Below are 55,923 nucleotides of genomic sequence, written 5' to 3' on the forward strand. Positions count from 1 at the left end.
CGCCCTTTTTGACCAGTACAAACGACAATAACGTCTTTCAGGCGACACTATTGCCCCCCCTGGTGTCAACTTTGCTGTTCACACGATTCTTGAAACGACAAAAAATGCCGCCCCAAAATGGGACTGCCCGGTCATCGGATTAGAAAGCACTCAGATTGTCGCCTCACCTGCTCTGCCAGAGAGTCAAAGTGAACCGGTTTGGGAAATCTCGACCAGTGCAGACAGCACTGCATCTGCTGCAACAGAGGCCAGGATCATGCCCATGACCCGGCTAACAATGGCAGCACCCGAGTTGCCGATCACCCGAATGATTGGGTCAGCCAGTACCATGAACAGGCACGCGACAGCCAAGACACCTGCCATAACCACACCAGTTATTGCCTGATCACCAACCCCGTATTGGGCGTTATCCGTCAGCATAACAATGGCCAGCATCGCACCGGGAGAGGCCAGCGAAGGCACCGCCAGTGGAAAAATTGCAGGGGATGGCGCAGAGTCTTGCGCCTGTTCTTCATCCTCGACAGATCGTCTGTCACTTGCGGGTTTGGAGTCGCCAAAAATCATTGTCAGGGCAAACAGGAACAATACGATCCCCCCTGCCACCTGGAACGACAGCAAACTAATGCCCAATGCGTCAATCAACAGCTGACCAAACATCAGGAAGAACAACAGCACGGCAATACTGACCACGGTGGCCAGCAACGCCGTTTTACGTCGATCCGGCGCTGCCATGCCTGCAGTTACAGCAATAAAGACGGGAATGGTGCCAATCGGATCGATGACAACCCACAGGGTGATAAAACGTTCAAGTAAATCCATGGCCGCACATGAACCACATGCGTCAGCCCGATGCACGACCAATCACGCAGCCCGTAACTATATCCGCAAGATCCCGCCCACAAAAAAGCCGCCCCACTGGGGCGGCTCTAACTGTACATTGCTCTGGTGGATCAGATCGCCGCTTTGCGGCTTTCGTCCAGATAGATCTCACGCAGACGTTTGGCGATTGGGCCCGGGGTTCCGCCGCCCAGCGCAACACCGTCGATCTCAACCACCGGCATCACAAAGGCACTGGCCGAAGTGGTGAATGCTTCATCCGCCTCTTTCGCCTCGTCGATGGTAAACAGGCGTTCTTCGATCTTCAGCTGAGCCTCAGCCGCCATGCGCAGCACTGCCTTGCGGGTGATGCCGTGCAAAATGTCGGTGGACAGCGGACGGGTGACAATGGTGCCATCTTTGACGAAATAGGCGTTGTTGGACGTGCCTTCGGTGACGTGACCATCTTCGATCAGCCAGGCATCATCACAGCCAGCTTTCTTGGCCATCATCTTGCCCATCGACGGGTACAGCAGCTGCACGGTTTTGATGTCACGACGGCCCCAGCGGATATCCTCGATCGAAATGATCTTGGCGCCTTTCTTGGCAGCCGGATTGTCGGCCAGGCCGGGTTTGTTCTGGGTGAACAGCACGATGGTCGGCTTGGTATCAGCGGAAGGGAACACAAAGTCCCGGTCGCCATCAGATCCGCGCGTGATCTGCAGGTAAACCAGACCTTCTACGATGTTATTGCGTTCAACCAGCTGACGGTGGATGTCCAGCAGCTCTTCCTTGGAGCAAGCGGCCTGCATCTCCAGCTCGTCCAGCGACCGCTGCAGGCGCACGGCGTGGCCTTCAAAGTCGATCAGTTTACCGTCCAGAACCGAGGTAACTTCGTAGACGCCATCGGCCATCAAGAAGCCACGGTCAAAAATCGAGATCTTGGCTTCGGTCTCGGGCAGGTATTCGCCGTTTACATATACGGTACGGGTCATCGTGGTCTCCTCAACCCCAGAGTGCCGGTGTGGGCGGGTGCGCCCCGGCATCGTCAAAATGCAATGGTTCGTCGCGGTCTTCGGCCAACAGCAGCGGCCCGTCAAGGTCTGTCACCGCCGCACCCTGTGCCACCAGCGTAGCCGGTGCCATCGCCAATGATGACCCAACCATGCAGCCAACCATAACGTCATAGCCCTCGGCCAGTGCTTCGTCGCGCAGCTTCAATGCCTCGGTCAACCCGCCGGTTTTGTCCAGTTTGATGTTCACAACGTCATACTTGCCCTTCAACTTGGGCAGGCTGGTACGGTCATGGCAGCTCTCGTCAGCACATACAGGCACGGGGCGATCCATACCGATCAGCGCACCGTCTTCACCAGCAGGCAAAGGCTGCTCTACCAGTTCGACACCCAAGCGTACCAGATGTGGGGCAAGATCGGCATAAACCTCAGCACTCCAGCCTTCATTGGCATCAATGATAATCGAAGCATCCGGAGCACCAGCACGTACCGCCTCTAGTCGAGGCATGTCATCCGGCGTACCCAATTTGATTTTCAGCAATGGCCGAAACGCATTCTTCGCCGCCTGTTCCTGCATCTTCTCTGGGGTATCCAGCGACAGAGTATAGGCGGTGATTTCTGGCTTTGGCTCGGGTAGTCCGGCCAGTTCCCAAACCCGTTTGCCAGCCTGCTTGGCCTCCAGATCCCACAGCGCGCAGTCTACCGCATTACGGGCGGCGCCAGCAGGCAGAAGTGATTGCAGTTCTTCACGGGTAAATTCGGCGGGCAGGCCTTCGATCTCAGCGGTCACAGACTCCAGCGTCTCGTCGTAACGCGCATATGGCACACATTCGCCCCAACCGGTAAAGCCATCCTGCTCCACCTTTACCGTCAGGACCTTTGCCTCGGTACGCGAGCCCCGTGAAATAGTGAAAACCTGCGCCAGCTTGAACACATCCTGCGTCACGGTGATTTGCATGCCCGCTCCTTCTTCTTGTAGTAAACACCTCCGCCGGAGGCTTCTGCCTTATCGGCAAACTCCTCCGGCAGCGGCGTTAGATCAGATCGCGGCAAGCGCGTCCACTAGGCGTTCAGCGCCATGACGGTATGGGTCAACAGCAGGCAGGCCCATGCGCTCTTCGACCTGCGCCAGATAGGTCACAGCCTCATCTTCACTCAGGTGCTGAGTGTTGACCGAAATACCGACAACCTGACAAGCTGGGTTAGACTTACGGGCCAGTGGCAGCGCGGTGTCGCGCAGCTCTTCCAGCGACGGCAGGTCATAGCCCGGCAGACCACGCATATGCTCGCGAGTTGGCTCGTGACACAGGATCAGCGCATCTGGCTGACCGCCGTGTACCAGCGCCATGGTCACACCAGAATAGGAAATGTGGAACAGGCTGCCCTGCCCTTCGATGTGGTCCCAATGATCCGCATCGTTGTCCGGTGTCAGATATTCAACCGAACCCGCCATAAAGTCAGCGATCACAGCGTCCAAAGGCACACCGTGACCGGTAATCAGGATACCGGTCTGGCCAGTGGCGCGGAAGGTCGACTTCATGCCACGTTTCTGCATTTCTGCATCCACAGACAGGGCCGTATACATCTTGCCCACCGAACAATCGGTGCCAACAGCCAGGCACCGCTTGCCGCTGCGCTTGACACCATTGGCAATTGGGTAGCCAACGGTAGGCACGCGCACATCGTGCAGAGTGCCGCCATGGGTCTGCGCCGCAGCCACCAGATCACCTTCGTCGCGCAGCAGGTTATGCAAGCCGGAAGCCAGATCGTAACCCATTTCCAGCGCCTGGATCAGAACCTCTTTCCACGCGGCCGAAATGATGCCGCCACGGTTGGCCACACCAATAACCAGTGTCTTGGCACCGGCAGCCTTGGCCTCAGCCAGTGTCATCTCGGTCAGACCCAGATCAGCGCCACAGCCGGGCAGACGGAGCTGACCTACAGCGTTTTCAGGGCGCCAGTCACGGATGCCAATGGCAACTTTGGCTGCAAGCATGTCGGGTGCGTCACCCAGGAACAGCAGATAAGGGGTCTCGATCATCTTGGGGCACTCCATGGAATTTCTTTGTCCGCGCGACTTTAATGGAGCCCTAACAAGATGAGTTCCCAAAATACCTTTTACACCCCACGTCATTTGCACATTTCTCCCGCAAAATAGCGCATTCTTCGATGAATCTTTCATCCACAGGGAAACAGCCACCGATCCTTGTGCTTGATAGCGCAATCACGACTATTGCTGCGCCAGCATTGCTGCGCTCGCACAATAAGGCTTGCGCGCTGTCGCGCAATTTAATACCACACAGGGTGACAAAATCGCAATTTCCTTACTTACGCAGGTAGCCGCACATGAGCTTTCGCATCCAGCCCACCGCCCCAGCCCGCCCAAATCGCTGTCAGCTGTTTGGCCCTGGTTCGAACACCAAGCTATTCCCCAAGATGGCTGCCTCGGCGGCGGATGTGATCAATCTGGACCTCGAAGATTCGGTTGCCCCCAGTGACAAAGACACCGCCCGCGCCAATGTGATCAAGGCGATAAACACCATCGATTGGGGAACCAAATACCTGTCGGTGCGGATCAACGGGCTTGATACCCCCTATTGGTACCGTGACGTGGTGGACCTGCTGGAACAGGCCAGCGACCGGATTGACCAAATCATGATCCCCAAGGTTGGCTGCGCCGAAGATGTTTATGCTGTGGATGCGCTGGTCACAGCCGTTGAGCGCGCCAAGGGCCGGACCAAGCCGATCAGCTTTGAGGTGATCATCGAATCCGCTGCGGGTATTGCACATGTCGAGGCCATCGCCGCCTCATCCCCTCGCCTACAAGCGATGTCGCTGGGCGCAGCTGACTTTGCCGCCTCGATGGGCATGCAGACCACCGGCATCGGCGGCACGCAGGAAAACTACTACATGCTGCGCGAAGGCGAAAAGCACTGGTCCGACCCATGGCACTGGGCGCAAGCGGCCATTGTCGCCGCCTGCCGCACCCATGGCGTGCTGCCGGTTGATGGGCCATTTGGTAACTTTTCCGACGACGAAGGCTTCCGCGCCCAGGCTCTACGCTCGGCAACCTTGGGCATGGTTGGCAAATGGGCCATCCACCCCAAGCAGATCGCGCTGGCCAACGAGGTGTTCACTCCATCCGACGCCGCCGTGACCGAGGCGCGCGAAATCCTGGATGCCATGGAAACCGCCAAGGCCAATGGCGAAGGCGCCACCGTCTACAAGGGGCGTTTGGTGGATATCGCCAGCATCAAGCAAGCCGAGGTGATCGTAGCCCAGTCCGAGTTGATCGCCAACAGCTGACGTTCCTTTACTTTCATGGAAATCTGGGGCGTCCTGCGGGGCGCCCTTTTTGTTTAGGACATATCATGACCAAACTGACGCTATTCCATACGGCCCATGTTCATGCCGATACGTTCAATGCTCTGGCCCCCGATGCCGAGTTGAACCACACAGTGCGCGAGGACTGGCTGGCGCGGGCGCAAGACGGTATTGGCAAGGCTCTGGCGACTGAGGTTTCCGCTGCAAAACAAGCCGCAGATGGCCCGGTTCTATGCAGCTGCACCACCATCGGCGAGGTCGCGGAACAGGCTGGGGCCACCCGAATCGATTGGCCGATGATGCAAGAGGCTGCGCGTATTGGCGCGCCGGTGCTGATGGCCTATTGCCTCGACAGCACCGCCAGACCTTCCGAAGCGTTATTGCGGCGGGCCTATGGCGACAGAGATCCGCAACTGACCTGCCTAAAATTGGCGCAGCATTGGCCCTTGTTTGAGGCTGGAAAGTCCGAAGATTTTGCCCGCGCGCTTGCCGAGGACATTAAGGTCGAACTAGACCAAAGCCAATTCGGTTGCGTTGTGCTGGCCCAAGCCTCGATGGCGGGGGCGGCGGAGGTACTGCGCGAGGTTACAGATGTGCCGATCCTGGCCTCGCCAGAAATTGCGGTGCGGTATCTGCTTGCCGAATAGCCACGCAAAGAGCCCGGCGGGATCACTACCCTGCCGGTTTCATCTGGTTATGCTGATATCAGCTACCGTTAGATTAGTTAGATAAGAATGGCGGTACCGCCAAAGCGGAAGCGGACGGGGAGCAAACCCCGCGTGCTAAACGTTGTCTCTGCGCGCCCCAGTCGTGATGGGACCCTGTTCCAGATACCGGGAGTGTCAGACCCGGCGGTGATCGCGATCAGCGGCGTTTTCCCATGAAAAAGAGAATGTCGCGTTACAGGGGCGTACGCCGACTGCGCAACGCTTTCATCTGAAACGCCCCTCCTAGCGGGAAGGATGCACTATGAGTATTTTCGGCAAAAAGAAACATTAGTGTTGCGCAGGGTCTTGGGCTTCTTTTTGCTAAAAATACTCAAATCCCAGAGTTGCCACACTCAGGCCCGCAGATCCTTGGGCGAGCCCATCACCACATAGGTGGTAATCGCCGTCACATAGGGCGAGGTCCCCAGAATATCGGTATGAAACCGCTTGTAACTGGGCAGATCCGGGCATTCGACACGCAGCAAGTATTCGATGGTGCCAGTGATATTATGGCACTCCACCACCTCCGATGCTGCATCCATCGCCTGTTCAAACGCATGTTGCGCGTGTTTCGTGTGATCGCCCAGCCCCACCGCGATGTAGGTCACAAAGCCAGCGCCCATCGCCTCGCGGTCCAGTACGGCGCGGTAACCGGTGATGATACCTTCGGCCTCCAGTTCCTGCACCCGGCGTAGGCAGGCGGACGGCGACAGGCCCACTCGGTCGGCCAGTTCCAGATTACTGATACGGCCGTCGCGTGACAGCTCATGCAATATCTGTTGGTTTATGCGGTCCATTTTCGCCATTAGTTGCGAAAATAGACCACATGCGCTGCAAAACGCAATTACATTTGGTGCATTTTCCGCAAACCTTAGTGCATGACTTATGATCTTTTCCTAGCGCTTGCGCTCTTCGCCTTTGTCTCATCGATCACGCCGGGACCCAACAATCTGATGCTCATGGCTTCGGGTGCCAATTTCGGTTTTCGCCGCACCATTCCGCATATGCTGGGGGTGGCACTGGGGTTTGTGTTCATGGTTCTGATGGTCGGCGCCGGTTTGGTGCAGGTGTTTGACGCCTATCCGGTCAGCTACACAGTGCTGAAAGTCGGGTCAGTGGTTTACCTGCTGTATCTGGCTTGGAAGATCGCCAATGCAGGCCCTGCCGAAGCGGGTGAAATCAGCGGCAAGCCAATGACATTCCTGCAGGCGGCGGCATTTCAGTGGGTCAACCCCAAGGCCTGGGCGATGGCACTAACCGCGATCAGTGCCTACACGCCGGACCAAACGCTAATGGCAATCCTGCTGGTGGGCGTGGTGTTCGGTGCGGTCAACCTGCCCTCGGTCAGTTCGTGGACGGTGCTTGGCCAGCAAATGGCACGAGTGCTGACCAATCCACGTCGCCTGACCGCGTTTAACTGGACCATGGCCGTGCTGCTGGTGGCCTCACTCTATCCTGTAATCTGGCCCAGCTAAGATACTTACCTCGTAACCATCCTGAAACTTGCCCGGCGTTCACGCCGGGCCTTTTTGGTTTCAAACCGGCGCAACGGGTTGGCGTAGAATTGTCTTTAACTTTTCAGGCGCGACACGACGTGCATCACTTAGGTAAATCTCGTGGTGCGGCCCATTAAAGGTTAGCCCCTGCCCTGGCATCAACTCATCATGCAAATGCGCCAGCGTCGGGGCTTCGTCGGTGTAGGGCCCCAGATGCAGGGTTTGCAGACAGCGACCTTCGTCCAGACGACCATGATAGACTTTCGCCATGGTTTCTGCATCGGTTGGTGCGTCTTTTTTCTTGGCCAGCTTTTTCAATGCCACCTCGCGTACCTGTTCCAGCATATCCGGCACCACATGGTCCGGCAGGCGGATCATTACGGTCCAGACCCAAGCATTGCGATCATTGCGAACAAAGACACTTGGGTCATCAGCCATCCACAGGGCTTCGAGCGGGGGAACTGTGAAATCCTGCCCAGCCGCTTTGCACTCAAATTTCAGCCCATAGGCAACCGGGTAAAGAGCGGCGATAGCCTTGCCAAAGTCCTCTCCGCCCGGATCACCCTGCCCGTCTATCATCACATAGGGAATGGATGGGATCACAAGATCATCCCAACGCCCCGCCTTGCCAGTGTATTCAGCTTTAAAAACGCGTTTAAAATCAAGTTTGTCAGTCATTTGAGGTCACTTTAGCGGCAAGAAAATTTCGGTTAACAGATCCTCGGGTGCGGTATCGCGGGGGGAGTTCAGCGAGATCTCGTAACAGGGCATATCCGCGGGCTCTTCTCCCGAGTTGGGGAGCCAGTCGCCAAACAAGGTTTGATAGGCCTCGGCCAGCCCGGCATAGGGGCCTTTGTAGGTCATCACCGCAGTTTTGCCGCCGGGGATGATGTACTCTTCCAGCCCTTTTGGAATTTCATCGCCTCGCCAGATCATCCCCGCACGACTGTTCAGTTTGTCCTCGGGCACCTCTTCGGGGTTGTCACAATAGACGCCGACAAATCCACCGACATGGGGCCACAGATTGCGCGCGGTACAGATGGCGACAAGGTTTTCGAACACCTTGCCGATTTTGTAATAGGCTCCGACATGGCGTTGTGACGCTAGGCGGCGGTCTGGTTCCTGGCGGATGGTCACGGGGTACATTCTGAAATCTCCTGATTTGAGTGTCGACACAGGAGGCAGCGTGCGACCCGCCGCACGGAAACTTGCCGGGCGCGCACCGAACATTTCGGCAAAGGCACGGGCAAAGCTGGCAGTGTTGGGATAGCCGATGTCAGTGGCGATCTGATCAATCGACCGGTCATCATTCACCAGCCAGATCGACGCCCGGTGCAAACGAATCCGTCGCACTGCTTGGGCACAGGTTTCACCCGTCATGGCCCGAAAAACCCGGTGCCAATGGAACCGCGACATGGCGGCAACATCAGCGAGGGTGTCCAGCGACAAATCCCCGGCAGGGTTATCGTGAATATGACTAAGTACCCGCAGGATCCGGTCTTCATAGCTGTTTGACATGGTCGTTTACTGCTCCTTTGTCCCCGGTGATGTGCCACAAGCAAGAATTACAAATCTTGCTGAGTTGCATCTGACCGCAGGTAAGGCCATATATCGGGAAATTCCGCGCGTGTGAGGCTATATGACCCAGTATATGGATTTTGAAAAACCCCTGGCCGAAATTGAAGGCAAGGCGGAAGAGTTGCGCGCACTGGCGCGGGCGAATGAAGAGATGGACATCGAGGCCGAAGCTGAGGCGCTGGACGTCAAGGCCGGGCAGATGCTCGACGACTTGTACAAAGACCTGACAGCCTGGCGCAAATGTCAGGTGGCGCGTCACCCTGACCGCCCCCATTGTAAAGATTATATCGCCGCGCTGTTTACCGAGTTCACTCCACTGGCTGGGGATCGCAACTTTGCTGACGATCTGGCCGTTATGGGTGGTTTGGCCCGGTTCAACGATCAGCCAGTTATGGTCATTGGCCACGAAAAAGGCAGCGACACCAAATCCCGCATTGAGCGGAACTTTGGCATGGCGCGCCCCGAGGGCTATCGCAAGGCTATCCGGCTGATGCAGATGGCCGACAAGTTTGGCCTGCCCGTTATCACGCTGGTCGACACCCCCGGTGCCTATCCCGGCAAAGGTGCCGAAGAGCGTGGCCAGTCCGAAGCGATTGCGCGTTCGACCGAGGCCTGCCTGCAAATTGGTGTACCGCTGGTGTCAATCGTGATCGGCGAAGGTGGATCGGGCGGCGCTGTGGCTTTTGCCTCGGCCAACCGCGTGGCGATGCTAGAGCATTCGGTCTATTCGGTAATCACCCCCGAAGGCTGTGCGTCGATCCTGTGGAAAGACGCCGAGAAAATGCGCGAAGCAGCGCAGGCCCTGCGTTTGACAGCTGACGCCCTACAGGAACTGGGTGTTGTTGATCACGTCATTGATGAGCCCAAAGGCGGAGCGCATCGTGACGCCGACACAGCAATCAAAGCCGTGGGTGAGACCATCCAACAGCTGCTGAACGAGCTAAAGGCAATGGACGGCCCGGCGCTGATCAAGGATCGCCAGCAAAAGTACCTGAAACTGGGCTCCAAAGGCCTGGCAGCCTAAGGCATTAACAACATTATAGACTTTGAAAGCCCCGACCAAATGGTTCGGGGCTTTTTCTTGTTAATGGCGAAGCACGTAAGTCCGCGACTTGGCGCCCCTTTTGACAGCAAGGGGTGAAAGTTTAGCGGTCTGAACTGACTAGTCAGAAAGGCACAGTTTGTTGCCGTCCAAGTCTCTTACATAGGCGGAAAAACGGGGGCCGCGTTGATTTGGCCCACCTTCACAGGTGCCGCCCAGTTCTATGGCCAATTCATACATTCGTTTGACATCGTCGCTGGTTCCAACACAAAAGCCGACCATCGAACCATTACCGACTGTGGCGGGATTCGTGTCGAAGGGGATAGCTGTAGCAAAGGCAAAATCATCGCCGATCCAGAATGTCATTCTGTCCGAAGGTGACATGCTCTGAAGTCCCGACTGCGCAAATAGAGCATCGTAGAATTTCTTTGAGGCGTCCATGTCGTTCGCTCCGACAACAAAGTAGTTCATTTTCATATTTTTATCTCCTGCATGCCGACGAAATGCTGCATGGCTTCTGCCGGTTTTGGCTGTGTTGAAAGGATGAGGACCAGATGGCGTTCCTCGCTTCGCCCTCGTCATATTGATAAATGTGACATTTTATGTCCTATTTGTTTGATGGTACGGACAAATGCACATGACAGGCTGCGACGGATGGAACTGCTTGCGGTTCAGCTAAAGCAGGACAGTCATTGCACGGTCAAAGACCTAGCCCTTCAGCACGGCGTCAGCACCCGGACGATTGCGCGGGATCTGTCACTGATGCGCGAACAGGGTATGCAGATTGATGCCGACCGTGGGCGTGGCGGTGGCGTACGGCTTGACCGGAACTGGGGTGTCGGCCGGATAAATCTGGATTACTCAGAAGCGGTCGATCTTCTTATCAGTATTGCGGTGGCCGAGCAGATGAATTCACCGATGTTTCTGGCCAGCCTTGGGTCTGTTCGACGGCAATTGGTGGCCTCTTTTTCGCCAGAGAAACGCAATAAGGTGAACCGCCTGAAGGCCCGTATTCTGATCGGTGTCACCGCGTCCACTTATGTTCAGGCGAGTGCCAGTGCGCCACCAAAGCGGGTTGTACAGGCTCTACACCAGGCCTTTATCGACCAAGAGACGTTGGAAATACGATACCAACGAGAGGATGGTGAAACATCCGAGCGACAGATCGCGCCACATTACCTATTGCTGAAGTACCCGGTTTGGTACGTCGTTGCGTTTGACGATCTTAGACAAGGACCAAGGACATTTCGTTGTGATCGGATTCTGGCTGCGACTAAAACTGGAACTCATTTCAACCTGCTGCCCAAGGAAGCGTTCCGTCCATCACTAACTGATGATGATCTTTCGGTTTGATTGGGCTGCCACAAGCTACGGCAGCGTTGTCACTAATGCGGCCCCTGCTCCCAATTTGCCTAAAACCCTAAATTCATCTTCGTTCCGGCAGCGCTATCTTGTGGTATCCTGACGTTCAGATTCGAGCAAAACAGGGGCGCACCAATGACGCATTCAACACTGGCTGACATGATCAGCGATAAGCCTGTGCAGACGACGTCCCCCAATGATACCGTGCGGACCGCCTGTATTATCATGACCTCAGCCAATGTTGGCGCCCTGCCAGTTGTGGACGATAACGGTGTTCTGGTTGGGATACTCAGCGAGCGCGACGTTATTCAGCGCAGCATTATCGTGTACCGGCCATCGGCATCGACCCTTGTCAAACAGGTCATGACACCCAATCCGCAATTTCTTGCCCCTGATGCCAAGCCAAATGAGGCCTACATGATCATGAGCAAGGGCAAATTCCGCCACCTACCGGTGTGCGAGGATGACAAGTGTATTGGGATTGTTTCAATTCGCGATTTCATCCCCCCGCAAGGCAAATCGATCGTTGATCGCCTGCGTGGAAAATCCTCCAAGGCCAAAGTGCTAGGCCCTCGCTTCTAAAACCTCTTCGATGTGCGCTTTGGGGTGCCTGTTCCGTACCGGAGGGGCATCCCGCAAGTGTTTCTAACGCTTCATCTAACGCTGCTTTGGAGTAGGTTGATAAGATCTGATATCTCGTCGCGTTTCTCGCCTGGGGTTACATATGCCGACAGGGCAATGGATGAGAGCGGCGGTAGGTCCAAGTGCTGGGCGACTATTTGCAAAGGTGGCGTGACCGCAGCCTTAGGCATGACCGTCAGGGCCAGTCCAGCCAATACAAAAGCCCGCACGCCTATGGGATGTGGGCTTAGGTGCGCAATCTGTCCCGCTTGACCACTCGCATCCAGCGCCTCAAACGCATAGCGCCGCAGGTCCCGGCCATCTGTTTGGAAAGCGAGAGGCACAGGGGTGCTGAACCGGGGTTCAAACTCAGGGCCAGACACCCAGACCAAAGGTTGCGAGTGGACAAACCTTTGCCCTGCATGCTTTCCCTGATCGATCATAAACGCGATGTCGATTTCGTCAGCTTCCAACCGGCCCAATAGCGCATCGCTCCGGTCACATTGGATGTGAATTTGAACGTCCGGCACAAGCTCTGCAAAGGCCGACAAAACGTCGGACACAACAGACATGGCTAGGGTGACTGTAGTGCCAAGCCGTACAATTCGCTGCGAATGTGCAGCCTGTACAGCCTCCACCGCCTCTTCCGACAAGGCCAGAATACGACGCGCATAGACAAGGAAAGCCTCTCCCTCAGACGTTAGGCGCATTTTCTTGCCTCGCCCCCGCTCGATCAATTTGCGTTGAAGCTCGGTTTCCAGTTTGGCGATTTGTGCACTGACCGCAGATTGCACCGTATTCCGTCGTGCTGCGGCCACTGAGAAATTCAATGTCTCGGCAACTTGGACGTAGGTCTTGAGAGTGTTTTGATCAATCATAAATCTGAGTTAGAGATTTAACAGATCAAAAGAAACCGTTTTATCGATTTTATGTTTCTTCGTATTGCTGGCTGACCATTACAGGAGCCCGCACGATGGATCTTAGCCTTTCGTTCTATGTCGTCACTGCCTTGGCAGTGTTTATCACCGGCCTTTCCAAGAGCGGTTTTGGCGGTGGTCTGGGCGTGATGTCTGTTCCCATGATGAGCCTGTTTGTAGAGCCCCGGTTCGCGGCGGCGGTTCTGATGCCTGTGCTGCTTGCGATGGATGTTCTGATTGTCTTGCGGTTTTGGAACAAGTGGAGTTTTGCCGTCCTAAGGCCACTGCTTACTGGCGCGGCACTCGGCTTAGTCATTGGTACCGCGACATTTCAGTGGATGGATGCGAATGCGATCCGTTTCACGGTGGGTGTAATGGCGGTGTTTTTCGTTGGTCAGTTTCTGTTCAAACAGGGGCGCCTTGCCACTTCGTCTGGTGATCGGTTTTGGGCAGGTTCATTTTTGGGTTCAATTTCAGGGTTCTCCAGCTTTATCGCCCATGCCGGCGGGCCACCGGTTAAGGGATACCTGTTGGCCCAAGATCTAGAGAAAACCAGCTTTGTCGCCACTAACACGTTGTTTTTCTTTATCCTCAACGCGACCAAATTCGGTATCTACGGCGCCTTAGGAACGCTGAATACTGACAGCGTATCCGTCAGCCTTGTGGTGGCACCTGCGCTGTTTCTGGGTATCGCCCTTGGGGCGAAGTTGCATCAGCACATGGATCAACGTTTTTTCGTGAAGATCGTCTATGGATTTCTCGCAATCACAGCGTTCAAGCTGCTGCACGACAGTATTCCGGCATTGTTCAGTTAGGGCGTTAGTGCGTCATCAGGATGTGTAGCCGCACAAAGAGTTCCGCCTCGTTGCCAACGTGATCATTCATCTCAGCCCGTCAGCATCCGCAGCCCTTGGGTCACGTCTGATCGCACGGCCAGCCGCAGGCCTGGCTCATCCCCGGCCTTTAGTGCGGCGATGATCAGCTTGTGATCACGGGGAGGTTCAGTGCGGCGCAAACGGCCGTATAGGGACCGCATGGTGGGGCCTAACTGCAGCCAGACGGTTTCCGCCATGGCCAGCATCGCCGGAGCTTGAGCGCGCAGATACAGCGTGCGGTGGAATTCAAGGTTTGAGCGGATATAGCCAACAGCATCGCGTTTTGACACTGCCTCGGCCACACCCATGTTGATGCTCTGCAACCGGTCGATCAGCGCCATATGCGCTCGTGGCAAGGCCCGGCTGGCCAGCTCGACCTCTAGCAGGGCGCGCAGAGCGGCCAGTTCTTCGATCCGTTCATTGCTAAGTTCCGGCGTCGAGACCCGCCCGGATGTGGACAGGAACAGCGCGCCCTCGGCCACCAGACGGCGCACCGATTCGCGGGCGGGGGTCATTGAAACATCGAACTCGCGACCAATTCCGCGCAGGGTCAGCGCCTGCCCCGGTGCGATCTCGCCGTGCATGATGCGGGTGCGCAACGCGCGATAGATCCGCTCATGAGCGGAACCGGACACTTCGGAGGGACGAGGAGAAACCATCATTTGCCTATGTGATCACAAATTGAGCCCTCGTCAACCGCCGTCGACCCAAGACACCCTGCCCTGTATTTAAACGTCGAACCGAAACCGATGCAGGCCACCGCCCTGCTGTTTCAACCATTTCCGAGGGCCTTGATAGTCGCCGTACAGATGCTCGACCTGCGCCCAGAACGCGGGTGAGTGGTTCATTTCTGCCAGATGGGCCACCTCATGCGCCGCAACGTAGCGCAGCACCTCTGGCGGGGCCAGAATCAGCCGCCAAGAATACATCAAGCCGCCATCCGAGGTGCATGACCCCCACCGCGAGCGCGTATCGCGCAGGGTGATGCGGGAATAAGACCTGCCCAACGCTGTGGCATAATTGTCCGAAGCCGCAGCCAGCCGATCCCGCGCCAGTTCGCGCAGAAACCGCTGCAAGACCCGCCCCGGCCGGTCACCTGGCACCTCGATCTCATTCTCATGAATCCGAACCCGCTTGCCGGAGGCCGCAACGACGCGGCGCTCAATACCGTCGATTGGCAGATAAGTCCCTGATTGCACGACCAATGACTCTGGATGTTTGGCCAAATGGCTTCTGATCCAGTCTTCTTTCTCGGCGGCAAAGTCCAGCGCTTCACGTTCAGGCAGTGATTTCGGCAGCGTCAACGTTACCCGCCCGTCCAATGCCGAAATACGCAGGCTAAGACGGCGCGCCCGAGGGGAGCGGCGCAAAGTCAGTGGAACCGGAGGGTTTCCAGGCAGGTGATGTTCGGCCATTGGGGCCCCTTAAAAGACTAAAGGCTTTGACAGTTCCTACCTCATATGGCAGGTCGTCGGAATCGTCGATAGACTCAAGCATTAATCAAGGGGATACACATGCCCAAGGAAGAATGGGGTGTAAAACGCGTCTGCCCAACGACTGGCAAGCGTTTTTACGACCTGAACAAATCTCCGATCGTTAGCCCCTACACGGGTGAAGCGGTTGAACTGCTAACTGGCAAGGGCCGGATGATCGCAGCGGATGCCGAAGATGCAGCATCTATGAAGGCCAAGGAAAACTCCGATTCGGAAGAAGTCGTACTGGATGATGATGATACATCCGACATCGATCTGGGCGATGACGTTCTGGACGATGACGAGGATGAAGATACTGTTCCTCTCGAAGAAATCGCTGACGTTGCTACCAACGACGACGATTCCTGATCGTTTCACAACGAATTAGGGCGTGCTTTTCGACCCGTAAGGCTGATTTTCAGCGGCTCGAAAAAAAGCTTAGATGATGGCGCATTTTCCTCTTGCGGAGTGCGCCATCGTCCCTTAAATCAGCCACACACCGCGGGACGGCAACATCACGCGGCTCGGTTTGGGGCCTTAGCTCAGCTGGGAGAGCGCCTCGCTGGCAGCGAGGAGGTCAGGAGTTCGATCCTCCTAGGCTCCACCAAACCACCCCCGCCTAAGTGAAGCAGTGACAGCATACAGCTTTGCGCGGCAAGCCATGCGTTGGCGGCCTTTCGATTTACATTGCCCAGAACCACTAATACTCTGGCAAAATGGTAACGATACATATTGTTGATGCATTTACTGATACTCCGGAAACAGGAAACCGCGCAGGCGTCGTTCTTGATGCGAGCGGGCTAAATGCATCTGAGATGCAAGACATTGCGGCCTTTGCAGGATTTTCGGAAACTGCGTTTGTTTTGCCTGCGCAGGGGCCAGATCATGACTTGCAGGTCCGCTACTTTACTCCGCAGATAGAAGTGCCAATTTGTGGACACGCGACTATTGCGACCCACTTTCTAAGGGCTTCGATTTCGGGCGATGCCGAGTATCCGATTAAGGTACTTACCGGTGTCGGCATACTGCCGGCTGAGGTTTCAACAGAAGGCCCAAAAATACAGGTGTCGATGACCCAAGGGGCCGTTGAATATGGTCCACTTCTGAGCGCTGAGGAATTGGACCTGCTTGCTGCTGCATTGGGTCTAGAGCAATCTGATTTTGTCGACGGGCTGCCGGCGCAAATTGTCTCAACCGGGCACTCCAAGGTCATCATACCCATCCAGTCGCGTAAAGTTTTGGATGAGCTGGTACCAGATGCGGAAAAGTTGACGTTGCTGAGCAACAAGATCGGCTGCAACGGGTTCTTTCCGGTGGTACTGGAAAAGTCTGGCGGCGCGCTAGAGACCTATGGCCGGATGTTCGCACCTTCAATTGGCATTGCCGAAGACCCGGTGACTGGCAACGCAAACGGCCCAACTGGTGCCTATCTGGTTAAACACGGTGTGATCAAGCTCACCGGCAGCTTTAGCTACCAAGGGCACCAGGGCCACAAGATGGGTAAACCCGGAACCGTTTTTGTGACGCTATCCTTGGATGGCGAGAACCTGAAAGTGCAGGTCGCCGGTCAGGCTGTTCGCGCAGGGGAACTGGAATACTCCCCCGCGCTTAGTCACCCTCAACGGCTAAGGTAACGACGCGCTTATCGCGACTTCCAGCTTGTCCACCACCTCGGTGATCTGTTCATCCGTGATGATAAACGGTGGAGCCAGCAGGATGTGGTCGCCGTTGACGCCGTCACGGGTGCCGGACATCGGATAGCAGATCAGGCCAGCCTCAAACGCGGCTTTTTTGATCTTTTTGGCCAGTCCAGTCGAAGGATCGAATGGGGTCTTCGTGTTGCGATCCGCGACCAGTTCGATACCGCGGAACAGGCCTCGGCCACGGATATCACCCACATTAGGGTGCTGGCCAAACCGTTCGACCAAAGCGGCTTGCAGCTTTTCTCCCATCTCGGCGCTGCGCTGCACCAATCCGCGATCCAGCATCGACCGCACAACAGCCAATGCGGCGGCTGTGGCGACTGGGTGGCCAATGTAGGTATGACCATGCTGGAAGAAGCCGCTGCCGGCCTCGATTGCCTGATAGATCTGTTTTGAGCACAGCATCGCACCGATAGGCTGGTACCCTGCCCCCAACCCCTTGGCGATACAGAGGATATCTGGCGCAACATCATCCACGTCGCAGGCAAACAGGTGGCCAGTTCGGCCCATGCCGCACATCACTTCGTCCAAAATCAACAGGACACCGTACTGGTCGCAAATCTCGCGAACCCGTTTAAAATACCCCTCGACCGGAGGCACGGCACCAGAGGTGGCACCAACCACGGGCTCTGCCATAAAGGCCATCACACTTTCCGGGCCAAGGCGCAGAATTTCCGCCTCCAACTCGTTGGCGACACGTTGGCCATAGTCATATGGCGTCTCACCTTCGGGGCGTTCGGCATATTCATAGCAGGGCGCGATGTGTGAAATATCGATCAGAAGCGGTGCAAACTGCGCACGCCGCCATTCGTTGCCGCCAGCCGCCAGTGCACCCAGTGTATTGCCGTGATAGCTTTGGCGTCGGGCAATCACATGGCGGCGCTTCGTCTCGCCCTTTTCCAGATAGTACTGCCGCGCCAGTTTGATAGCCGACTCGGTTGCCTCGGAGCCGCCAGAGACGAAATAGACCCGGTCCAGGTCGCCGGGGGCATTGGCAATCAACAAATCCGCCAGTTCCTCGGCCGGATCTGACGTAAGGAAACTCGTGTGGGCAAAGGCCAGTTTACCAACCTGATCCTGCACAGCCTGAATGACCGCTGCGTCAGAGTGCCCCAGACAGGACACCGCCGCGCCGCCAGATCCATCGAAGTACCGCTTACCATTTGCATCAATCAAATAGCAGCCATCGCCAGCAACAGCCGTAGGCAACTGCGCCTTGGTATGGCGGGGAAACACGTGACTCATTATTCTGCTCTCCATCAGGGAATCGTCCGCATCCTGAGCGCACTTGGCACTGGATACAATGCTCGTCAAAATCTGGACCTAGAGCTAGTTCTATTTTTAGCGTCTCTGGATTCCAAGGCGACTCAGACGAATATCCCGTCAGAGCGCAATTTAGATACTCAAATCGTGGAAAGGATTTGTCATGGACGGTACCTTCAATGAGAACGACATCAGCCACATCGTTGACGCTGACAAGGCCCACGTCTGGCATCACCTGGTCCAGCACAAGCAGTTTGAAACCAATGACCCGCGGATCATTGTTGAAGGCAAAGGCATGCGCGTCTGGGATCAGAACGGCAAAGAGTTCCTGGATGCCGTTTCCGGCGGTGTCTGGACCGTCAACGTTGGCTACGGCCGCGAGCAAATCGCCGACGCGGTGCACGAACAGTTGATGAAGCTGTGCTATTTCGCTCAGACTGCCGGTTCTATCCCCGGTTCGCTGTATGCGGAAAAGCTGATCTCGAAAATGCCGGGCATGAGCCGCGTGTACTACACCAACTCTGGTTCCGAGGCGAACGAGAAGGCGTTCAAGATGGTGCGCCAGATCGCGCACAAACGTTTTGGCGGCAAGAAGCACAAGATCCTGTATCGCGACCGTGACTATCATGGCGGCACCCTGGCCACCATGTCAGCAGGCGGTCAGGACGAGCGCGTGATGCAGTACGGCCCACTGGCCCCTGGTTTTGTCCGCGTTCCGCACTGCATGGAATACCGCGCCCACGAACAAGGCCTGGATCACCTGTCCAGCGAAGAGTACGGCATTGCATCCGCTAACCTGATCGAAGAAGTCATCCTGCGCGAAGGCGCTGATACCATTGGCGCGCTGTGCCTTGAGCCTGTGACTGCTGGCGGCGGTGTAATCACGCCTCCTCCGGGTTACTGGGATCGTGTGCAGGAAATCTGCAAGAAATATGACATCCTGCTGCACATCGACGAAGTTGTCTGTGGCGTTGGCCGTACCGGCACTTGGTTCGGGTATCAGCAGTACGGCATCCAGCCAGATATCGTGACAATGGCCAAAGGCGTTGCCTCGGGTTATGCGGCGATCGCGCTGTGTGTGACCACCGAAGCTGTGTTTGACATGTTCAAAGACGATCCAAACGATCCGCTTGGTTTCTTCCGTGACATCTCGACCTTTGGTGGCTGTACGGCTGGCCCAGCTGCGGCGCTGGAAAACATGCGCATCATCGAAGAAGAGAACCTGCTGGAAAACTGCACCAAGATGGGTGACCGCATGATGGGCAACCTGCAGGCGCTGATGGAGAAACACGAAGTTATCGGCGATGTGCGCGGCAAAGGTCTGTTCTTAGGCGTTGAGCTGGTTGCTGATCGTGTGTCCAAAGAACCAGTAGCCGAAGCGCAAGTGGCGCAGGTTGCTGCTGACTGTGGCGCACAAGGCGTGATCATCGGTATGTCGAATAAATCTGTTCCCGGCCGCAACAACGTGCTGTGCTTCTCGCCTGCACTGATTGCCACCGCAGAAGACATCGACCAGATCACCGATGCCGTCGACAAGGCCCTAACCAAGGTCTTTGGCTAAAAACAGCCCAGCGATTGACGAACAGGGGTGACAGCCCCCAACATAAGCGCCCCGGATACACCGGGGCGCTTTTTTGCATGCAAGAAACACGATGCCTGCCTGCAAAATTGGACTGGTCAGAAATGCAACAACCGGATCTTTTTCCTAAGCCGCAGATCCTGCATCAGAGGAGCAACATCTGATGAAAAGGACCATGAAAATGTGGGCAGCCCCGGTAACACTTCAAGGCAACTCTGTAAGCCTTACCCCGCTAACGCCAGCCCATGCACCCGATCTGGCAAAGGCCAGTGCTGATGGTGACCTGTCCAAACTATGGTACACGGCAATCCCTGCCCCAGACGCGGTTGATGCTGAGATAACCCGCCGCCTGTCCCTGTGCGAGAGCGGCAGCATGGTGCCTTTTGCCATTCTCGACACCAATGGCCGCGCTGTGGGCATGACCACCTATATGAACATCAACCACAGCAACCGCCGACTTGAAATCGGATCGACCTGGTACCGCAAATCGGTACAGCGCACGGGGCTGAACACCGAATGCAAACTACTGTTGCTGCGTCACGCGTTTGAAACCCTTGATGCCATCGCCGTGGAATTCCGCACCCATGTCATCAATACCCAAAGCCGACGCGCCATAGAACGGCTGGGCGCCAAGCTCGACGGTATCCTACGGTCCCATATGATCATGGCCAACGGCACCATCCGCGACACCGCAGTCTATTCGATCACCGCAGCGGAATGGCCCACCACCAAGGCGCATCTAGAATTTCAGATGCAGCGCAACCGGGCAGTCGCAGACTGATCCAACCTTCATCTGGCCAAAAATATCCTGGGGGAGTCGCGGCGTGCCGCGACGGGGGCAAAGCCCCCTCTCCTGCTCAAACCTACCCCCGGCTAAACGGAGATGCCCGAGCTAGCGGTTCAGTTTTTCTGCGACCGCAATTCAAACGTCATCAGATGTCATGCCATTTTTACGCTCCACATTAACCGATTCCTCAACAATTTTCGTCAATTTGGCGTCGAATATGGCAGCGACTAAAAAGGGCGATTCATGACTGACTGGACTTCTGGCTATGTGGCCGACATCGACTATACCCATGACTTTTTTCGTGAATTAGCACCAACACATTTAGGGTTCTGTGCCTTGTCACAGGGGCATGAACATGGGCTGAACCGCCCCGGCATGACCTATTGCGAGCTGGGCTGCGGTCAGGGCTTTTCCGCCAATCTGCTTGCTGCTGCGAACCCACATGTTGAGTTCCACGCTATGGACTTCAATCCTGCCCATATGGTCGGCGCTGCCAATCTGGCACGTGACGCTGAACTGGAGAATGTCCACTTCTACGAACGCTCGTTTGAGGATTTTGGCGACGCCCCCGGCCTGCCACAGGAATTCGACGTTATCGCGCTGCACGGTGTTTACAGCTGGGTGTCAAAAGAGCACCAACAGCACATTACTGACTTCATTTCCAAGCGGCTGAAACCCGGCGGGATGGTCTATATCAGCTACAATACGCTACCCGGATGGGCCCCTGTCATGCCGCTTCGCCGTGTTTTGACAAATCGGGCTGACCAAGGAGCAGGCCCTCTCGATCAGCGGATCAAAGAGGCGATGGAATATGCGCAGCAGCTATCGGAGTCAGGGGCCGGCTATTTTGCGGGCAACCCGGCAGCGGCCAAACGGCTGGAGCAGATGAAATCCAAGCCCGCCAACTATCTGGCACATGAGTATTTCAACAAGGACTGGACACCGTTCCACTTTGAGGATGTTGCCGCCGACCTTTCGCAGGCCAAGCTGAGCTTTCTGGGGTCCGCAGAACCACGTGACCATGTGGATGATGCCTCTTTCACCCCTGAACAACAGGCTCTAATTCAGGCCGAAAGCGACCCGGTGCAGCGCGAGAGCCTGCGCGACGTCTTGCTGAACGAGCAGTTCCGGACCGATGTATTCATGAAGGGCAAGCTGCAACATACTCCGCGTGGGTCCGTCGCAGCCTGGTTCGCAACGCCGCTGGCGCTGACGCGTCAACCTAGCACCGGCCCGATTACATTGTCGTGGCGCGGCCGGGATACGGTGATCGAGCAAGAACAGTTTGGCCCCGCGCTAAAGGCATTGGAGCAGGGTCCGATGACCGTGCGTGCGCTGCTAGAGCAAGGTGCATTTGGCGCGATGCCCTGGGCCGAAATCTCGCGGATGCTGACCCTGCTGATCGGTGAGGGCTATCTGGCCGCCAGCCTGCCGCCCGAGGGTCTAGCAGAACGCGTTGAACGTTGTCGTGCATTCAATGCAGCCGTCGCCAAACGCTCAGAAGAGAGCGAGTCGCTTCAGTTCTTTGCCTCACCTGTGACTGGTGGTGGCATCGCGTTGAACCGGTTTGAGCAGCTATTCCTGCTGGCCCGCAGCGAGGGACGCAAAACCCCCGGCGACTGGGCCGATCTGGTTTGGCAGATTTTGGCGCCACAGGGTCAGCGGTTGCAAAAAGATGGGCGCGTTCTGGAAACGCCCGAGGAAAATCTGGCCGTTCTGCGTGTCCGTGCAACGGCCTTTGCTGCTCGGCGTCTGGCCCTATGCGAAAGCCTTGGCCTAACGTTAGAGCCTGATGAAGAGACAGCGCAGCATAACTCGGCTGCGGCCTAAGACATAAAAAGGGCGGTTCCGTATGTTGGCACCGCCCTTTTTGTTTGCTGCCGTGGCGGGGGTCACACCATCTGGAATACAATCCCTGACGCGATTGCCCCACTTACCCCCAAGGCCAGATAGGTGACAAAGACCTGCGGCTTAACCAGTGACCAGACCGCCAGCATCGCCGGGATAGAGCTGACCGCACCTGCTACCATGAACGACATCGCGGCACCGTTGCTCATCCCCTGATCAATCAGCCCTGCCAGTAGCGGCGGCGCGACATAAGAGTTCAGATAGGCGGGCATCCCAACAAGGGCTGCGATGGCAATTGGCACCACACCTTCGCCGCCAACCAAGGTGGCAATCAAATCTGCCGGGACATAGTGAACCAACAGCGCCTCTAGCACATAGGCCAGTGCCAGCCATTTCAGCAGGAAAATCCCATTTGAGACGAACTCAGCCCGAAAATGATCGCGGCGTGACTGCTCCTGCCAGAACTTCCACATTGGCTTTGTCTCTTGCTTTGGAGCACCACAGTCACAGCCAGTGTTCGGGGCCTTACGCAGGGGAGATGCAAATAGACCACCCCGCATCATTGCCCGAACCATGAAGCCGCCAAATAGTCCCAACGCTACGGCAACGACTGCTTTGCCGATGGCAAAGGGCCAGCCCAAGGCACCAGCTGTGATCAACAGGGTTGGGGGATCAATCAGTGGTGAGGACAGCCAAAATGCCATGACTGCTGACAACGGCGCACCTAGCGCCAGAAGGCCTGCAATGAAGGGAATCACCTCACACGAACAAAACGGAGCCAACCCACCAAAAAGGGCAGCCATGAATATCATCCGGGTTTCGCGGCCCTCGAATGCGCGGGCGACCATGACCTCGGCCCCAGTGGCCTTAAGATAGGCCAATAGCAGCACGGCAAACAAAATGTACCGCCCGGTGCTGAGCAGCGCCAGCAGGGCAAACTCGCCCACGGAGGTAAAGTTGGCCGGGTCCAAAAGCGCCACAGCCACCAGTAAAGCCACAATCAGGGCCCACGGGGTTTTCAACCACTTTAGAGCGTCACGCGAGCCGCCCCGGCTTTGGGTAAGATCAGACATCATTGGCTGCCTTCTTGTGGGATGCGTCCGCGCAGCATTCGCTGAGAACAAATTGCGCCAAGGCCTCAAGTTGTTCAAAACTGGCCCGACTGATGGTCGAGCGTCCGATTTTCTCTTGCTCGACCACGCCAGCGCCGGTCAGAAATTTGAGGTGATGTGCCAGAGTAGAAGGTGCGATGCCCGTGCGATCCTGGATTTCATTCACCATCAGACCTTCGTGGCCGGCCCGGATTAGGCAGCGCAACACCTGCAATCGCGCCTCGGATCCCATCGCCGCAAATCCTTGGGCGGCTTGTTCCCATTGCATGGTCATACTCCAATTTGATTCGATAAAACTAGTTTTATGGTTTTATTGAGTGCGATGCAATGTTGTTTTTTTCACCTCAACATCTAAGTCCAGATTGCACCCAAATTAAGTCCAGCCTAAGATGCGACGCATGGCGATATCAGTTGACACCTTTTTTCTTAGCCCTCGGGCCCACGGAACTCTGCAGGCGCAGATCCAGCAGATGATTGCGGAGGGTATTTTATCCGGCCGATTTCATGTCGGGGAAAAGCTGCCGTCGTCGCGTAAACTGGCGATGCATCTGGGCATCAGCCGAATTACCGTGACATTGGCCTATACCGAATTGTTGGCCAATGACTATCTAAACTCGCGCGGGCGGTCAGGATATTATGTATCGGACAACGCACCGGTGCCGCCTAGCTATACACCGCCGGAAAAGTCCGAAGAGACTGTGGACTGGTCAGCGACGATGGTGCGCAAGTTCACTGGTGGCGACACGCCGCGCAAGCCGCAGGACTGGCGGGACTACAAATATCCGTTCATCTATGGGCAGGCCGACCCTTCGCTGTTTGATCACGCCAACTGGCGCCTTTGTGCCCTTCGGGCTTTAGGGCAAAAGGATTTTGCCGCCCTGACAACGGATTATTTCGATCAGGATGATCCGCTGCTGATCGAATATATCGCACGTCACACGCTACCCCGACGGGGAATCACCGCCCGCCCTGAAGAGATCCTGATAACTCTGGGCGCGCAGAACGCTCTTTGGTTGGTTTCCCAGGTTTTGCTGAACAGTGAGCGTAAAGCGGCAATTGAAGACCCCTGCTATTATACCTTGCGGGACCAGCTGGTTCATAGCCGTTGCCAAATAGATGCCATTCCGGTGGACCGCGACGGGCTACCGCCGGAAATGATCGCTGATGACACTGACGTCATTTTCACTACGCCAAGCCACCAAAGTCCGACAACTGCCACCATGCCAATGGACCGCCGTCGCGTCCTGTTGGATCGAGCCCGTGATATCGATGCGGTTATCGTCGAAGATGACTACGAGTTTGAGATGTCGTTCTTGGCCGCGCCCTCGCCCGCGCTAAAATCGCTGGATCGAGATGGCCGTGTTGTTTACGTCGGCAGCTTTTCCAAGTCTTTGTTCCCGGGGCTACGTCTGGGCTATCTGGTCGGGTCTGAACCCTTCATCCGGCAAGCCCGCGCCCTGCGTGCCAATGTGCTGCGCCACCCACCCGGGCACATTCAGCGCACGGTGGCCTACTTTTTGTCGCTGGGTCACTACGATGCGCAGATTCGGCGAACTGCCAAAAAGCTGCATCAACGTCGGACAGTCATGGAAGCAGCTGTAGCTGAGCATGGGCTGATTGTAGCTGGACAAGGTGTCTATGGTGGCTCGTCCATCTGGATGCAGGCCGATCCTTCGGTGAATATGGCGGATGTCGCCCGAGGCCTGATGCCACAGAGCGTTCTGGTTGAACCGGGCGCGCCGTTTTTTGCTGAAAAAAACCGCCAGCACAATTATTATCGACTGGGATATTCGTCGATTGCACAGAATCGAATCGAGCCTGGTTTGGCCTTACTGGCTAAGGCTTTGCAGCCCAGCTGACTCTGGCCCTAATCCGGTTCCACAACTGGCCCTAACTGCGACTTCTCCCGCATTCTAAACCAAAGGCAACCCCGGTACACACCCGGCCCATTTGGCGTCTCATCAGGAGAATTTAGCGATGAAAATGACCACCGAGGAAGCCTTTGTAAAAACGCTTCAGATGCACGGCATCGAACATGCTTTTGGTATCATCGGTTCGGCCATGATGCCGATTTCCGACATCTTTGAGCCAGCTGGCATCCAGTTCTGGGACTGCGCCCACGAAGGATCCGGCGGCATGATGGCTGACGGTTACACCCGTGCCACCGGCAAAATGTCGATGATGATCGCGCAGAACGGCCCCGGCATCACAAACTTTGTGACCGCCGTGAAAACAGCATACTGGAACCACACCCCGCTGCTGCTGGTCACCCCACAGGCTGCCAACAAGACCATGGGTCAGGGCGGTTTCCAGGAAATGGAGCAGATGAACGCATTCGCTGACTGCGTTTGCTATCAGGAAGAAGTTCGCGACCCATCCCGCATGGCCGAAGTTCTGAACCGTGTGATCATGCAAGCCAAGCGCCAGAGCGCTCCGGCCCAGATCAACGTGCCACGTGACTACTTCACCCAGGTTGTCGACATCGAACTGCCAGCCATCGTTGACTTTGAGCGCCCACAGGGCGGTGCTGCTGCACTGGATCAGGCTGCTGAACTGCTGTCGGGTGCCAAGTTCCCGGTTATCCTGAACGGCGCTGGTGTTGTCATCGGCGGCGCGATCCCAGCCTCTATCGCACTGGCTGAGCGTCTGGACGCACCAGTTTGCTGTGGCTACCAGCACAACGACGCCTTCCCAGGTTCGCACCCGTTGCACGCTGGTCCATTGGGCTACAACGGCTCCAAGGCCGCTATGGAGCTGATCGCTAAGGCAGACGTTGTTCTGGCTTTGGGCACCCGATTGAACCCATTCTCGACCCTACCCGGCTATGGCATCGACTACTGGCCAACCGACGCGAAGATCATTCAGGTCGACATCAACCCTGACCGTATTGGCCTGACCAAGAAAGTCACCGTGGGTATCGTAGGCGACGCACATACAGTTGCGACCACACTTCTTGAAAAACTGTCCGGCACCGCTGGTGACGAAGGTCGTGCCTCGCGCAAAGACCTGATCGCCACCACCAAATCGGCATGGGCTCAGGAACTGTCGTCGATGGACGAAGAGCAGGACGATCCGGGCACCACATGGAACCAGCGCGCCCGTGCAGCTAAGCCAGATTGGCTGAGCCCACGTAAAGCATGGCGTGCCATTCAGGCCGGTCTGCCTGCAGATGCGATCATCTCGTCCGACATCGGCAACAACTGCGCCATCGGCAACGCCTATCCTTCGTTCGAAGAAGGCCGCAAGTACTTGGCACCAGGCCTGTTCGGCCCCTGTGGTTACGGTCTGCCAGCAGTTGTTGGTGCGAAAATTGGTCGTCCAGACGTTCCGGTTGTTGGTTTCTCGGGTGATGGCGCGTTTGGTATCGCTGTGACCGAGCTGACCGCGATTGGTCGCGAAGAATGGCCGGGTGTGACCCAGGTTGTTTTCCGCAACTACCAGTGGGGGGCTGAAAAGCGTAACTCGACTCTGTGGTTCGACGACAACTTTGTCGGCACCGAGCTGGACACCAAAGTGTCTTATGCCGGTATCGCCAATGCATGTGGCCTGAAAGGCGTTGTCGCCCGCACTATGGACGAGCTGACAGATGCACTACGTCAGGCTTGTGAAGATCAGAAACAGGGTATCACCACTCTGATCGAAGCGATGATCAACCAGGAACTGGGTGAGCCCTTCCGTCGCGATGCGATGAAGAATCCGGTTGAAGTTGCTGGCATCTCCAAAGACGACATGCGTCCGCAAAAAGGCGCCTAAGCCTATGACACTGCCCTTTGACCTGACCACCGGCCAAGGGGCCTTTTTGGCCGCCGCATTATTTGTGGCGGCCTATATCCGAGGTTTTTCCGGCTTTGGATTTTCAGCTATTTTCATCATTCTTGCAGCGCTGGTGACCAACCCGTTGCCATTAATCCCAGTAGTGTTCAGCTGCGAGATCGCCATGACGCTGTTTCAGGCACGTGGCATCCGAGCGCATATCGACTGGAAGCGAACCATCGCATTGTTGGGCGGTGCTGCCGTCGCTGTTGTTCCCGCTGTGGCCATCATGGCCCGGCTGGGTGAACAAGAAGCCCGCATTGCCATTTCCGGGCTGATCCTTGTACTCAGCCTGATCCTGCTAAGCGGTTGGCGGTTGGAACGCCCCATTGGACGCACAGGTAATGTGGCCGTTGGCATGGTGTCAGGCATCGCCAATAGCGCCGGTGTTGGTGGTTTGCCAGTTGCTGCCTTTCTGTCAACACAACCTGTCCCGCCAGCTGTTTTTCGCGCCACAATGATCGTCTTTCTGACCGGCATTGACCTGATGACCCTGCCGGTGATGGCGTCACATGGGCTGGTTGGTAGCGGCACAGTGACTGGCATCGTGCTGGGCTTTCCCATTCTTGGTCTGGGCATCTGGGCTGGCAGCCTGAAGTTTTCGTCCACCTCGCAAGATCAGTTTCGCAAGGTCGTGGTTCTACTGCTGACCGCATTTTCCATTCTCAACATCGTGAGGGTGATCGTATGACCACTACCCTGCCCCCTGTAGATTTGCTGAAGGCAACACCATCGAACGATCAGCCCGTCATCGCCCTAAGCGAGGGCAGCGACCCCCGTGTTGTTGCAGGTGCACTAGCTGCGGTCGAAGCACAGTTGGCAAACGTCATTCTAGTTGGCCCAACCGCAGAGGTCGAAGCGACCCTTGAGGCAGTTGGCGGAAGTGTTGTGGGCAGCGGACTGTCTATTCACGACCCGGCGGTTTCAGAACTAACAGATGAGTTTGCGACGGCATTCTATGAGTTGCGCAAACACAAGGGTATTGATCAGGACGCAGCTCGCAAGGCGGTGAAGTCACCACTGGTTTATGCAGCCATGCTGGTCCGGTGCGGGCACGCGACCGGCACCGTTGGTGGCGCAGTGGCCACCACTTCGGATGTTTTGCGTACGGCCATTCAAGTCATTGGCATGGCCCCGGATGCCGCCATGGTGTCCAGCTTTTTCCTGATGTACCCACCCGAAAGTGCCGAGAACGGCCGGGCAATGTTGTATTCGGACTGTGGGTTGGTGATTGATCCATCGGCACAGGAACTGGCCGCAATCGCAACCGCATCCGCCCAAAGCTGTCGCACTTTGCTGCGTAGTGAGCCCAAGATCGCCATGTTGTCATTCTCGACTATGGGCAGCGCGCGGCACGCAGCCGTCGATAAAGTGATAACCGCAACCGCAGCGTTGCGCGCGGAACAACCGGACCTGTGCGTTGATGGAGAAATGCAGTTTGACACCGCATTTGTCCCGTCAGTAGGCGAAAATAAGGCCCCTGGATCGCAAGTGGCCGGACAGGCCAATGTGATGATCTTTCCCAACTTGGATGCCGGTAATATCGGCTACAAACTGACCCAGCGATTAGGCGGATATGCTGCCATTGGCCCGGTTCTACAGGGCTTGGCGAAACCCGCCAATGACCTGTCACGCGGGTGTAGCGCCAGCGATGTCACCCAAATGATAGCCGTGACCGTCCTGCAATCTCAGGGAACGAGTGACGGTAATTAACAACCGGGACTGGAAAATCCTCCCAATTTCAGCCAACAATCGCGAAATTTATCGCGGCATAGCAAGAATAACCCGAACAGGATCCATCATGACGCACCAACAGCCGATCATTGATACCTCGCCCAAGGTCTCGGACGAGGTGCGCCAAACCACCTGCTATATGTGCGCCTGCCGCTGCGGCATCAACGTGCACATGAAGGACGGCAAAGTCGCCTACATCGAAGGCAACCGTGATCACCCGGTCAACAAAGGCGTGCTTTGCGCCAAAGGATCGGCGGGCATCATGCAGGTCAACGCCCCCTCGCGTCTAAAGGCACCGATGAAACGAGTTGGCCCGCGTGGGTCCGGCGAATTCGAAGAGATCAGCTGGGAAGAGGCGCTGGATATTGCTGCTGACCGATTAGGGCCGATCCGCAAGAAAAACCCTGAAAAGCTGGCGTTCTTCACTGGTCGCGATCAATCTCAGAGCTTTACCGGTTTCTGGGCACAGAACTTTGGCACACAGAACTATGCGGCGCATGGCGGGTTCTGTTCGGTCAACATGGCGGCAGCCGGGATCTACACCATGGGCGGTGCGTTCTGGGAATTCGGCCAGCCGGATTGGGACCACACCAAGCTGTTCATGTTGTTCGGCGTAGCCGAAGACCACGACAGCAACCCCATCAAAGCTGGTCTGGGCAAGATCAAGGCGCGTGGCGCCAAGGTTATTGGCGTCAACCCGATCCGCTCTGGCTATAACGCGATTGCGGATGAATGGGTTGGCATCACACCGGGCACCGATGGGTTGTTCATCCTGTCGCTGATCCATGTGTTGATGAAGGCCGGCAAGATCGATCTGGACTACCTGTCGCGATACACCAATGCTCCGGTGCTGGTGAACGCTACTGAGGGTCCAGAACAAGGTCTATTCCTGCGCGATGATGACGACAAACCACTGGTGATCGACCGCAACACCGGCAAGCTGACCGCCTTTGACAAACCCGGCGTGCGCCCGGATCTGTCGGCGGTCCACACTGTCGATGGCGTGACCCACCGCCCGGTGTTCCACCAGATGGCCGAGCGCTATCTGAGCGAAGAATACGCCCCGGAAGCCATTGCCGACAAATGTGGCATCCCGGCCAAACGAATTCGCGCCATTGCCGGTGAAATCGCCCGTGTCGCCTTTGACGAGGCGTTTGAGCTGGATCAGGAATGGACCGACTTCCGCGGTGAAAAACACTCCAAGATGATTGGCCGCCCGGTGTCGATGCACTCGATGCGCGGTGTTTCGGCCCATGCCAACGGTTTCCAGACCTGCCGCGCGCTGCACGTGCTGCAAATCCTGCTGGGTACGGTCGAGGTCCCCGGCGGTTTCCGCTTTAAGCCGCCCTACCCCAAGCCGGTTGAGGCGCACCCAAAACCACACTGTGGCGTAAAACCCGATTGTGCACTGGACGGCCCGCATCTGGGCTTTGTGCGTGGTCCCGACGATCTGCTGCTGAAAGAGGACGGATCGCCAGCCCGGATTGATAAGGCGTTCACCTGGGAAAACCCGATGTCCAGCCACGGGCTGATGCATATGGTGATTTCAAACGCCCATGCCGGCAATCCGTACAAGATCGACACGCTGTTCATGTATATGGCCAACATGTCGTGGAACTCGTCCATGAACACCCGCGGTGTGATCGACATGCTGACCGACAAGGATGAGAACGGCGATTATGTGATCCCGAACATCATCTATTCCGATGCTTATTCATCGGAAATGGTAGCCTATGCCGACCTGATCCTGCCTGACACGACCTATCTGGAGCGGCACGACTGTATTTCCCTGCTGGATCGTCCGATCTGCGAGGCCGACGGTGCAGCAGATGCGATCCGCTGGCCGGTGATCGAACCTGATCGCGATGTGCGCGGGTTCCAGACCGTGCTGGTGCAACTGGCCAACAAGTTGAAACTGCCCGGTTTCACCAACGAAGACGGCAGCGCCAAGTTTCAAGACTACGCCGACTACATCGTCAACCACGAGCGCAAGCCGGGTATTGGCCCGCTTGCAGGCTTTCGAGGCAAAGATGGCGATCAGGCTGGACGCGGTGAGGTCAACCCGGATCAGCTGGACAAATACATCGAAAACGGCGGCTTCTTTGTTGAGCACATTGAACCCGAGGCAAGCTATTACAAACCTTGGAACAACGCCTATCAGGACTGGGCCGTGGGCATGGGCATCTATGACAGCCCGCAGCCCTATCTGTTCCAGCTTTACGTTGAACCGATGCGCAAGTTCCAACTGGCCGCCGAAGGCCACGGCGAACGGCAACCACCCGAGCATCTGCGCGAGCGGATTAAGGCTACAATGGACCCGCTGCCGATCTGGTATGACACTGATCAAACCGGCAACGAAGGCTACACCGTCAACGCGCTGACCCAGCGCCCGATGGCGATGTATCATTCGTGGGGGTCACAAAACGCCTGGCTGCGCCAGTTGCATGGCCGCAACCCGCTGTATGTGCCAACCAAGCTGATGCGCGACAATCAGTTGCAGGATGGCGACTGGGCCAAGGTTTCCTCGCCCCACGGTGAGATCACCGTGCCGGTGATGGAAATGGCGGCGTTGAACGACAATACCGTCTGGACCTGGAATGCCATCGGCAAGCGCAAGGGCGCTTGGGCGCTGGAGGAAGACGCACCAGAAGCCACCAAAGGTTTCTTGCTGAACCACCTGATCCACGAGCTGCTGCCACCCAAGGGTGATGGGCTGCGATGGGCCAACAGTGATCCGATCACGGGTCAGGCCGCCTGGTTTGACCTAAAGGTGAAAATCGAGAAGGTCGGCGCGCCCGATGATCTGGCTGAAAGCCAGCCCGCGCTGCCGCCGATCAAATCACCTGTGGGTACAGGTCCAGAAGAACTCAAATGGAAGGTGGGCAAATGATCCGGGTCCTTCATCTGGCCGTAAATATCCCGGGGTCTGGGGCAGCGCCCCAGCCTTCCCTCACGTCTATCGCAGGGGTCCGCTAACATGACCGAACTACCAAACTCCACCGAGCGCAAGATGGGGCTGGTCATTGACCTGGACACCTGTGTTGGCTGCCACGCCTGCGTGATTTCCTGCAAAGGCTGGAACACCGAAAACTACGGTGCCCCCTTATCCGATCAGGACCCATATGGTGCTGATCCATCGGGCACATTCCTGAACCGTGTGCATTCGTTTGAGGTTCAGCCAAAACCCTGTGGCTCTGAACCGGCCCCGGCCGCTCAGCTGATCCACTTTCCAAAATCCTGTCTGCACTGCGAAGACGCGCCCTGTGTCACCGTTTGCCCAACTGGTGCCAGCTACAAGCGGGTTGAGGACGGCATTGTTCTGGTCAACGAAGACAACTGTATTGGCTGCGGTCTGTGCGCCTGGTCCTGCCCTTACGGCGCGCGCGAATTGGATCTGGCCGCCGGTGTGATGAAGAAATGCACACTTTGTGTAGATCGAATTTACAACGACAACCTGCCCGAAGAAGACCGCATTCCTTCCTGTGTGCGGACTTGCCCCGCAGGTGCACGCCACTTTGGTGACTTGGGCGACCCGAACTCGGACGTCTCCAAACTGGTGGCCGAGCGTGACGGCATGGACCTGATGCCTGAAATGGGAACCAAGCCGGTGAACAAATACCTGCCACCGCGCCCCAAGGATCAGATGGAAGATCAGATCGATATTCTGGCACCGCTGCTGGCTCCGGTCGCTGAAGAACCCGGCGGGTTCATGGGCTGGCTGGACAAGGCGCTCGACAAACTTCCTGGCCAAACTTCGGGAGGATCGAACTGATGCATCCGGCACCTTCTGTTATCCTATTCACCACCCTGTCCGGCCTTGGCTTTGGGCTGCTGTTCTTCCTTGGTCTTGGCATGCCTGATGTTACCGGCATGGTGTCCTTTGTTTTCTTTGCCATTGCCTATGCTCTGGCGGTTGGCGGTTTGCTGGCCTCGACCTTTCACCTTGGCCATCCTGAACGCGCGATCAAGGCGTTCAGCCAGTGGAAGACCAGCTGGCTGAGCCGCGAGGGCTGCTGTGCCGTCGCTGCACTGGTCGTCATGGGCCTATACGCCATCGGCACCGTTTTTCTCGACACCCAGTGGACGATTTTCGGCATAATTGGCGCGGTGCTAAGCTTGGCTACCGTGTTCACCACTTCGATGATCTACGCACAGCTGAAAACAATCCCACGCTGGAACATGCCGTTGACCCCGGCGATGTTCATCAGCTTTTCGCTAGCGGGCGGAGCCTTGTTGGCGGGTCAGGAAACCATGGCAACCGCGTTGTTGATCATCGCAGGATTGGTTCAGCTGGGTTATTGGTCTTATGGAGACAAAGCCTTTGCTGGGTCTGGCACCACTATGGAGACAGCCACAGGGCTGGGAGATCGTGGTGCGGTGCGCGCGTTTGAACCGCCACATACCGGATCCAACTATCTGCTGCGCGAATTTGTGCATGTTGTTGGCCGTAAGCACAGTCAGAAACTGCGGATGATCGGGTTTGGGCTGGGTTTTGCGCTGCCGGTTCTACTGTTGTTGTTACCAATCGAAGGGCTGGCGCTGAAGCATACGGTGGCCGCTATTGCAGTCCTGTCGCATATGGCAGGGATATCCTGTTCGCGCTGGCTGTTCTTTGCCGAGGCCGAGCATGTGGTCGGGTTGTACTACGGCAAACGCTAAAATTCAGGGGCACCCAAATCGGGTGCCCCAATTTATTTCGGTATACATGTCACAAACCTGATGGCTGCCTCGTCCTGTTCCTGAGACGTCAACAAAAGGAACTGACGATGACACAACGCCTCGACCTCTTTACCACGGCCCCTGACCTGATGAAGCCGATGCTGGCGATGGAAGAGACCATCAAAAGTAGCGGGCTAGAGCATAGCCTGATTGAACTGGTGAAACTGCGCACATCGCAGATCAACGGCTGCGCCTTTTGCATCCACATGCACACCCATGACGCCCGCGCTAATGGCGAAAGCGAAGACCGGATGCATCTGCTGAATGCCTGGCGCGAGTCATCCCTTTACACCGACCGAGAGCGCGCAGCGCTGGCCTGGACCGAGTCGCTTACCCGTATTGAGAGAACAGCGGCCCCACAGTCAGATTACGACGCCGTTGCTACGCATTTTTCTCCGCGTGAACAGGTGGCGTTGACCTTGGCCATTACCACTATAAATGCTTGGAACCGGCTAGCCATCGGCTTTGCCATACCTCATCCTGTCGCTCAGGAGGCAAACGCCGCGTGACATCCATTGAAATATCTGGAACCGACCAGTTCCTAAATGCGCGGCCGCGATTATTTGCGGCCGCCTATCGCATGTTAGGCAGCGTCAGCGATGCCGAGGATATTCTACAGGAGGCCTTTCTGCGCTGGCAGTCGGCCGCTCAGGATACGGTGCGCGATCCGGTGGGCTTCCTCATGAGAATTACCACCCGGCTCTGCCTAGATCAGCTTAAGTCTGCGCGTGCAAAACGCGAGGTATATCCGGGGGAATGGTTGCCAGAACCAGTATTGACCGACGACCCGGTTGAGGCTCTGGATCACGATGTATCCGTCGCCCTGCTGCTGGCGCTGGAACGGCTGACCCCGCTAGAGCGCGCGGCGTTTCTACTCCACGACGTGTTTGACTGTGATTACGACGAGGTTGCCTCGGCCCTTGGGCGCAGTGAGGCCAGTTGTCGGCAACTGACAACACGGGCACGTCGTAATGTTCAGCAGGAAAAGCCACGCGCACAAATAGACAAGCAGAAAGGCGAGGACGTGGCCCGCGCGTTCTTCGCCGCCTCTAAAACCGGGGACACTGAAACACTGATGCATTTGCTGGCCGAGGACGTGCAGCTGATCTCGGATGGCGGCGGCAAGGCTATGGCAGCGCTGAACCCCATTTATGGACGCGACCGCACCCTGCGGCTCATCCATGGACTGGTTCGCAAGCAGGGCGGTGTTATTCCCAAGGATTGGACAGTGTGCCAGTTGAATGGATTGCCTGCTATTATCAGCCACGAGGCTGATGGCATTGTGCAGGCCAGCTCACTAGAGATTGTGGATGGCAAGATCCACCGTATTTACGTGGTCCGCAATCCCGACAAGACCCGGCATTTGGCCAAGCTTCTTAGATAGTTCCAGCCCCCTATTTTGACGACGGAATAAATAAGGGTAGTCTTCGACCAATTAATCTGTGGAGGTTTTGCCATGAAGAACTTGTTTCCCTCTCTGCCTGAGAACGCAACGCTGAGCAGTATTTTTAGTACATTTCCTTCCAAGCTTGCTCCCCTTCTTGACTACATGAACCAAGTGATGCGTGAAGAAAGCGAGCTGACAATTGCACAGCGCGAAATGATTGCGGCTTATGTTTCAGGGCTGAACGCTTGCACCTATTGTCACGGGTCACATATGGTTCATGCCCGGGCTTTTGGCATTGAGGTCGCCGCAATAGAAGCTTTGATGGACGATGTCGAAACCGCTCCGGTAGCACCGGAACTGAAACCGGTTTTGAACTATGTCGCGAAACTCACCCAGTCGCCAACTCGTATGACTGAGGCCGATGCCGCAGCTGTATACGAGGCGGGATGGTCCGAAGGCGCGCTATTTGACGCAATACAGGTTTGCGGGTTGTTCAATATGATGAACCGCATTTTGGAAGGCACCGGAATAACGGAATACAATCTGGACCCCAAGTCCGCAGGCGAAGACCAGTTGCAAGTTCTGCGAAGCAAAGAATGCTATCGCGCATTTGGTCGAGCCAACGGCGTGTCACAGACTTAATCAATAATAGCGCCCAGTTTTGATGGAAACTAAAGGGCCGCGCAAATGACGCGGCCCTCGGGAAATTAAGAGTTGAACTCGTAGGCGCGTTCACCGTGCTCTTCGAGGTCTAGGCCGTTGACTTCCATTTCCTCAGAGACACGGAATGGCGTGATCAGTGCGGTGATCTTGACCAGCACAACAGACACTACAAAGGTGAACACGCCGACAATCGCCAGTGCGCCGAGCTGTGCAGTCCAAGAACCTTCGCCAAATACAGCGATCATGATGGTGCCAAAGATGCCGCCAACACCGTGAACCGCGAACACGTCCAATGTGTCGTCAATTTTGACTTTGTTGCGGATGAAGTTCACAGCTTCCTGACACATGACGCCGGCAATCGCGCCAATGATCATGGCCTCTACCGGACCAACAAAGCCGGACGCCGGGGTGATTGAGGCCAGGCCAGCAATGGTGCCTGTCACGATGCCAACAAGGCTGGCCTTGCCGTATTTGATACGTTCCCACAGGGCCCATGTCAGCGAGGCAGTCGCAGCCGAGATATGCGTAACGGTGATCGCCATGGCAGCACCACCATCAGCGGCCAGTTGCGAGCCGCCGTTAAAGCCGAACCAGCCAACCCAGAGCATGGCAGCACCTAGCATCACGAAAGTAGGAGAGTGTGGTGGCTTGTTCTTGACCTTGCGCGCGCCCAGCATGACGGCCAGAACCAGCGCGGCAATACCTGCGGTTTCGTGCACAACAATACCACCGGCGAAATCCTTGACGCCAACGTCACCAAAAATTCCACCATCGGCCATAAAGCCGCCGCCCCAGATCCAGTGCACCACTGGCGCGTAGCACAGCAGCATCCACAGGCCGGAGAACACCATGACAAACCCAAAATGGATGCGTTCAACATAGGCGCCGACAATCAGCGCAGGTGTGATGATTGCGAATGTCATCTGGAAGGCAAAGAACAGAACTTCTGGCAGAGTGCCGGAAAGGCTGTCGGCTGTTACGCCATCCAAGAACATCTTGCCCAGACCACCCCAATAGGCGTTGCCGTCACCAAACGCGATTGAATAGCCTACCGCGAGCCATAGTACGCTCATCAAGCAAGCGATGGCATAGCAGTGCATGAACACGCTGAGCACATTTCGCGCCCGCACCAGTCCGCCGTAAAAAAGTGCCAGACCCGGCAGTGTCATAAATAACACCAATGCCGTTGCGACCATTATCCAAGCTGTATCAGCTCCGTTCATGTCTCTCTCCGTTCGCGTTTGGATTCCAACGTCGTTGCGATGAACCGTTATGGTCACGCAAAGGAAAGAGGCGACGCAGTAATAGAGCGTCCAAACAAGCAGCAGTTCGAGAACTGATCGGAATTTGACCGCTAGAGATCAGGAGCGCACAAAAAAGCGCCGAATTGCAAAAAGCGTTTTAGCCTTGGCGATGCGACCCAGACCTACATCGGCGCGAGGCCGGTTATGCAGACATCTTGGTATTTGGTACCGGGATAAACCGACAGCACCTCAAGCTTGAGCCACTTGTACCTGCCTTCGGGGAAATCAATGCTGGTGTACTTGACGTCATGCACGTCGAATACCCCCAGCGGCCCCTTGTTACTGGAAAGGGCAACTCTGCGGATGCGGCCATTGGTGCGAAAGTGCTTGTCTGATTTCTGGTAGCCATTCAGCAGATCGAAGGATGAGACCTTTTGCGCGCCCTCTAGGAATTGGAAGGAAATGGTCTGGCCGACGCCGTTGCCTTTGACACCTTCGCACCATGCTGCTCCACCCTCACGCTGAAACGAGAGATGCCCAGGGCCGTAGGTGTTCTTGCCCTGAGGAGGAAGAACGGAGCTGACGCACAAGTTATAGCTACCCGGGTACCATGCATCTTTCACGCAGGTTTCGGCGGCGGCATCTTGGGTTGCATAAGCAATAGCCATGCAAAAGGCGAACAAACCAAATAGAATTCTCATTTCCAAGTCCCTCTCAAAAGTCCGCATGGGCGAGAGCGGACAGCGCTACATCAAGCTAGGCTGTTGAAATCTCACTGGCAAGAACAACAAAGGCGGCGCTCCGGTTGGAGGCCGCCTTTGAGGTCGACATTGCAGCAAGCCTTGGCCTGAATGGATCATGCGGGGGCAGACTGAACCTTGCTGGCAAGGCCATTCAAGTTGCCGTCGAGAATTTTGCCCATCATCATTTTCATCAGGGTCTGACCCAGCAACCAGCCCAAGGGGCCAAATTTGACACGGTACTCCATGCCCCATTTCACCTTGGATTTGCCTTGGCCGACCGGCTCTACAACCAGTTCGGCATGCGCTTCGTTCAGTGGCATCGCTTCCATATCCGACAATTTAACGCGGCACTTGCGATTGGGCACCCAGGCCGTCACCTCTTCGACCACCGAGGTGCCATTGTCGAAGTGACAGCGGCGCTTTGAACCTACTCCATCTTCACCATTGGTCAGCGCATCAACGGATTTCACCAGCGGTGCAAACTCATCAATGTGCATGTAGCGGCCAAGAACAGCCCATACGGCCTCTGGTGTGGCGTCAATCTCTAGGGTGCGTTCAAACTGTATCATCTCTATGTCCCAATCCGGTTTCGATGTCTGTTTACCAGAGGGCTAATGACAATTTATGTCATTAGGATCGCGTGGTCGTCAGATTAATTGGAACATGCTGTAAGCAAAAAGGCGACCGTCCTGATGGAGGCCGCCTTTTAACATAAATGGAGTGCTATTTACAGTAGGCCAGCGTGAGCCATTGCAGCGTCAATTGCGGCCTTAGTGCTGTCTTGAAGGTCAGTCAGTGGCGAGCGGACCTCTTGGCGACACAGACCCAATTTCGACAGGCCGTATTTGGCGCCGACCAAACCCGGCTCCATAAAGATCGCCTCGTGCAGGGGCATCAATTTGTCTTGGTACTCTAGCGCTTTGGCGTAATCACCGGCCAATGTGGCGGCCTGGAATTCAGCGCAAAGTTTTGGGGCAACGTTTGCAGTGACAGAGATGCAGCCAACGCCGCCGTGGGCGTTAAAGCCCAGTGCAGTGGCGTCTTCGCCGGAAAGCTGAACAAAATCAGCACCGCAGGTCATACGCTGCTGGCTGACGCGGGCAATGTCGCCGGTGGCATCTTTGACGCCGATGATATTTGGCAGCTTGGCCAGCTCACCCATGGTTTCTGGTGTCATATCGACAATCGAACGTCCTGGGATGTTGTAGATTACGATCGGCAGGTCAGCACAGTCATGGGCCGCAGTGAAATGTGCCACGAGGCCGCGCTGAGTTGGCTTGTTGTAGTAAGGTGTTACCACAAGCGCCGCGTCGGCACCGGCTTGCTTGGCGAATTCGACAAACCGAATCGTCTCGACCGTGTTGTTGGAGCCTGCACCTGCGATGACTGGCACCCGGCCAGCTGCCGCTTTTACCACTTCTGCAATGACGGCTTCGTGCTCGTCATGGGTCAGGGTTGGGCTTTCACCGGTGGTGCCAACGGGGACCAAACCGGTTGAACCCTCGCTAATCTGCCAATCTACAAGGTGTTTGAGTGCATCCAGATCCAACTCGCCGTTGTTAAACGGAGTGACGAGGGCCGGCATAGAGCCTTTAAACATGGACACGCTCCCTTAGCAGTGTATTTCGGGCGGGCAACTGCCCGCCGACGCGGTTGATCTGGCGATAAATTGAGTTGAACCCTGCGGTTCGTAGATTATCGTCATTGGCTCTAGCCTTGGTTCATTAGGAAATGCAAGCGATGACACGCATTCTGGCCCTTCTCACACTGATTTCTGCGCTTTGGGTCAATCCTGCAGCGGCCCAACAGGGGCGCAACCTAGGTGAGGCACTGGATTTGATGCGCTCTGAGAAGTGGAGCCAGGCATCGGCCAAGGCAGCCAAATCGGGCGATGTGGCTGCTGATGTGATCGAATGGCACCGGCTGCGCGAAGGCATGGGGTCAGCGGATGATGTGCTGGCATTCTTGGAACGACGCCCTGATTGGCCGGGATTGGCCTATCTGCGCCGCAAAAGCGAAACCGCTGTAGCAGCGGCGGGCACGGGTTCCGTTCTGGAGTTCTATGTCTCTAAGCCGCCACAAACAGCCGAAGGGGTTCTAAGCTATGCCAGGGCGCTGATTGCCACTGGAAAACGAGGGGACGCCGAGGCGAACCTTGTGGAGGCATGGCGGACCATGCCAATGGGGTCAGGTTTGCAGACCTCCTATCTGAAGGATTTTTCCAGGCTGCTAAAACCCCACCATGCGGCACGATTGGATCGACTGTTGTGGGACGACCATCTGGTTAGCTCTAAACGGATGCTGCCACTGGTATCGAAAGGCGACCGCAAGCTGGCCGAGGCGCGTATCGCCTTGCAAGAACGATCACCAGGGGTTGATGCCAAGATTGAAGCCATACCTGCCAAACTACGCAATTCGCCGGGTCTGGCGCATGACCGGTTTCAGTGGCGTGACCGCAAGAAGCGGCGCGAAGATGCCATCAAGCTGATGCTGGAACGCAGCGCCAGTGCATCTGGTTTGGGCGAGCCTGAGCAATGGGCCCGGCGGCGACGGGATCTAGCCCGCCAAGACATGCGTGACGGCAACCACCAGCGCGCCTACCAGCTGGCGGCGCGGCATTTCACAACCCCGGAAGCTGGATACAATTATTCGGATCTGGAATGGCTGGCCGGTTATATCGCGCTGCGAAAGCTGAATGACCCGACCTCGGCCGTGCAACATTTCATGCGGTTTATTGATTCCATCGAGACACCGATCTCTATCGGGCGTGGCGGCTACTGGCTGGGCCGGGCCTATGCCGCGATGGGCGAGCCGGACAAGGCGCATGAGGCCTATGCATTGGGGGCGAACTATCAGACCTCGTTCTATGGACTACTGGCCGCTGAGCAGATCGGCCGCCCGTTTGATCCGGCTCTGGAGAACCCTCCTGAGGTGCCCTCCTGGGAAAAGGCCGAGTTTGCCAAATCATCTATGACTAAGGCCGCGCTAATGATGATTGATGCGGGCGAGTTGGATCTGGCAGAACGGTTCCTGACCCATCTGGTTGAGAGCCTGGATGAGGTTCAGGCGCGGCAATTGGGGTTGATGGCGGTTGAAATGGGTCAGTCGCATCTGGCTGTGATGATCTCTAAACGTGCAGCGCGTCAAAGTATGGAGCTGCACGGAGCCTACTTCCCAATGCACCCAGTGGCCAAGAAGCGGCTGCCGATGGCCAAGGAAATGATGCTGGCGATTTCCCGGCGCGAAAGTGAATTTGACCACAAAGTCATCAGTGGCGCAGGGGCGCGTGGGTTGATGCAGGTGATGCCTGCCACCGCCAAGCTGGTCGCGACTGAGCTGGGGATTCTGGCCAAGCATGCCACATCGCGACTGACTGTCGAATGGGACTATAACGCCAAGCTGGGGGCCAATTACCTGGCCGGGTTGGCGGGCGATTTTAATGGCAATGTCGTCATGATGTCGGCGGGCTATAACGCCGGGCCTAGACGCCCCATTGCTTGGATGGAACGCTACGGTGATCCCCGTGACGGAACCCCCGATATTGTGGACTGGATCGAGCACATCCCATTCAATGAGACCCGCAACTATGTGATGCGTGTCACTGAAAGCCTGCCAGTCTATCGTGCCCGGTTGGGCAAGAACCCTTTGCCTGTTCCATTCTCTCAGGAATTGGCGGGATCAACCCTTCATTCGTTCGCGCCATAGGGTGAACAGGCCGGCTGTTATGATGATCCCCGCACCGATGGCCACATTGGTGCGGACCACCTCGCCAAACACCGCGATGCCAAGCATGGCTGCCCAGATCAGGTGGAAGTAGGCAAAGGGCTGCACGGCGCTTGCCTCGGCCATTTCGTAGCATTTGATCAACAGCCAGTGGCCAGCAACCCCGGATACACAAAGCAGCGCCATCCACAGCCAGTCACTGCCGATCATCGGCTCCCAATACCACATGCCAACGGTGGTCATGCAGACGGATCCAGCAATACCGGTCCAGAAGAAACTGGTGGCCGTTGTATCCTTGCGTGCGGCGTAGCGGGTTAGCAGGCCATAGACAGCAAACATAAGCGCCGAGACAAATGGGATTACCGCAACCGGATTAAACACACCTGCCCCCGGCTGTAGAATGATCATTACTCCGATCAAGCCCATCCCAATCGCCATCCAGCGGCGCCAGCCGACGGCCTCGCCCAGCACCGGACCGCTCAGCGCCGCCACCAGTAGCGGGTAGCAGATGAACACCGCCTGGCTCTCGATCAGGCCAAGCAGGGTAAAGCCGTAAACCGCGACGCAGATTTCAGCCACCAGCAGTGCACCGCGAAAGATTTGCAGCCCCAGTTGATCGGTTCTTGCCGTGGCAAGGATACCGCCGGGGGCGCGATTAGCCAGAAACAGTACAAAGGCGGCGAAGAACCAGTAGCGGACCATCACTACCATATAGGTGTTGTAGGTCCCGGCCAGATGCCGCGAAATGCCGTCTTGCAGGGCAAACACCACAGTAGCCGCAACCATCAGCAAAATGCCTATGGGCACGTTGTTGGTCTGCGCTCTTGTAGCGTTGACCTGTGTTGTGCCCGTTGTTGTCATGGCATCTGTGCCCTTGTCATATGCCGCTTGCGTCCGAAACCGGGCACGCGGGTTACTTCAAATCCTGCATCCTCTAGCCCGCGCCGCACAAAGCCTGCCGCCGTATAGGTCGCAGCACTGCCCCCCGGCTTGGTGTGCTGCGCTACCTGAGACATCAGGTCCGTCTGCCACAGCTCGGGGTTTTTGGCGGGAGAGAACCCGTCCAGAAACCATGCGTCCGCCTGCTCCGTCCACTCTGGTAGCGACCTGCGGGCGTCGCCTATGATCACATTCAACTGCAAAGTTCCCAGATCACAGATTCCACCGCCCTGCCAATGAGGTAAAAAGCGGTCGGCCCAGGGGGTGATTTCAGGGAACGCTTTCAGAGCCTGTGCCATGTCGTCGGTTGCCATTGGAAAGGCCTCAAAACTGGTAAAGCGTAGTGGCGTGGTCATGCCCGCCTCTTCCCAAGCCTTCCAAACCGTCAGCATACTAAGGCCGGTGCCGAAACCCAGCTCGGCGATTTGGAAACCGGGTGCAAAACGTTGTGGCAGCTCGTTACCTGCCAGGAACACATGTTCACCCTCGGCCAGTCCGCCCTGCAGCGAGAAATAGGGATCATCGAACTGATCAGATACAGGAATGGTGCCGTCGCGCCAGCTGAGGCGTGCCTGCTGGTCTGCCATGAGAATATCCCTTAGATGGTGATTTGGAACCGCGCGACACTGGCGAAAGGATAGGCAAATGGCAATGGCTGACATTACGGTGCGTGGCGCCGGCGCCTTTGGGCTGACGATTGCCTGGGTCTGTGCCCAGCGCGGCGCCAAGGTGCAGGTGGTTGATCCTAATGGCGCGGGTGCTGGATCGAGTGGAGGGCTGGTCGGCGCACTTGCCCCGCATGTGCCCGAGAACTGGAATCACAAGAAGGCCTTTCAGTTGGAAAGCCTGCTAATGGCCGAGAAGTTTTGGGCTGAGGTTGAGGCCGCTGGCGGCGTTTCACCCGGCTATGGTCGCACTGGTCGATTGCAGCCAATCAAGGATGACAAGGCGCTTGCCCTTGCCCACCGGCGTGCGGAAACGTCCCGCCCGTTGTGGAAGAGAGAGGCGGAGTGGAGCGTTTGCAAGGTATCTGATCTAGGTAGCTGGGCCCCGCCTAGCCCCACCGGCTATGTCATCCACGACACATTGACCGCCAGAATGTCACCGCGCCGGGCAGCAGCCAGCCTGATTGCCGGACTGGCAGTGATGGGTGTCGAGGTTGTACCCGAAGCCCCGGATCAGGGGCTGGTAGTTCACGCCAAGGGCTTTGCCGGGTTGCAAGAGTTGAACATCGAGCTGGGTAAAAACATCGGCACCGGTGTCAAAGGACAGTCTGCATTGCTGCGGTTTGATGCCGGTGAGGTGCCGCAGATTTTCGCCGACAATCTGTATATGATCCCACATGCTAACGGGACTTTGGCCATCGGATCTACCAGCGAGCGCGAGTTTGACCACCCCTATGAAACGGATGAGCTGCTCGAGGACGTGATCGACCGTATCCGTACCCTGATGCCGGTTTTGCATGGGGCCGAAGTGATTGAATGTTGGGCAGGGGTCCGCCCACGCAGCAAAACCCGAGCACCGATGCTGGGCGCCTACCCCAACCACCTAGGTCATTTCATCGCCAATGGCGGTTTCAAGATCGGCTTTGGCATGGCCCCCAAGGTCGCGCATGTGATGGCGGACTTGTTATTGGATGGCGTCGACAAGATCCCTGAAGGATTTCGGGTTGAGGATAACCTGTAGGCGGCTTTACTAAACTAGAGAGTAGTAGCCCACCCATGGGGCTGTCGGGCGCTGCCGGGTTAAAAAGCCGGACAAGCAAAAGGACAACATCCCGGTTCAAGTTAGGACCGAGGAACAACATCCGAACTCGTGCATTTTCGTCCATCCGGACCATACAACTACAAGTCATCGCCATTATACCAGAGGGCGGATGTTTCAAGTACTGAACATTTTCAACCTTCTCCCGGCGCATTGGGGGCTATTGATTTGAATCGTGCTCCTCTGCCCCAGCGCGATCTGCAACGCGAACGCACGATCCGGGTCAATAACAACCGTTTTTGACAGAGTTTTCGGATTGTGCGCCCATGTTTTGCCTCTGCCTTAGATTTCCTTGCGCAGGTTTTGCATCAAGGCTGACAGGGTCGTCAAATACTGATCGCTGGTCAGGTGGCCCGTTTCATCAAACTGGCTTCCGGATCCGGCCAGATGCAGGGCGGGGCCAGCGACAACACTTGGTTGGAACGATATGAGCATGGTCCGCAGCATGGCCTGCGCCACTTCACCTCCGGCTCGACCCGCTGCCGCCGACATGACCGCCACCGGCTTACCCGCCAAGGGACGACCATCGGTGCGGCTGACCCAGTCCAGAGCATTCTTTAACACACCGGACGGAGCCTTGTTATATTCAGGAGTAGAGATGATCACCGCATCAGCTGCCGTGATCTGGTCAGCCAGCGTCTGGACTGCTGCAGGTATCCCATCGCTGCTTTCAACATCGCCATCATAGAGCGGTAAATTCAGGTCAGCTTCGACATGGGTGGCATCGCCAATCAACCGTACCGCTTCGGCCAGAAGTTTACGGTTCGTGGCCTCGCGGCGCAGAGAACCGGACAGGGTAAGAATTACAGGATCAGGCATCTGGGTGTCCTTTGTTCGCATATCAGTCGACCTGATACTTACGCAGCACACTCAAATACAAAAGCCCAGTCCCCGCGCAGCCTATGTGCACCATTGCGAACACCTAACGCATGATGAGCAAAACTGCGCGGGGGAAGGTTTTAAGTCGACTGTGGGATCACCACGATTTCAACCCGGCGGTTCTGCGCCTTGCCCTCTGGTGTCAGGTTGCTGGCGACGGGTTGATCCTCGCCTTGGCCGATTGTCTGCACCCGGTTGAACGGTACTCCACCTGCCTGGATCTGGTCTGCGACTGCGTTGGCACGACGAACCGAAAGGCCCTGATTATAGGCGGCATCGCCATCGCTGTCGGTGTGGCCAATGACCTGAATCGAGCTATTAGGATAGCGCAGCAGGCTGTCAGCGACCTTTTGCAGATCGGACTGCATCGACGCACCGACAGTATAGCTGTCGGTCGCAAAGGTCAGATCATTAGGCAGGGACACAATCAGGCGATCGCCCTTGTTGACGATGGTGATGCCATCATTGGCAAGTTCTTGGCGTAGTTCGGCTGCTTGCTGATCCAGACTATAACCAATCGCGCCGCCGGCGGCGGCTCCAACGGCGGCTCCGCCCAGAACGGCAGCGGTTTTGTTGCTGCTGTTAGACAAGGCGCCAACGCTAGCCCCCAAGATGCCGCCAATGATTGCGCCGCTTTTGGTGTTCTGGTTGGGATCGCCATTGTAGGTACCCAGCGATGCAGGGTCAGTACAGGCGCCAAGGCCCAGTGCAGCAACCAGAACGGTCGCGGTCGAGAATTTCATAATGGTCATAGTATGGCCTTTTCTGCTCGGATACCGTGCTTACCGCACGTCTTTTGCGGTAGTATATCATGACTCCGGGCCAAAGGCTCAACCCCACACCCATTTTGATCGGCAAATCCCCGCGCAGTTTCGGCCACTTGATGCGGGAATGCCCCTACCCTTCGCTGCGGGCTGCCTCAAACGCCAGCATGGCGCGTTTTACTGGCAGGCCCCAATGATACCCACCCAGCGCACCAGATTTACGCAGGGCCCGGTGGCAGGGAATTAGCCATGAAACTGGGTTGCGGCCCACAGCCGTGCCAACTGCCCTCTGTGCGCGGGGTTCACCAATCGACTGTGCGATCTCAGAATAGGTTGAGACCTGACCGGAAGGAATGCGCAACAGGGCCTCCCAAACCTTGATCTGCAAAGGGGCACCAATCATATGCAAGGCCGTTTCGCCACGCTGATCAAAAGCTGCCGTCACAAGGGGGCGCAGCATCTCTGAATCTTCGACAAAACTGGCCTTGGGCCAACGGGACTGCATATCAGCCATCGTTGCCTCGGTTCCGGTCTCTGCTGCAAATGCCAATCCGCAAATGCCCTTGGGGGTGCCCATTGCCAAAGAAAGCCCAAAGGGACTGTCGAACCAGCCCCAGTAGATCTGCATATCTGCCCCCTTGCGGGCATATTCACCCGGGCTCATCGCTTCCCAGCGCAGGAACAGATCATGCAATCGCCCCGAGCCGGACAACCCAACAGCATGCGCTGTACCCAAGGTGGTGAAATTGTCGTGCAACAAGGATTTGGCATGACCCAACCGCAGATATTGCTGGTATCGTTTTGGGGATACCCCAACCCAGGCCGAGAACAGGCGCTGGAAATGAGCCGAGCTCATGCCCATTTTTTTGGCCAATTCTTCCAGAGACAAATCCTCGCCGCCCTCATCAATCAACTCAATCGCGCGGCGCATGACACCATAGTGATAGCTTTTCTCATTTGCCTGAGTGTTCATCTGCACGTCTCCAGTCTTGGTCTGGCATCAGACTAAGGATAGCCCGCCCAACAAACGACCCGAAACCTGCGGCTTGTGCCCTCTAAAAGAGCGTTTCTGGTACTTTAATTGCAAATGGTATCCAGCAAAATTTGACGCCTAATGCAGTAGCCAGCACAGCAAAGAGGTTGAATGAGGCTTGAAGTCATTAGTCGTTACCAATAGATCGCTGTCTCGTTGGTGCAGAATATTCGATGTGATTTCTGACGCTTAGTTGAAAACGCAATTTTCGCTCCACCGGCCTGCTTCGCGTGAATGTTCACTGCCGATGCCTAAAGTTGTAAAAACACAACATTTGAAGTTTTACCGATAAATTGATGCTTTCGCGAAAACCAACAAACATTGGCCGCTGTGCAAAACGCAAGTTAACCGGAAATGAGTTTTTTCGACATATCATATTCTTGCAAATAGTTCTCTAAATGATGGAATCCCTGTGTCTTTTCATGATCGTCGTCAAGAATCACGCCCTGCAACCGGCGAAGCTCCTTTTGGGTTAGAGGAGGTCTTCTTTTCTCGTACCGATGACCGTGGCGTCATTTCTGCGTTCAATGACGTATTTTATCGCGTTGCAAACTACTCGACAGAGGAGCTGCGTGGCGCGCCGCATAAAATTATCCGCCATCCTGACATGCCTCGGGGGGTGTTTCAGCTGCTCTGGGATACGCTAAAGCGCGGAGAGACCATTGGCGCCTACGTTAAAAACAAGGCGAAGGACGGTTTGTTCTATTGGGTGTTCGCGGTTGTAGTTCCGTCTGAAGGTGGCTTTTTATCCGCCCGGATCAAACCCAGCAGCTCGCTGTTTGCAACTATCCAAACGGAATACAAAACACTTTTGGATGCTGAAAAAGCAGATGGGCTAAGCCCTGAAAAAAGTGCCGAATTACTGTTGGAACGCCTCGGAGAACTTGGGTTTAAGGACTACCAAAGCTTTGCGTCATTTGCGTTGGCCGAGGAACTAACTGCGCGGGATACCGGGCTGGGTGCATCTGTAAATCCCAAAATCACCAACTGTCGCGCAATGCTGAAGAACGCCGACGAGCTATTGGGCGAAACTGCAGGTCTGGTGCAAGAGTTTGAAGCTATGCGCACGATCCCGCATAATCTGCGCGTTATTGCCTCTCGAATTGAACCCGCTGGCGGACCGGTGACAGAGCTGTCCCAAAACTATGGTACCATGTCTCGCGATATGTCTGAGTGGTTCTCCGCACATGTGCGGGGCGAAAACAGCAATTTCAGCGCGATCAAGGACACTGTAAACAACAATATGTTCATTGAATGCATGACCCGTATTCTGAATGAGTGCGATGTTCAATTGCAAAAAGAGCAACGCGACAATGAAGCCCCAAGCATCGTAGCGGAAAGGAAAATTCTGGCGACATTGGTCACAGAGCAACGCCAATTCGCGCAAAACGGTTTGGCTGACGTAAAAAGTGAAGCTGACCGAATCCTGGCCGCCTGCACCATGATGAACCGGCATTTCCTTGGCCTGAGCACCATCCGCGTTCTCTGCAAAATTGAGAGCGCTAGGCTGTCGACCAAGGGTGAAGCACTAACTGCCATCATTGATCAGCTTGGAGAGTTTCAGGCTCGGATTTCGAAGCAACTTGATCGAATTTCGACGCTTGGTGAGAGTATCCGGGACACCGAACACTAGGTCTTAATATTACTCCAATAGGATCAGTGTAGTTTTAATCCTGTCACATATTGCGGCCCCGGAGAAAGGAGCCGCAATATGTGAGCGCCGACAGAACATGACACAATGGCTGTTGCGCAACGGCACAGGAATAGCCCAGCTTGTTCCACTCCACCGGTTTCTCGTTGCGATGTGCTGCGGGTCACGTCATTAAGGCCCGCGATGGCAAAGCAACTCGATTATCATACCCTCCGCGAGATTTTTTCGCGATTTCAGGCAGCGGAACCAGAGCCCAAAGGCGAGCTGGAGCATGTCAACGTTTACACCTTGGTGGTGGCGGTCGCCTTGTCGGCACAGGCCACCGATGCAGGGGTGAACAAGGCAACGCGTGCGTTGTTCCAGATCGCGGATACGCCGCAGAAGATGTTGGATCTGGGCGAAGAGGGCCTGACTGAGCATATCAAGACCATCGGGCTTTTCCGTCAGAAGGCTAAGAATGTGATCAAGATGAGCCGCATTCTGGTTAATGACTATGACGGAGTGGTCCCAAACTCCCGCGCTGCGCTGCAATCTCTGCCGGGTGTTGGGCGCAAAACTGCCAATGTGGTTCTGAACATGTGGTGGCAGCAGCCCGCGCAGGCGGTGGACACCCATATTTTTCGCGTCGGCAACCGGTCTGGTATTGCGCCGGGCAAGGATGTGGGCGCCGTTGAACGCTCTGTTGAAGACAATATTCCGGCTGATTTCCAGCTTCACGCCCATCACTGGCTGATCTTACACGGCCGCTATCACTGTAAAGCACGCAAACCGCTCTGTGGCACCTGCCTGATCCGCGACCTGTGCATGTTTGAGGACAAGAACCTATGAAAACCTATCAGATTGTTGGCATCGGTAATGCCGTTGTGGATGTCATCAGCCAAAGCGACGACAGCTTTCTTGATCTTATGGGGATCGAGAAAGGTATCATGCAGCTGATCGAGCGGGATCGTGGCGAGGTTCTGTATGCAGCGATGCAAAATCGCGTGCAGACGCCCGGTGGATCTGTCGCCAACACAATCGCCGGTGCCGGTGCATTGGGCCTGGACGCGGCATTTATTGGTCGTGTGCATGACGATGCGTTGGGTCAGTTTTATGCCAAGGCTATGCAGGACGATGGCGTTGATTTCGTTAACCCACCGGTAGAGGGCGGCGAGCTGCCAACTTCGCGCTCGATGATCTTTGTTTCGCCCGATGGGGAGCGTTCGATGAACACCTATCTAGGTATTTCATCTGAGCTGAGCTCGGCTGACGTGTCCAAAGATGTGGCCGGTCAGGCCAAGATCATGTTCCTGGAGGGCTATTTGTTCGACAAGGACAAAGGCAAAACTGCGTTTATGGAAGCGGCCCGTGATTGCCGTATGGGCGGTGGTAAAACCGGCATCGCGATTTCTGATCCGTTCTGTGTCGAACGCCACCGTGATGACTTCCTGTCACTGATCAAGAACGATCTGGATTTTGTGATCGGCAACCAGGACGAGATCAAGTCGCTGTTTGAAACCGACGACCTAGAATCCGCTCTGGCCCAAACCGCCGAGATCTGCCCGCTGGTTGTCTGCACCCGTTCGGGTGACGGCGTCACCGTTGTCAGCGAAGGAACCCGTGTGGACGTTCCGGTGAACAAGGTTGTGCCTGTTGATGCCACCGGCGCTGGCGATCAGTTTGCGGCTGGCTTCCTGTTTGGCATGGCCAATGGCCGTGATTTGGAAACTTGTGCCAAGATCGGCTGTGTCTGCGCTGGCGAAGTTATCAGCCACATTGGCCCACGCCCCGAGGCCAACATGTTGGCGCTGCTCAAGGCTGAAGGTTTGGTCTGAGTTTAAAATATCGCGACATTCCTGAAAGGCCGTCCATTTTGGGCGGCCTTTTGCATTTCAGCACCTAGTCAAGTTCTGCGGCGACAAGCGCTTTGCCCAGAAGGGTTTGGAAGAGTTCAACGTCACTGGCGTCCAGATCTGCAATCATAGATGCTTGGGTTTGGACGTGTTCCGTCACCACCTTGTCAATCAACGACAAGCCAGTTTCGGTTAGCCCAACCAGAAAACTACGGCTGTCGGCGGGGTTCGTGCTCCGCTTTACCAGCCCATCGGATTCGAGCCGATCTATCCGGTTTGTCATCGTGCCAGACGCCACCATTGTCCGCTCCAGCAATACACCCGGCGACAGGGTATAAGGATCCCCTGCCCGGCGGAGTGTGGCCAGCACATCGAACTTGGCTGCGTTCAAGCCATGTTCGGCAAACGTCTTATGCATTTCCTTTTGATAGGCCAGATACAGCCGCGCAACGCGTCCGATAATGCCCATGGCCGTCACATCCAGATCCGGCCGCTCTTTTTCCCATTGTCGGGTTATAAAATCTACGTGGTCCATAATCCCTTGTCGCATATTTTGTCTTGACGTCAAGATTAAATCAGTTATCTCGATGTCAAGACAAAGGAGTCCCCCATGACGAGACGAATTGATTTGCTGCTCACTGCGCTTGCCCCTGCCATCTGGGGCAGCAGCTATATTGTGACCACTCAGCTGCTGCCTGAGCATTCAGCCATGACAGTGGCGTTCTTGCGTGCGCTGCCCGCTGGGCTGTTGCTGTTGCTGATCGTGCGTCAATTGCCGCCGTTGAATTGGCTTGGCAAGATTTTCATCCTAGGGGCGCTGAACTTCTCAATCTTTTGGGCCATGCTGTTCATTTCCGCCTATCGGCTGCCGGGCGGTGTCGCCGCAACGCTGGGTGCGGTTCAGCCGTTGATCGTGATTTTCCTGTCTGGGCTGGTGCTGCAGACTGAAATTCGTGGCAGTCAAATTCTGGCCGCAACACTGGGTATTGCAGGCGTCGCGTTGTTACTTTTGACACCGGAGGCCAAATTGGATGCTGTGGGCATTCTGGCTGGTTTGGGCGGTGCAGTGTCAATGGCGGCGGGTGTGGTTTTGACCCGAAAATGGCAACCACCAGTGCCGCCGCTGACCTTTACCGCGTGGCAGATGACTGCTGGAGGACTGCTGCTGTTGCCGGTGGCGTTTGGGGGCACTCCCGAGCTCCCTACGTTCACCCCGGCAAATCTACTGGGTCTGGCCTACCTTGGTTTGATCGGTGGCGCACTGACCTATGTGTTGTGGTTCCGTGGAATCGCCCGGATTGATCCAGCATCAGTGTCTATTCTTGGTGTATTCAGCCCTCTGTCGGCCGTGATCCTTGGTTGGGTATTCATGGGCGAAACGCTATCGCCAAGTCAGGGCGCTGGCGCATTGTTAGCACTGTTTAGCGTGTGGTTGGGACAAAGCAAATTCACGTTTAGCGGCTTATACAAAGTGCCGTCGAAAATTTCATCCTGAACGCTATGTCTAAAACGTCTCTAACCAACGAAACCTAGGGGGGAAGCAAGACTCTTTTTGACCTGATAGTAGCCGAAGGAAACTCATTTTTTTGCGGCGGCGATCAGGTCACAATGGGCCTTCACTCACCATAACTTTACTTGCAGGTTCCGCCACGGTGACAAGACAGAAGTGTCTTCTCATTTTCTGAAGTCAGACTATAGGAGTCGCCACCACAGGCGTCAAAGTACGCCACGCGATCATCCCCCTCCAACCGAGTAAACAAAATAATTTCTCTATCGTTCGGAACATAGCCACAGTTATCGAATAAGCAGCCAACCTCCAGAATCACGGGTGTCTGGACCTGCGCACCAGTAGAAAAACTTCGCTTACCTAAAGCATAACCGTCCACTGTCGCGTTTATACGAATAGATTTTGTGTGACGTTCAGAGTTGAAGTCATTGGCATCATATACCTTGAAATCATCCAGCTTTGTCTGATCAAAAGTTAGCCGCCCTTTGAAGATATTAAACACCTCTTCAGAAGCTGCGGCGCGCGTGTAAGCCCTTGCAATGGGCCATTCAACGCAGGACAGGGCAGACGCTGAGCCTCCCACCAAGCTCAAACATATGAAAGTTGACGCTAAAAGCCGCATATCACAAATACCCCTTAAACTCCTCAACTACCCGAGTATAAACCTCGCGCTTGAACGGCACAATCTTGTCCACCAGTTGATCCACGGGCTGCCAGCACCAGGCCGAAAACTCGGGGTGGTCAGTGTCGATATTCACTTGGTCATCTGTACCGGTGAACCGCATCAGGTACCACTTTTGCTCTTGCCCGCGATACTTGCCGCCCCAGAATTTGGGCACCACATCGTGCGGTAAATCATAAGGCAGCCAGCCGTCGCTTTCGGCGATGATCTCGACCAGTTCAGGTGGAACCCCTGTTTCTTCCTCTAGCTCTCGCAATGCGGCGATGCGGGGATCTTCGCCCGGATCGATGCCCCCCTGTGGCATCTGCCAGGCGTCTTTGAACCGATCCTTGCGCTGGCCAACAAAGACATCGCCATCTGCGTTGATCATCATCACCCCGACATTGGGGCGGTAGGGCAGTTTGGCGATTTCGTCCGGGGTCATTTCGTTCTCCTGATTGGTTGGGCTACTGTGTACAGGTGCCCCGGCGTCGCACAAGAGGGTGACGCCGCGTTTCGGGTGACAAGGCTCGCCAAGGCAGCAATTCTGTGTGGCAGATTTAAGGGAGAGTGTGATGACTGAGTACCCAAACCTGCTGGCGCCGTTAGACCTCGGCTTTACCACCCTGAAAAACCGGGTATTGATGGGCTCCATGCACACTGGCCTAGAAGAGACCCGGGACTGGAACCGGGTGGCTGAGTTCTATGCATCGCGCGCCCGTGGTGAGGTTGGCCTGATGGTTACCGGGGGCATTGGCCCGAACCTTGAAGGATCGGTTCTGCCCGGCGCGGCGATGATGACCACCGAAGGAGACGTAAAGAACCATGCCATTGTCACTGACCGGGTGCATCAGGCAGGTGGCAAGATCGCTATGCAGATCCTGCACGCAGGGCGTTATTCCTATGGGCCTAAATGTGTTGCCCCTAGTGCGGTAAAGTCCCCTATCTCGCCATTCCCGCCGACCGAGCTGGATGAGGACGGGATCGAGAAGCAGATTAGCGACATCGTCAAGGCCGCCACTTTGGCGCAAAAGGCAGGCTATGACGGGGTCGAGATCATGGGGTCCGAAGGGTATTTCCTCAATCAGTTCTTGGTCACCCATACCAACAAGCGCACCGACCGCTGGGGTGGTTCCTATGAGAACCGGATGCGCTTGGCTATCGAAGTAGTCCGGCGCACCCGTGAGGCCGTGGGGCCGAATTTCATCATCATCTTCCGCCTATCGATGATTGATCTGGTGCCCAACGGGTCTACCCATGACGAGGTGGTGCAGCTGGCCGTTGAGGTTGAAAAAGCAGGTGCCACTATCATCAACACCGGCATCGGCTGGCACGAGGCCCGCATTCCCACCATCGCCACCAGTGTTCCCCGCGCGGCTTTTGCCTGGGTCACCAAAAAGCTGATGGGCAAAATCGGCATCCCGCTGATCACATCGAACCGGATCAACTCGCCAGAGGTAGGTGAGGAAGTACTGGCTACGGGCTGTGCCGACATGGTTTCGCTAGCGCGGCCTATGCTGGCGGATGCGGATTTCGTCAAGAAGGCGATGAATGGCACAGGCAACCAGATTGCCCCCTGTATTGCCTGTAACCAAGCCTGCCTAGATCACACGTTTGGCGGCAAGCTGACATCCTGCCTTGTGAACCCTCTAGCCTGCCATGAAACAGAGTTGCTGATTGAGCCCACCCCCATTGCCAAGAATGTGGCCATTGTGGGCGCTGGACCGGCGGGACTGTCAACTGCGCTGACGGCTGCGCAGCGGGGGCATAATGTTACGCTGTTTGATAAGGCCGATGAGATCGGTGGTCAGTTGAACATGGCGAAACAGGTGCCGGGCAAGGAAGAGTTCTGGGGGCTGGTCGATTGGTACCGGACCAAGATTGCCGAGGCTGGGATCACTGTGAAACTGGGCGCCGAGGTTAGCGCAGATGATCTTGTTGGATTTGACGAGGTGGTAATTGCAACTGGTGTCACCCCACGCGACCCGCAGATCCCCGGTCAGGACCGCGACAATGTGCTGACCTATATCGATGTGCTGCGTGGTAAAGCCCCGGTTGGGAAACACGTTGCTGTCATCGGCGCGGGTGGCATCGGGTTTGATGTGTCCGAGTTCCTGCTGGAAGAAGGCCACAGCCCCACCACCGACCTGCCGTTGTGGATGAAAGAATGGGGAGTAACGGATCCAGAAGAGCATCGTTCGGGACTGGCGCCAGAAGGACCACAGCCAGCGCCCCCTGCACGTAGGGTTACGCTGTTGCAGCGGAAAACCAAGGCGCATGGCAAGGGGCTCGGCAAAACCACCGGCTGGATCCACCGTGCCACGTTGAAGATGAAAAAGGTCGAAATGGTCGGCGGCGTGAACTACGAGCGGATCGACGACGACGGGTTGCACATCAGCTTTGGTGAGGCTCGGGAAAACCCGACCGTTGTTCCTGCGGATACCATTGTATTGTGCTCGGGGCAGATTTCAGAGCGTTCTCTGGCTGACACGCTGACCGAACAAGGCGTGTCTTGTCATGTGATAGGCGGCGCTGACGTGGCGGCTGAGCTGGATGCCAAGCGGGCGATCAATCAAGGCACCCGACTGGCGGCTTCGTTCTAAGGTTAGTGATAAGCGCCCCGTGCCAATGGCACTGGGGCGCCGTAACCGTCACAAATATCAGCCGTGCGTGGCACGGCCGTCCTTGGGCGCCTGCTCGCGATCTTCCATTCCGTAGTCCCGAATGACACTGGCGACTCGCAGGCGATAGTCGGCAAATATACCGCTGCGCCCACTGTCTTGGCCAGTGCGATGTTCTGACAGATTGCGCCAGTTGGCGACCGCCTCTTCATCTCGGAAAAAGGATAGCGACAACAGTTTGTCCGGGTCACTCAGGCTTTGGAACCGTTCAACTGAGATGAAACCATCCACTTGCTGCAGCAGCGGCAGCAGATCTGCGGCAACCTGCAGGTAGTCGGGCTTGCGCCCCTCGGCGATGCGGACTTCGAACAGAACGGCGATCATTTACTTGGCTCCATGTGGGGAAGAGGCCAATTTCAGCCAAGTCCGGTCTTCGCGCAACAGGAACTTTTCCTTCTGAGCGAACTCATAGTTCTCGCGCCCCAGCGGATCTGCGGACAAACGGGCGCGGTAGGATTCATAGTCTGCCAGACTCGCCACGTTATAGATGCCATAAGCCAATGTAGAGGATCCCTCGTGCGGGGCGTAGTAGCCTATCAGGTCAGCGCCACAGCGTGGAATCGCCTGCCCCCAGTTGCGAGAGTATTGTTCAAACTGAGCTTTCTTTGTCGGGTCAATTTGGTAGCGAATGATACAGGTCAGCATTGTTGTCTCCGTTTTGCTGACCTGCT

At 56.2% G+C, this 55,923-nt stretch carries 57 protein-coding genes and 1 tRNA gene; 30 read left to right on the forward strand and 28 right to left on the reverse strand.

Going from position 1 to position 55,923, the window contains the following annotated elements; genetic code table 11:
- Positions 1-183 precede the first annotated feature (183 nt).
- The 4 genes from DL239_RS08370 to dgcN all read right to left on the reverse strand — a co-directional run bounded on the left by DL239_RS08370 (position 184) and on the right by dgcN (position 3,870).
- Positions 184-819 (reverse strand): MarC family protein, encoded by a 636-nt coding sequence (locus DL239_RS08370; protein WP_167683563.1) that lies wholly within the window; start codon positions 817-819, stop codon positions 184-186.
- Positions 820-950: 131 nt separating this feature from the next.
- On the reverse strand, positions 951-1,811 hold the full coding sequence (locus tag DL239_RS08375; protein WP_167683564.1) for a D-amino-acid transaminase: 861 nt from the start codon (positions 1,809-1,811) through the stop codon (positions 951-953).
- Between the two features lie 10 nt (positions 1,812-1,821).
- Positions 1,822-2,787 carry an N-acetyl-D-Glu racemase DgcA gene (gene dgcA, locus DL239_RS08380; RefSeq protein WP_167683565.1) on the reverse strand — a complete coding sequence of 322 codons (966 nt, stop codon included), beginning with the start codon at positions 2,785-2,787 and terminating at the stop codon, positions 1,822-1,824.
- An 81-nt stretch (positions 2,788-2,868) separates the two neighbouring features.
- Positions 2,869-3,870 (reverse strand): N-acetyltransferase DgcN, encoded by a 1,002-nt coding sequence (dgcN, locus tag DL239_RS08385; protein ID WP_167683566.1) that lies wholly within the window; start codon positions 3,868-3,870, stop codon positions 2,869-2,871.
- Positions 3,871-4,175: 305 nt separating this feature from the next.
- Here dgcN and DL239_RS08390 point away from each other — a divergent pair, with 305 nt between their 5' ends.
- Both DL239_RS08390 and DL239_RS08395 read left to right on the forward strand, forming a co-directional pair.
- Positions 4,176-5,135, forward strand: coding sequence for an L-malyl-CoA/beta-methylmalyl-CoA lyase (locus DL239_RS08390; RefSeq protein ID WP_167683567.1), 960 nt, complete (start codon positions 4,176-4,178; stop codon positions 5,133-5,135).
- A 65-nt stretch (positions 5,136-5,200) separates the two neighbouring features.
- The gene (locus DL239_RS08395; protein ID WP_167683568.1) at positions 5,201-5,800 is read left to right on the forward strand and encodes a hypothetical protein; all 600 of its coding nucleotides are present in this window, start codon (positions 5,201-5,203) and stop codon (positions 5,798-5,800) included.
- Positions 5,801-6,213: 413 nt separating this feature from the next.
- On the opposite strand, the gene DL239_RS08400 is transcribed toward DL239_RS08395, so the two are convergent.
- A complete protein-coding gene (locus tag DL239_RS08400; RefSeq protein ID WP_167683569.1) occupies positions 6,214-6,666 on the reverse strand; it encodes an Lrp/AsnC family transcriptional regulator in 453 nt (150 codons plus the stop codon).
- Between the two features lie 72 nt (positions 6,667-6,738).
- On the opposite strand from DL239_RS08400, the gene DL239_RS08405 reads away from it, so the two are divergent.
- Positions 6,739-7,335: a LysE family translocator gene (locus tag DL239_RS08405; protein WP_167683570.1), complete on the forward strand. Its 597-nt coding sequence runs from the start codon at positions 6,739-6,741 to the stop codon at positions 7,333-7,335.
- Positions 7,336-7,395: 60 nt separating this feature from the next.
- Here DL239_RS08405 and DL239_RS08410 read toward each other — a convergent pair whose 3' ends face one another.
- Positions 7,396-8,034, reverse strand: a complete 639-nt coding sequence (locus tag DL239_RS08410; protein ID WP_167683571.1) for a GyrI-like domain-containing protein — start codon at positions 8,032-8,034, stop codon at positions 7,396-7,398.
- 6 nt (positions 8,035-8,040) lie between these two features.
- On the reverse strand, positions 8,041-8,874 hold the full coding sequence (locus DL239_RS08415) for an AraC family transcriptional regulator (RefSeq protein WP_167683572.1): 834 nt from the start codon (positions 8,872-8,874) through the stop codon (positions 8,041-8,043).
- 121 nt (positions 8,875-8,995) lie between these two features.
- On the opposite strand from DL239_RS08415, the gene DL239_RS08420 reads away from it, so the two are divergent.
- Entirely contained in the window at positions 8,996-9,958 is a 963-nt protein-coding gene (locus DL239_RS08420; protein WP_167683573.1) for an acetyl-CoA carboxylase carboxyltransferase subunit alpha, read from the forward strand.
- Between the two features lie 138 nt (positions 9,959-10,096).
- Here DL239_RS08420 and DL239_RS08425 read toward each other — a convergent pair whose 3' ends face one another.
- Positions 10,097-10,453 (reverse strand): VOC family protein, encoded by a 357-nt coding sequence (locus DL239_RS08425; RefSeq protein WP_167683574.1) that lies wholly within the window; start codon positions 10,451-10,453, stop codon positions 10,097-10,099.
- 141 nt (positions 10,454-10,594) lie between these two features.
- On the opposite strand from DL239_RS08425, the gene DL239_RS08430 reads away from it, so the two are divergent.
- Positions 10,595-11,329 (forward strand): helix-turn-helix transcriptional regulator, encoded by a 735-nt coding sequence (locus DL239_RS08430; RefSeq protein ID WP_240931810.1) that lies wholly within the window; start codon positions 10,595-10,597, stop codon positions 11,327-11,329.
- Positions 11,330-11,473: 144 nt separating this feature from the next.
- Complete coding sequence (locus tag DL239_RS08435) at positions 11,474-11,920, forward strand: CBS domain-containing protein (RefSeq protein WP_167683575.1); 447 nt, start codon at positions 11,474-11,476, stop codon at positions 11,918-11,920.
- A 71-nt stretch (positions 11,921-11,991) separates the two neighbouring features.
- Here DL239_RS08435 and DL239_RS08440 read toward each other — a convergent pair whose 3' ends face one another.
- The gene (locus DL239_RS08440; protein WP_167683576.1) at positions 11,992-12,837 is read right to left on the reverse strand and encodes a LysR family transcriptional regulator; all 846 of its coding nucleotides are present in this window, start codon (positions 12,835-12,837) and stop codon (positions 11,992-11,994) included.
- 95 nt (positions 12,838-12,932) lie between these two features.
- Here DL239_RS08440 and DL239_RS08445 point away from each other — a divergent pair, with 95 nt between their 5' ends.
- Positions 12,933-13,691: a sulfite exporter TauE/SafE family protein gene (locus DL239_RS08445; protein ID WP_167683577.1), complete on the forward strand. Its 759-nt coding sequence runs from the start codon at positions 12,933-12,935 to the stop codon at positions 13,689-13,691.
- A 71-nt stretch (positions 13,692-13,762) separates the two neighbouring features.
- Here the strand turns inward: DL239_RS08445 and DL239_RS08450 are convergent, their stop codons facing one another.
- The gene (locus DL239_RS08450) at positions 13,763-14,410 is read right to left on the reverse strand and encodes a GntR family transcriptional regulator (protein ID WP_439650858.1); all 648 of its coding nucleotides are present in this window, start codon (positions 14,408-14,410) and stop codon (positions 13,763-13,765) included.
- Between the two features lie 69 nt (positions 14,411-14,479).
- Complete coding sequence (locus tag DL239_RS08455; protein ID WP_167683579.1) at positions 14,480-15,166, reverse strand: M48 family metallopeptidase; 687 nt, start codon at positions 15,164-15,166, stop codon at positions 14,480-14,482.
- Positions 15,167-15,265: 99 nt separating this feature from the next.
- Here DL239_RS08455 and DL239_RS08460 point away from each other — a divergent pair, with 99 nt between their 5' ends.
- The 3 genes from DL239_RS08460 to DL239_RS08470 all read left to right on the forward strand — a co-directional run bounded on the left by DL239_RS08460 (position 15,266) and on the right by DL239_RS08470 (position 16,857).
- Positions 15,266-15,592 (forward strand): TIGR02300 family protein, encoded by a 327-nt coding sequence (locus DL239_RS08460; RefSeq protein WP_167683580.1) that lies wholly within the window; start codon positions 15,266-15,268, stop codon positions 15,590-15,592.
- A 162-nt stretch (positions 15,593-15,754) separates the two neighbouring features.
- A tRNA-Ala gene (locus DL239_RS08465) sits at positions 15,755-15,830 on the forward strand.
- Positions 15,831-15,939: 109 nt separating this feature from the next.
- Positions 15,940-16,857, forward strand: a complete 918-nt coding sequence (locus DL239_RS08470; RefSeq protein ID WP_167683581.1) for a PhzF family phenazine biosynthesis isomerase — start codon at positions 15,940-15,942, stop codon at positions 16,855-16,857.
- Here DL239_RS08470 and DL239_RS08475 read toward each other — a convergent pair.
- On the reverse strand, positions 16,849-18,171 hold the full coding sequence (locus DL239_RS08475; protein WP_167683582.1) for an aspartate aminotransferase family protein: 1,323 nt from the start codon (positions 18,169-18,171) through the stop codon (positions 16,849-16,851). The genes DL239_RS08470 and DL239_RS08475 overlap by 9 nt on opposite strands.
- A 181-nt stretch (positions 18,172-18,352) precedes the next feature.
- Here DL239_RS08475 and DL239_RS08480 point away from each other — a divergent pair, with 181 nt between their 5' ends.
- From DL239_RS08480 to DL239_RS08490, 3 genes are all read left to right on the forward strand, one after another.
- Complete coding sequence (locus DL239_RS08480) at positions 18,353-19,750, forward strand: aminotransferase family protein (RefSeq protein WP_167683583.1); 1,398 nt, start codon at positions 18,353-18,355, stop codon at positions 19,748-19,750.
- Positions 19,751-19,949: 199 nt separating this feature from the next.
- Complete coding sequence (locus DL239_RS08485) at positions 19,950-20,549, forward strand: GNAT family N-acetyltransferase (RefSeq protein WP_167683649.1); 600 nt, start codon at positions 19,950-19,952, stop codon at positions 20,547-20,549.
- A 249-nt stretch (positions 20,550-20,798) separates the two neighbouring features.
- Positions 20,799-22,385, forward strand: coding sequence for a methyltransferase regulatory domain-containing protein (locus tag DL239_RS08490; RefSeq protein ID WP_167683584.1), 1,587 nt, complete (start codon positions 20,799-20,801; stop codon positions 22,383-22,385).
- 62 nt (positions 22,386-22,447) lie between these two features.
- Here the strand turns inward: DL239_RS08490 and DL239_RS08495 are convergent, their stop codons facing one another.
- Together DL239_RS08495 and DL239_RS08500 are read right to left on the reverse strand one after the other, a co-directional pair.
- Positions 22,448-23,476: a permease gene (locus DL239_RS08495; protein WP_167683585.1), complete on the reverse strand. Its 1,029-nt coding sequence runs from the start codon at positions 23,474-23,476 to the stop codon at positions 22,448-22,450.
- Complete coding sequence (locus DL239_RS08500) at positions 23,469-23,783, reverse strand: ArsR/SmtB family transcription factor (protein ID WP_167683586.1); 315 nt, start codon at positions 23,781-23,783, stop codon at positions 23,469-23,471. The genes DL239_RS08495 and DL239_RS08500 overlap by 8 nt, the downstream gene beginning before the upstream one ends.
- A gap of 130 nt (positions 23,784-23,913) precedes the next feature.
- On the opposite strand from DL239_RS08500, the gene pdxR reads away from it, so the two are divergent.
- From pdxR to DL239_RS08550, 10 genes are all read left to right on the forward strand, one after another.
- On the forward strand, positions 23,914-25,374 hold the full coding sequence (gene pdxR, locus DL239_RS08505) for a MocR-like pyridoxine biosynthesis transcription factor PdxR (RefSeq protein WP_167683587.1): 1,461 nt from the start codon (positions 23,914-23,916) through the stop codon (positions 25,372-25,374).
- Positions 25,375-25,492: 118 nt separating this feature from the next.
- Positions 25,493-27,268, forward strand: a complete 1,776-nt coding sequence (xsc, locus tag DL239_RS08510) for a sulfoacetaldehyde acetyltransferase (RefSeq protein WP_167683588.1) — start codon at positions 25,493-25,495, stop codon at positions 27,266-27,268.
- A gap of 4 nt (positions 27,269-27,272) precedes the next feature.
- Positions 27,273-28,019, forward strand: coding sequence for a TSUP family transporter (locus DL239_RS08515; protein WP_167683589.1), 747 nt, complete (start codon positions 27,273-27,275; stop codon positions 28,017-28,019).
- Complete coding sequence (gene pta / locus DL239_RS08520; protein ID WP_167683590.1) at positions 28,016-29,041, forward strand: phosphate acetyltransferase; 1,026 nt, start codon at positions 28,016-28,018, stop codon at positions 29,039-29,041. The genes DL239_RS08515 and pta overlap by 4 nt, the downstream gene beginning before the upstream one ends.
- An 88-nt stretch (positions 29,042-29,129) precedes the next feature.
- Positions 29,130-31,952, forward strand: coding sequence for a molybdopterin oxidoreductase family protein (locus DL239_RS08525; protein WP_167683591.1), 2,823 nt, complete (start codon positions 29,130-29,132; stop codon positions 31,950-31,952).
- Positions 31,953-32,039: 87 nt separating this feature from the next.
- Entirely contained in the window at positions 32,040-32,834 is a 795-nt protein-coding gene (locus DL239_RS08530; RefSeq protein WP_167683592.1) for a 4Fe-4S dicluster domain-containing protein, read from the forward strand.
- Entirely contained in the window at positions 32,834-33,721 is an 888-nt protein-coding gene (locus tag DL239_RS08535) for a dimethyl sulfoxide reductase anchor subunit family protein (RefSeq protein ID WP_167683593.1), read from the forward strand. The genes DL239_RS08530 and DL239_RS08535 overlap by 1 nt, the downstream gene beginning before the upstream one ends.
- Before the next feature lie 107 nt (positions 33,722-33,828).
- Positions 33,829-34,290, forward strand: a complete 462-nt coding sequence (locus tag DL239_RS08540) for a carboxymuconolactone decarboxylase family protein (RefSeq protein ID WP_167683594.1) — start codon at positions 33,829-33,831, stop codon at positions 34,288-34,290.
- 5 nt (positions 34,291-34,295) lie between these two features.
- Positions 34,296-35,165: a sigma-70 family RNA polymerase sigma factor gene (locus tag DL239_RS08545; protein ID WP_167683650.1), complete on the forward strand. Its 870-nt coding sequence runs from the start codon at positions 34,296-34,298 to the stop codon at positions 35,163-35,165.
- A 72-nt stretch (positions 35,166-35,237) separates the two neighbouring features.
- Complete coding sequence (locus tag DL239_RS08550; RefSeq protein WP_167683595.1) at positions 35,238-35,810, forward strand: carboxymuconolactone decarboxylase family protein; 573 nt, start codon at positions 35,238-35,240, stop codon at positions 35,808-35,810.
- Between the two features lie 65 nt (positions 35,811-35,875).
- Here DL239_RS08550 and DL239_RS08555 read toward each other — a convergent pair whose 3' ends face one another.
- The 4 genes from DL239_RS08555 to dapA all read right to left on the reverse strand — a co-directional run bounded on the left by DL239_RS08555 (position 35,876) and on the right by dapA (position 39,418).
- On the reverse strand, positions 35,876-37,054 hold the full coding sequence (locus tag DL239_RS08555) for an ammonium transporter (RefSeq protein ID WP_167683596.1): 1,179 nt from the start codon (positions 37,052-37,054) through the stop codon (positions 35,876-35,878).
- 203 nt (positions 37,055-37,257) lie between these two features.
- The gene (locus DL239_RS08560) at positions 37,258-37,776 is read right to left on the reverse strand and encodes an NADase-type glycan-binding domain-containing protein (protein WP_167683597.1); all 519 of its coding nucleotides are present in this window, start codon (positions 37,774-37,776) and stop codon (positions 37,258-37,260) included.
- A gap of 155 nt (positions 37,777-37,931) precedes the next feature.
- Positions 37,932-38,387 carry an SRPBCC family protein gene (locus tag DL239_RS08565; RefSeq protein ID WP_167683598.1) on the reverse strand — a complete coding sequence of 152 codons (456 nt, stop codon included), beginning with the start codon at positions 38,385-38,387 and terminating at the stop codon, positions 37,932-37,934.
- Positions 38,388-38,545: 158 nt separating this feature from the next.
- Complete coding sequence (gene dapA / locus DL239_RS08570; RefSeq protein ID WP_167683599.1) at positions 38,546-39,418, reverse strand: 4-hydroxy-tetrahydrodipicolinate synthase; 873 nt, start codon at positions 39,416-39,418, stop codon at positions 38,546-38,548.
- 140 nt (positions 39,419-39,558) lie between these two features.
- On the opposite strand from dapA, the gene DL239_RS08575 reads away from it, so the two are divergent.
- Positions 39,559-41,523, forward strand: a complete 1,965-nt coding sequence (locus tag DL239_RS08575; RefSeq protein WP_167683600.1) for a lytic transglycosylase domain-containing protein — start codon at positions 39,559-39,561, stop codon at positions 41,521-41,523.
- On the opposite strand, the gene DL239_RS08580 is transcribed toward DL239_RS08575, so the two are convergent.
- Positions 41,497-42,402 (reverse strand): DMT family transporter, encoded by a 906-nt coding sequence (locus tag DL239_RS08580; protein WP_167683601.1) that lies wholly within the window; start codon positions 42,400-42,402, stop codon positions 41,497-41,499. The two genes, DL239_RS08575 and DL239_RS08580, sit on opposite strands and share 27 nt — an antisense overlap.
- The gene (gene mnmC2 / locus DL239_RS08585) at positions 42,399-43,067 is read right to left on the reverse strand and encodes a tRNA (5-methylaminomethyl-2-thiouridine)(34)-methyltransferase MnmC2 (RefSeq protein ID WP_167683602.1); all 669 of its coding nucleotides are present in this window, start codon (positions 43,065-43,067) and stop codon (positions 42,399-42,401) included. The genes DL239_RS08580 and mnmC2 overlap by 4 nt, the downstream gene beginning before the upstream one ends.
- 58 nt (positions 43,068-43,125) lie before the next feature.
- Between mnmC2 and DL239_RS08590 the strand changes: the two genes are divergently transcribed.
- On the forward strand, positions 43,126-44,166 hold the full coding sequence (locus DL239_RS08590) for an NAD(P)/FAD-dependent oxidoreductase (RefSeq protein ID WP_167683603.1): 1,041 nt from the start codon (positions 43,126-43,128) through the stop codon (positions 44,164-44,166).
- A gap of 360 nt (positions 44,167-44,526) precedes the next feature.
- Here the strand turns inward: DL239_RS08590 and DL239_RS08595 are convergent, their stop codons facing one another.
- From DL239_RS08595 to DL239_RS08605, 3 genes are all read right to left on the reverse strand, one after another.
- Positions 44,527-45,063, reverse strand: coding sequence for an NADPH-dependent FMN reductase (locus DL239_RS08595; protein WP_167683604.1), 537 nt, complete (start codon positions 45,061-45,063; stop codon positions 44,527-44,529).
- 140 nt (positions 45,064-45,203) lie between these two features.
- Positions 45,204-45,875, reverse strand: coding sequence for a YiaD family glycine zipper/OmpA-like lipoprotein (locus DL239_RS08600; RefSeq protein WP_167683605.1), 672 nt, complete (start codon positions 45,873-45,875; stop codon positions 45,204-45,206).
- A gap of 145 nt (positions 45,876-46,020) precedes the next feature.
- Positions 46,021-46,860 (reverse strand): methylated-DNA--[protein]-cysteine S-methyltransferase, encoded by an 840-nt coding sequence (locus tag DL239_RS08605; RefSeq protein ID WP_167683606.1) that lies wholly within the window; start codon positions 46,858-46,860, stop codon positions 46,021-46,023.
- A gap of 472 nt (positions 46,861-47,332) precedes the next feature.
- On the opposite strand from DL239_RS08605, the gene DL239_RS08610 reads away from it, so the two are divergent.
- The 3 genes from DL239_RS08610 (at position 47,333) to DL239_RS08620 (ending at position 50,385) form a co-directional block, all read left to right on the forward strand.
- A complete protein-coding gene (locus DL239_RS08610; RefSeq protein ID WP_167683607.1) occupies positions 47,333-48,553 on the forward strand; it encodes a PAS domain-containing protein in 1,221 nt (406 codons plus the stop codon).
- Positions 48,554-48,754: 201 nt separating this feature from the next.
- Positions 48,755-49,399 carry an endonuclease III gene (gene nth, locus DL239_RS08615; RefSeq protein ID WP_167683608.1) on the forward strand — a complete coding sequence of 215 codons (645 nt, stop codon included), beginning with the start codon at positions 48,755-48,757 and terminating at the stop codon, positions 49,397-49,399.
- Positions 49,396-50,385, forward strand: coding sequence for an adenosine kinase (locus DL239_RS08620; RefSeq protein ID WP_167683609.1), 990 nt, complete (start codon positions 49,396-49,398; stop codon positions 50,383-50,385). The genes nth and DL239_RS08620 overlap by 4 nt, the downstream gene beginning before the upstream one ends.
- A gap of 64 nt (positions 50,386-50,449) precedes the next feature.
- Here DL239_RS08620 and DL239_RS08625 read toward each other — a convergent pair whose 3' ends face one another.
- Positions 50,450-50,938, reverse strand: coding sequence for a MarR family winged helix-turn-helix transcriptional regulator (locus DL239_RS08625; protein ID WP_167683610.1), 489 nt, complete (start codon positions 50,936-50,938; stop codon positions 50,450-50,452).
- Positions 50,939-51,013: 75 nt separating this feature from the next.
- Here DL239_RS08625 and DL239_RS08630 point away from each other — a divergent pair, with 75 nt between their 5' ends.
- Complete coding sequence (locus tag DL239_RS08630) at positions 51,014-51,898, forward strand: EamA family transporter (RefSeq protein WP_167683611.1); 885 nt, start codon at positions 51,014-51,016, stop codon at positions 51,896-51,898.
- A gap of 136 nt (positions 51,899-52,034) precedes the next feature.
- On the opposite strand, the gene DL239_RS08635 is transcribed toward DL239_RS08630, so the two are convergent.
- Positions 52,035-52,532 (reverse strand): hypothetical protein, encoded by a 498-nt coding sequence (locus DL239_RS08635; protein WP_206188397.1) that lies wholly within the window; start codon positions 52,530-52,532, stop codon positions 52,035-52,037.
- 1 nt (position 52,533) lies between these two features.
- A complete protein-coding gene (locus tag DL239_RS08640) occupies positions 52,534-53,016 on the reverse strand; it encodes an RNA pyrophosphohydrolase (RefSeq protein ID WP_167683613.1) in 483 nt (160 codons plus the stop codon).
- Between the two features lie 130 nt (positions 53,017-53,146).
- Between DL239_RS08640 and DL239_RS08645 the strand changes: the two genes are divergently transcribed.
- Positions 53,147-55,174: an NADPH-dependent 2,4-dienoyl-CoA reductase gene (locus DL239_RS08645; RefSeq protein ID WP_167683614.1), complete on the forward strand. Its 2,028-nt coding sequence runs from the start codon at positions 53,147-53,149 to the stop codon at positions 55,172-55,174.
- A 57-nt stretch (positions 55,175-55,231) separates the two neighbouring features.
- Here the strand turns inward: DL239_RS08645 and DL239_RS08650 are convergent, their stop codons facing one another.
- Positions 55,232-55,576, reverse strand: a complete 345-nt coding sequence (locus DL239_RS08650; protein WP_167683615.1) for an antibiotic biosynthesis monooxygenase family protein — start codon at positions 55,574-55,576, stop codon at positions 55,232-55,234.
- The gene (locus tag DL239_RS08655) at positions 55,577-55,897 is read right to left on the reverse strand and encodes an NIPSNAP family protein (protein ID WP_167683616.1); all 321 of its coding nucleotides are present in this window, start codon (positions 55,895-55,897) and stop codon (positions 55,577-55,579) included.
- Between the last annotated feature and the right edge of the window lie 26 nt (positions 55,898-55,923).

The organism is Parasedimentitalea denitrificans (genome assembly GCF_011813015.1).
Taxonomy (GTDB): Bacteria; Pseudomonadota; Alphaproteobacteria; order Rhodobacterales; family Rhodobacteraceae; genus Parasedimentitalea; species Parasedimentitalea denitrificans.

Coding starts and splice junctions, on each gene's coding strand:
- DL239_RS08370 (WP_167683563.1), bottom strand. CDS start 819: ATGGATTTACTTGAACGTTTTATCACCCTGTGGGTTGTCATCGATCCG.
- DL239_RS08375 (WP_167683564.1), bottom strand. CDS start 1,811: ATGACCCGTACCGTATATGTAAACGGCGAATACCTGCCCGAGACCGAA.
- dgcA (WP_167683565.1), bottom strand. CDS start 2,787: ATGCAAATCACCGTGACGCAGGATGTGTTCAAGCTGGCGCAGGTTTTC.
- dgcN (WP_167683566.1), bottom strand. CDS start 3,870: ATGATCGAGACCCCTTATCTGCTGTTCCTGGGTGACGCACCCGACATG.
- DL239_RS08390 (WP_167683567.1), top strand. CDS start 4,176: ATGAGCTTTCGCATCCAGCCCACCGCCCCAGCCCGCCCAAATCGCTGT.
- DL239_RS08395 (WP_167683568.1), top strand. CDS start 5,201: ATGACCAAACTGACGCTATTCCATACGGCCCATGTTCATGCCGATACG.
- DL239_RS08400 (WP_167683569.1), bottom strand. CDS start 6,666: ATGGCGAAAATGGACCGCATAAACCAACAGATATTGCATGAGCTGTCA.
- DL239_RS08405 (WP_167683570.1), top strand. CDS start 6,739: ATGACTTATGATCTTTTCCTAGCGCTTGCGCTCTTCGCCTTTGTCTCA.
- DL239_RS08410 (WP_167683571.1), bottom strand. CDS start 8,034: ATGACTGACAAACTTGATTTTAAACGCGTTTTTAAAGCTGAATACACT.
- DL239_RS08415 (WP_167683572.1), bottom strand. CDS start 8,874: ATGTCAAACAGCTATGAAGACCGGATCCTGCGGGTACTTAGTCATATT.
- DL239_RS08420 (WP_167683573.1), top strand. CDS start 8,996: ATGACCCAGTATATGGATTTTGAAAAACCCCTGGCCGAAATTGAAGGC.
- DL239_RS08425 (WP_167683574.1), bottom strand. CDS start 10,453: ATGAAAATGAACTACTTTGTTGTCGGAGCGAACGACATGGACGCCTCA.
- DL239_RS08430 (WP_240931810.1), top strand. CDS start 10,595: ATGGTACGGACAAATGCACATGACAGGCTGCGACGGATGGAACTGCTT.
- DL239_RS08435 (WP_167683575.1), top strand. CDS start 11,474: ATGACGCATTCAACACTGGCTGACATGATCAGCGATAAGCCTGTGCAG.
- DL239_RS08440 (WP_167683576.1), bottom strand. CDS start 12,837: ATGATTGATCAAAACACTCTCAAGACCTACGTCCAAGTTGCCGAGACA.
- DL239_RS08445 (WP_167683577.1), top strand. CDS start 12,933: ATGGATCTTAGCCTTTCGTTCTATGTCGTCACTGCCTTGGCAGTGTTT.
- DL239_RS08450 (WP_439650858.1), bottom strand. CDS start 14,410: ATGGTTTCTCCTCGTCCCTCCGAAGTGTCCGGTTCCGCTCATGAGCGG.
- DL239_RS08455 (WP_167683579.1), bottom strand. CDS start 15,166: ATGGCCGAACATCACCTGCCTGGAAACCCTCCGGTTCCACTGACTTTG.
- DL239_RS08460 (WP_167683580.1), top strand. CDS start 15,266: ATGCCCAAGGAAGAATGGGGTGTAAAACGCGTCTGCCCAACGACTGGC.
- DL239_RS08470 (WP_167683581.1), top strand. CDS start 15,940: ATGGTAACGATACATATTGTTGATGCATTTACTGATACTCCGGAAACA.
- DL239_RS08475 (WP_167683582.1), bottom strand. CDS start 18,171: ATGAGTCACGTGTTTCCCCGCCATACCAAGGCGCAGTTGCCTACGGCT.
- DL239_RS08480 (WP_167683583.1), top strand. CDS start 18,353: ATGGACGGTACCTTCAATGAGAACGACATCAGCCACATCGTTGACGCT.
- DL239_RS08485 (WP_167683649.1), top strand. CDS start 19,950: ATGTGGGCAGCCCCGGTAACACTTCAAGGCAACTCTGTAAGCCTTACC.
- DL239_RS08490 (WP_167683584.1), top strand. CDS start 20,799: ATGACTGACTGGACTTCTGGCTATGTGGCCGACATCGACTATACCCAT.
- DL239_RS08495 (WP_167683585.1), bottom strand. CDS start 23,476: ATGTCTGATCTTACCCAAAGCCGGGGCGGCTCGCGTGACGCTCTAAAG.
- DL239_RS08500 (WP_167683586.1), bottom strand. CDS start 23,783: ATGCAATGGGAACAAGCCGCCCAAGGATTTGCGGCGATGGGATCCGAG.
- pdxR (WP_167683587.1), top strand. CDS start 23,914: ATGGCGATATCAGTTGACACCTTTTTTCTTAGCCCTCGGGCCCACGGA.
- xsc (WP_167683588.1), top strand. CDS start 25,493: ATGAAAATGACCACCGAGGAAGCCTTTGTAAAAACGCTTCAGATGCAC.
- DL239_RS08515 (WP_167683589.1), top strand. CDS start 27,273: ATGACACTGCCCTTTGACCTGACCACCGGCCAAGGGGCCTTTTTGGCC.
- pta (WP_167683590.1), top strand. CDS start 28,016: ATGACCACTACCCTGCCCCCTGTAGATTTGCTGAAGGCAACACCATCG.
- DL239_RS08525 (WP_167683591.1), top strand. CDS start 29,130: ATGACGCACCAACAGCCGATCATTGATACCTCGCCCAAGGTCTCGGAC.
- DL239_RS08530 (WP_167683592.1), top strand. CDS start 32,040: ATGACCGAACTACCAAACTCCACCGAGCGCAAGATGGGGCTGGTCATT.
- DL239_RS08535 (WP_167683593.1), top strand. CDS start 32,834: ATGCATCCGGCACCTTCTGTTATCCTATTCACCACCCTGTCCGGCCTT.
- DL239_RS08540 (WP_167683594.1), top strand. CDS start 33,829: ATGACACAACGCCTCGACCTCTTTACCACGGCCCCTGACCTGATGAAG.
- DL239_RS08550 (WP_167683595.1), top strand. CDS start 35,238: ATGAAGAACTTGTTTCCCTCTCTGCCTGAGAACGCAACGCTGAGCAGT.
- DL239_RS08555 (WP_167683596.1), bottom strand. CDS start 37,054: ATGAACGGAGCTGATACAGCTTGGATAATGGTCGCAACGGCATTGGTG.
- DL239_RS08560 (WP_167683597.1), bottom strand. CDS start 37,776: ATGAGAATTCTATTTGGTTTGTTCGCCTTTTGCATGGCTATTGCTTAT.
- DL239_RS08565 (WP_167683598.1), bottom strand. CDS start 38,387: ATGATACAGTTTGAACGCACCCTAGAGATTGACGCCACACCAGAGGCC.
- dapA (WP_167683599.1), bottom strand. CDS start 39,418: ATGTTTAAAGGCTCTATGCCGGCCCTCGTCACTCCGTTTAACAACGGC.
- DL239_RS08575 (WP_167683600.1), top strand. CDS start 39,559: ATGACACGCATTCTGGCCCTTCTCACACTGATTTCTGCGCTTTGGGTC.
- DL239_RS08580 (WP_167683601.1), bottom strand. CDS start 42,402: ATGACAACAACGGGCACAACACAGGTCAACGCTACAAGAGCGCAGACC.
- mnmC2 (WP_167683602.1), bottom strand. CDS start 43,067: ATGGCAGACCAGCAGGCACGCCTCAGCTGGCGCGACGGCACCATTCCT.
- DL239_RS08590 (WP_167683603.1), top strand. CDS start 43,126: ATGGCAATGGCTGACATTACGGTGCGTGGCGCCGGCGCCTTTGGGCTG.
- DL239_RS08595 (WP_167683604.1), bottom strand. CDS start 45,063: ATGCCTGATCCTGTAATTCTTACCCTGTCCGGTTCTCTGCGCCGCGAG.
- DL239_RS08600 (WP_167683605.1), bottom strand. CDS start 45,875: ATGACCATTATGAAATTCTCGACCGCGACCGTTCTGGTTGCTGCACTG.
- DL239_RS08605 (WP_167683606.1), bottom strand. CDS start 46,860: ATGAACACTCAGGCAAATGAGAAAAGCTATCACTATGGTGTCATGCGC.
- nth (WP_167683608.1), top strand. CDS start 48,755: ATGGCAAAGCAACTCGATTATCATACCCTCCGCGAGATTTTTTCGCGA.
- DL239_RS08620 (WP_167683609.1), top strand. CDS start 49,396: ATGAAAACCTATCAGATTGTTGGCATCGGTAATGCCGTTGTGGATGTC.
- DL239_RS08625 (WP_167683610.1), bottom strand. CDS start 50,938: ATGGACCACGTAGATTTTATAACCCGACAATGGGAAAAAGAGCGGCCG.
- DL239_RS08630 (WP_167683611.1), top strand. CDS start 51,014: ATGACGAGACGAATTGATTTGCTGCTCACTGCGCTTGCCCCTGCCATC.
- DL239_RS08635 (WP_206188397.1), bottom strand. CDS start 52,532: ATGCGGCTTTTAGCGTCAACTTTCATATGTTTGAGCTTGGTGGGAGGC.
- DL239_RS08640 (WP_167683613.1), bottom strand. CDS start 53,016: ATGACCCCGGACGAAATCGCCAAACTGCCCTACCGCCCCAATGTCGGG.
- DL239_RS08645 (WP_167683614.1), top strand. CDS start 53,147: ATGACTGAGTACCCAAACCTGCTGGCGCCGTTAGACCTCGGCTTTACC.
- DL239_RS08650 (WP_167683615.1), bottom strand. CDS start 55,576: ATGATCGCCGTTCTGTTCGAAGTCCGCATCGCCGAGGGGCGCAAGCCC.
- DL239_RS08655 (WP_167683616.1), bottom strand. CDS start 55,897: ATGCTGACCTGTATCATTCGCTACCAAATTGACCCGACAAAGAAAGCT.